Genomic DNA, 57,671 nt, shown 5'->3' with positions numbered 1-57,671 from the left:
CCTCCTCAAGTGGTGCATCCCGGTTGAGTTCATCCACGCCCCCTTTACCGTACTGGCCGTACTGTTCGGACTGTTCGGACGTTTTAAGTGGAAATAAAAATGGCAACGACTAAAACAACAACTAAGGCGACAACTAAAACCACTACAAAGAAGACCGCCACCAAAACGGCAAAAGCGGCCATCGAAGGTAAGACGCTCATCATCGCGGAAAAACCTAGCGTGGCAGCCGACCTCGTCAAAGTGCTCGGTGCAAAGTCCTTCAAGAAAGAAACCGCCTATTATGAAAGCGACACGACCATCGTAAGCCATGCGATCGGTCACCTCGTTGGTATCGCCGACCCGAAGGATATTGACGAACGCTACAAGGCATGGGACATGAAGACGCTCCCCATGCTCCCCGAAAAGTTCCCGCTCGTTGCCCTCCCGACCACTAAAGCCCATCTTTCCGCCCTCGGCAAGCTCATCAAGCGCAAGGACGTGACGACGATTATAAACGCGTGCGATGCGGGCCGCGAAGGTGAACTGATTTTCTATTACATCGTGGACTACATCCTCAAGGGGAACTTCAAGGGCAAGACGTTCAAGAGACTTTGGATGCAGAGCATGACGCCTGCCGCCATCAAGGATGCCTTTGAACACCTCCGTACCGAAGAAGACATGGTCAACTTGAGAAACGCCGCCCTCTGCCGTAGCGAAGCCGACTGGCTCGTAGGCATGAACGGCAGCCGTGGCCTCACCGCCTACAACAGCTCTATGGGCGGGTTCCAGATTACGCCGTGCGGACGCGTGCAGACCCCGACGCTTGCCATTATCGTGAAGCGCGAAGAAGAACGCAACCGCTTTGTGCCGCAAAAGTTCTGGACCATTGAAGCCTCGTTCGACAACTCCGGAGCCGGTTACCAAGGCAAGTGGTTCACCGTCGATAAAGAAAACAACAAAGACCGCGTCAAGCAGATTTTTGACGAAGCCCGCGCTCAGGAAATTCTCGCCAAGTGCAAGGGCAAAACAGGCTCCATCGAAGAGACCACAGCCCCGAGCCAGCAGAAGTGCGGCCAGCTCTATGACCTCACCACGCTCCAGCGCGAAGCGAACAACCGCTTTGGATTCAGCGCCAAGACAACGCTTTCCATCGCACAATCGCTTTACGAACATTACAAGGCAACCACATACCCGCGTACCGACAGCCGTTGCTTGCCCGAAGATTACGTCGCTCCGGTGAAAGCCACCCTCGGCAAGATTGAAGGTCCGCTCGCCAAGTTCGCTCAAGAGGCTTTGGACAAGAACTACGTGAAGCGCACGCCGAAGGTCTTTGACAACTCGAAGATTTCGGACCACTTCGCCATCATCCCGACAGGCGTCGTGCCGAAGGGACTCTCCGAAGCCGAAGAAAAAATCTACACGATGATTTGCCAGCGCTTTATCGCGGTGTTCTTCCCGCCAGCGCAGTACTTGAACACGACCCGCATCACAACCGTCGAAAACGAGACCTTCATCACCGAAGGCAAGATTCTCGTGGACCCGGGCTTCAAGGCGATTTACGGCAAGGAATCCGACGAAGAATCGAACATTCCAAAGCTGAACGGCAACACCGCCAAGACGCTTGCAATTGAATCGAAGGAAGACTTTACCAAGCCGCCAGCACACTACACCGAAAGTACGCTTTTGTCGATGATGGAAAGTGCAGGTAAGCTCGTGGAAGACGACGAACTGCGTGACGCCATGAAGGAACGCGGTCTCGGAACGCCTGCCACACGCGCCGCCATCATAGAAAAGCTCGTGAGCGACAAGTACGTTGTCCGCGACGGCAAGGAAATGATCCCGACAGCAAAGGCATTCGACCTCATCAAAGTCCTCTCCGCCATGAACTGCGAAGCCCTCACCAGCCCGGAACTTACCGGCGAATGGGAATACAAGATGGACCTCATCTCGAAGGGCAAGGAATCTCGCGAAGCGTTCATGAACGGCATCGTCGAAATGACAAAGACGATGGTGAAGAACATCAAGGGATTCAAGGAAGAAAGCACGACTGACGAAGCAAGCTTCAGCCCCGTGAACGGCAAGAAAGTTTTCGAAACGGTCAGCCGCTACACCACCGAAGATGGCATCGTCATCCGCAAAATTGTGGGCGGCAAGCACTTGTCCGAAAGTGAAATCGTAGAGCTCTTGACCAAGCGCAAGATTGGACCGCTCACAGGTTTCCGCAGCAAGAAGGGCGCTGAATTTTCAGCAGGCCTCATCATCAATGACCAGAACAAAGTTGAATTTGTCTTTGAAGAAAAGCCCGAAGAAATCGAGCTCGGTGAAGTTATCGGCAAGTCTCCGGTAGACGGCTCCGACGTCTATGAAACGCTCACGGGCTACGTCTCCGAAAGCTACGTGAAGAAGGAACCAAGCGGGCTTTCGCTCCCGAAGATTCTCCTCGGCAAGGAAATTCCGCTTGATGACATCAAGAAATTGCTCGCCGGCGAAAAGACTTCGCTTATCAAGGGATTCCGCAGCAATAAGACTCGCCGCCTGTTCGACGCGTACCTCACGCTCGTGAAGGGCAAGCTCAAGTTCAATTTCCCGCCGCGTGAATTCAAGCCCCGCCGATTCGGAGCGAAGAAAAAGAGTGAAGAGTAATTAGGAGCCAGTATCAATGCTGTCATGCCCGCCACAGAGCGGGCACCTCCATTCCACAGAACACTCTCATTCATTTTTCCATGCCTTTAAGACACTTACTTACACTAGCTTTTTTCGCAGCTTTTTCTGCAAACTTAGTCTTTGCGCAAGATTATCAAATCGACCGGTATATACCGGAGTCGAGTTCTTCCGAAGTTTCGATGTGCGTCATGCCGTCTTCGTCTAGCGTACGACAGATGACACCTGCCGTGAGCAGTTCTTCCGCGAATCTCGCAAAAGACTCGACAAATCTCGCGACCTCCAGCTCGTCCGCGTCCCTTGTAAAAGACACGACTGTAATCAAGCCATCCGCAAAAGTTAAGCCGAATCCGTACAACTTGCCCGATGAGCTCATGCCTTTGTGGAATTCCATGTCCATGCGCCAAAAAGCGGGCCAAATGATCATGGTGTTCCTCACCTCGCCGCAATTCGTGATCGAAAACGAGCTCGGCGGCGTTCTCATCACAGGCAAGCACCTCCGCAGTTTCAACAATTACAAAGAACGAATGGACGAAATCGACAGGAACTTGAAGATTCCTCTTTTCACGGCACTTGACCAAGAAGGCGGCATCGTCAACCGTTTGGCATCATTTTCCGACAATTGGCGACACACCCCCAGCGCCCTTGAAATGCGCCGTATGGACACCACGCAAATTCGCACACTTGCAAAAAAAATTGGACGCGCACTCAAGGATATCAGAATTAACATGAACTTAGCTCCCGTTTTGGACCCGTCCAAGGACCACCGCGGCACCAATTCATTCATGGAGGAAAGCCGACGCTCGTGGGGCAACGACACGACAAACGCTTACAAAATAAGAGCATTCGTTCACGGCATGCGCGATAACGGCGTCATCTGCGTTTCAAAGCACTTCCCCGGTTATGACGCCTGGACTAACAGCGATTTGCAAATCGCCATCAGCGCCTCGCCCAAGGAAAAAATCGAGCAGAACATAAGCTTTTTCAAGACGCTCTCCAAAGACATACCCGTCACGATGATGTCGAGTGTCCACTTTTTGCGCATCTCTAGCCGTCCCGCCGTCTTTGACGCCAACATCGTCAAGATGGCCCGCAAGAACTCCCCAGACATGGTCATGCTTACCGACGACCTCTGGGGCACCTCGCTTCGCGCCTGGGCCAGCGGCAAAACGCAAATTTCTCCTCGCAAGACCTACCCGGACAAAGACTTCAAGCGCCTCGTCACCGCCATCATTGACGCGGGTAACGACATCCTCATGATTTCTTACACGTCCAAAGCCAAGGACATGCTCAACATCATGATGGAACTTTCAGACAAAAGTTCAAAATACAAGAAGCGCATCGAAGAATCCGCTGCCCGCATCCTAAAGCTGAAATACAAAGCCGGAATTTTGAAGTTATAGAATTCCGCGAGTCGTGCGCGAACACATTTTGTCAAGCCCTACTTGATAGGGTTTCTCCTTCTAGTTCTATAAAATGGAGATTCCCGCTCGGAGGCGGGAATGACAAATCAAGATTATTGACTAATGACCAATGACTATTGACAAATGACTACTTACTAAAAGCCTGTTTCTTGGCGACGGAAATATTCACGACGTTCTTCATCACACCCGCCTCTCCGACCTTCTCCAGCGCAGACCTCAAAATGGCAGCCGCCGCAAGCGTATCGTCCAAAGCACGGTGATGGTTAAAATCAGGGAGCCCTAGCGATTCCGTGAGTTTGTGCAAACTGTAGCTCGGTTGCCCCGGGAACACACGCCGCGAAAGCTTTACCGTACAAAGTCTCGCAGGGTTAAACTTAATACAGCAACGCTTCAGTTCTGCAGTCATGTACTTGCAGTCGAACTGAACGTTGTGCGCTACAAAAATGCGGTCTTGCAATAAAGCAGCCACATGCTCAGCAATCACGCCAAATTGCGGTTGTCCACTAACCATCTCGTCGGTGATGCCCGTAAGCTCTCGCACAAACGGCGTTATCGGCTTTCCTGGGTCTACAAGCGCGTGGTACGTTTCAACAATTTCGGAACCGTCCATCAGGGCGATTCCGATTTCCATTATTCGATTATCTTCACCATGTCCGCCGGTCGTTTCGAGATCGACTACCGCAAATTTTAGCAATGCAAATTACCTAACGGGGATATCGATATCGAGCGTCTCCATCCCGTCACGGGCCTCGACTCGAGCCAACATGACGTTGGACTTGGGTTGCCCATAAACAGGAATGACGAGCAAGTTAGAAACACCGTTCTGCTCACTCGGAACCGCTTCGGTATCGTAAGCTGTTTTCTTAAATATAGGTTTCTTGCCGCCATCATAAAGCGAATATGTCAGCTTGCGGGGCGTTCCTTTCTTGATTTGCGAGGTCTTGACCTGGAAATAGATGTATCCACCCTTCGGAACGGTCTTCAGGCTGTCGAGGATTTCTTGTTCCGTGGCGTATTCCGCCTCCATGGCCAGTCGCACGTTCTTGCGCACAAGATCCGGCGTTTCGTACTCGACCATCACGTTGAACCTAGCATCTTCGGGAATGGCGCTCTCACGCACATCACCAGCAAATGAATTTGCAACTAACGCAAAGAAAAGAGCCGTGCAGGCCCTAGAAAGACTCATTCCACCCATAAGTACTCCGTTTTTATAATCATCCCTTTACCTGCAATTAATATATATAACAAAAACGATTTTAACGAAAAAAACAAAATATTTATGAATTTTCATAAAAAAAATGTGTGTTAAGTAACATTTTTTACAACTTATATTTGTACCGAAACCTAAATTTGCACCATGTCCGGAAAAATTCGATTTGCACCAAGCCCCACAGGATACCTTCACGAAGGCCATTTGCTTTCGGCACTTTATGTGTGGGCAGCGGCAAAAAAATGGAACTTAAAGATCCACTTGCGAATCGAAGACCATGATCAAAGTCGCGCACGACCCGCCTATATTGCTGGCATCCGAGAAGATTTGGCTTGGCTTGGGTTTAAATACGATTCCGAGAGCATACAAAGTGCACGCGGACAAGTCTACGAAGCCGCCCTCCAAAAGTTAAAAGAAAAATCGTTAGTTTACCCGTGCTATTGCAGCCGCAAACAGCTCCTCGCCGAAAACCCACAAAGCGAAACCGGTGAAATCGTTTATCAGGGCAAATGCAAAAATCTTGTCATCCTGAGCGAAAGCGAAGGACCCAGTGAAGTCTTGAATAGCAATTCTGCTCCGCATAACCTCCGTTTTATCGTTCCGAATAAATTCATCGATTGGCACGACCTGCGTCTAGGGGACTTTCACGAAAACCCGAAACTCCAATGCGGGGACTTCCCCATCCGCGACCGCGACAACCAATGGACATACCAGTTCGCCGTCTGTGTCGATGACATCGACGAGCAAATCACGCACATTGTCCGGGGCGAGGATATCCGCAATTCCACCGCCCGCCAGATTGCGCTCATGGAAGCGCTAGGCCGCACAGAACGCCCTGTCTACTTGCACCACCCGCTCATCGTCGATGCAAACAACAAGAAGCTTTCCAAGCGCGAACTCGCCCACAGCCTGCGCCAAGACAAAGAAGCCGGCATTACGCCCGAAATGCTTTTTGGCCGCGTCTGCCACAAGGCCCACCTCACAGAAAGCGACGCTCCCATCGCCCTCGTTGACGCGATATCCATAATTATGGATCAACTTTAACGACAATTAGGTTAAAAAAAATTTATATTCGAGACATGGCATCAACGTCCGTGTCCGCAACCATTGAAAAAATCCGCGAAGAGGCAGCAGTCTTTGATAGCAAAGACCGTTTGCTCAGCTTTTCGCAAAAGAATAAATTTCAGTCTCCACTGCTTTTAGGCAACGGGGACCAGTTTTTCGAATCTTGGCAAACCGAGGCTAAACCGCGTGCACTTGCGCAGTTCTTCCCCGTATCCGCAAAATATGACGAAGCAAAACAAGCGGCCGACCTAGACAAATTCCGCAAGGTCCTCAAGTCCAAAGCAGAAGACTTTTGCAACCAGGATTTGTATATGGCAACGGGCTTTATCAAGTGGGGCGAAAAGAGCCTCGCGCCCGCCATCCTCATCCCGCTTACATACAACGCAGAAAACGACACCGTCGCCATTTCTGCACGCGCCCCCATCGAAAATATTGCACTCCCGACACTCGACAAAAGCATCAAGTTTCCCATGGCCACGGATTTCTGGAAAAACGGGACTTTTGCCATCCAAAAATTCTTTGATGCCCTCGAGAAAAAGATTGCCCCGAAAACGGATTGGAAGTTTACCCGTAACGGCTATTGCATCACCTTTTACAGCACAAACAGAATCGGTCTTCAAAAAAAGCTGACAAGTGAATGCTGGACAACCGCCAAGGCCGCAAACAACGAGTTTTTCATTGCAACGATTGGCAATGACGGGTTCTTGCCCAAGCCATCGTTTTTCGAAGAACTCCCCTACGACCACGTTTTTACGCCTGCAGATCATTACTTCCCGTACACGACCGATTCTCAAACGAACAAGGCCGTTATCGACGCTCTTGATGCAAACGTTTCTGCATATGCCATACAAACGCTCCCCGGGAGCGAAAAATCCAAAGCCGCCGTCAATATCGTTGCAGACCTCATCGAACAAAAGAAAAAAGTCTGCGTTGTAAGCCGTCGTGCCATCACCAAATACAACTTCGAAAACGCATGGAAACCGCCATTCCGTTCGTTCCAAGGGCCAGAACGCGATACCGTAAAAACGCAATTGAGCGAAACCCGAGCAAAGCTCGTCTCGTACTACGATGCAGTCAATTTTCCGCTCAAGCCAAGTGGTGTGAAGCTCACAGAACTGCTTGACGAAATTGCAAATTTAAGGCCAGTTAAGACAAAGTTTGCAAGTGACCTTTTCAAGAATATCGAAGATGTGCGCTATAAAAAGTTCAAGTCCATGCAATCAAGCCTTGAACAACTGGCGCAGCTGTTCTTTAACGAGAACGGGGTCCAGGTTTTCAACGCACTCCAAGGAATCACGCTGCCCGCCGTTTCGCAAGAACGCAAGAGCCAAATTGGCGAAGACCTGGAATGTGCAAAAAATTTGATTGAAACAGTCAAGCCGTTTATCGAAAGCGTAAACAAGTCCAAGCTCTACACTAACGGTTTCAAGATTTCGGATGCGCTCGCTTTGGTTAGCGTATTCAAGAAAAACTTCGATAGCGAAATGCCCGGCTTTGAAGACTGGGATCTCCATTCCAACGGCTGGATTGCCTACCAGGATGACCTAAATGACTTACCGAATGCAGGTGCACGCTGGTCAAGTTATCGTCGCAAAGGTTCCGACATTTTCACCGACGAAGCCATCGACGCCAACATCCTTGCTGCCCGCAAAGAATTTGAAAGCAGCCTGAGTTCTGCGCTCAAGGCGCTCTCGGATCATTACCGCAGGCCCAAGCGAATACTTCTCAGCCTTTTCAAGGATCCCAAGAGCATCACCTCCGATGACATGCTCATCGAGCAGGCCGACAAACTTATCGAAATTCAGGAATACAGGCGCAAGTACAAGGATTCTTCCGTTCTCGCCGCACGTCTGTTCGGCAGGGACTGGAAATATGAAAAGACCGACTGGAAAGACCTTGCAGACAAAATCCGCCATTACTATGTATTCCGTGCCCGCATCAAGGAAAGCGACCAGCACGATTATCTGCTCCAGCTGCTAGCCAAATGGCATCTGTTCAGACCGCTCGTCGAAAGTTTGGACAACATTCAGACAAGTTTTGAAGAACTCCAAAAAACACTCCAGAGCATAAGCAAAGCCCTCAATCTGAGTCCGTCCCTAGAAACGCAAAACATCGACCAATGGCTCGATAAAATCGGGCTCTGGTCAACGCATTGGAGCGCTCAAGACGTTTATTTGCAAATCCGCGAGCACATGGAAAACATCAGCGATTCGCCGTGCGAGAATCTTGCGCAATTCGTAAGCGATACCAAGAATGCGAACAAGGAACTCGCCATGGCATTTGCACGTGCCTGGACAAATCGCCAGATGCAGGCCGCAACCGCCGAGTGCCCGGAACTTTTCAGTCCGTCTGCAAGAAACAGAAAGCAACAAGGCAAGCAATACAGAACGCTGTTGGACCAGTTCAGCAACGCAAACTTCCGTACCGTTCACGAGTGCGCCGAAAAGGATCCCGCAAGCTTGCAAATTGTCACGTTGTCAGAGACTTACGATTCCAACTTCGAGCCGTCTGACGTTACGCTATTCCTCGATGCAGACTGTATGACCATCGCCGAAGCCATGCCCGGAATTCTAAAAACAAAGAAGGTCATCCTCTTTGGAAATCCGTGCGCTCCCACGCTCGAGATGCTCCCGTCGGATGCTTGCAACATGGAAATTTCATCGCCGTCGATTTTCTTTAAGGACAACGTTCTTTCGGCAGCGCTCCGCAAGGGAATCCCGACACGAGTCATTGGCTATACAGCACAATACGCAGACCCGTCGCTATTCGCTTTTGCAAACAGCAAAATTTACAACAACGAAATTTCGCAGTTCCCGAATTCAGTTTCACCTACAAGCAAACTGCAAACGCTGAAAATCGTTCACGACAAAGTGCATTCCATTGCCGAAAAGGCCATACAGCACGCCACAAAGAATCCAAGCCAATCGCTTGGAATTGTAGCCTCGAGCCAAGCGCTCTGCAATGAAATTGAAATTGCCATTCATGAACTTTTAGAAAAAGGTTCAAAAGCGGCGAATGCCTCAAGCATCGCAAAGTTCTTTACGCAAGGGAATTTGACAAACAAATTCTACATAAAGACTGCAGAACGTGCCGTAGACTTGTACCGTGATGTCATTTTTGCATGCCCCGACATCGACAAGGCTTCAGGCATCGCCGAGAACCGCAAGCTCTCGATTTGCACAACACTCGCCAAGCAAAGCCTATGTTTGTTCATGACGAGCGAAGATGCAGAAAAGCTCGCAAGCGTGAAGCCCAATCTGTTCCAGGAATGGGTCCGTTCTCTCAAGAGTTCCGAAATTGGAACATCCCATATTGACACCCCGGAATCCGTTCTTGACGCACAAATTAAAGACGTTTTCATAAAGGAATCAATAACCTTTAAGGATTGCATCGCCACAGGCAACATTCCTGTAGGTCCAGTCGTCATTGACGCCAACAATAGCAAGCGTTCGCTCGCCGTCATCGAGTGCGACTGCAATTGTGCCCCTTACAAGGAATCGGTCGAAGACCGCGAATACACGCGCCCGAACGCACTTTCGAGACTCGGCTGGAAGGTCCTCAACATGTGGCTCCCGCTTTGGAACATTTCCAACGCAGACGAGAAAGAAAATCTCATCACAACGATTGCAATTGAACAGAGTGTCGCACCGCCACCGCAAGAAGAAATCCCGCTCGACGATGCAGAACAGGATAGTTCTCTAAAAGTCGAACCGTACAGCGTGAAGCACCCCGCCAACGCAAGCAACAAGCCGATTGCAGAAATCCCAGTGGAAAATCTCATTGAAGAGCTCAAGTTCTACGTGGATAGCGAGTCCCCAATTCACGGAGAGCTCCTGTTGCAAAGGATTCTGGAACTGCACAACGCCGAGCAGAACGCAAAGACTAGCGCCATATTAAGCGAAGCCATCAAGCAGGCGCTGCACCAGAAGCAGTTCGTGAAAACCGGACCGTTCTTCTACTCGCGCACAAACAAGAGCATCGTGCTGCGCGACCGCTCCAAGAGGCCCGACAGCGAACGCAAGATGGCCTACGTGCCGCCCGAAGAACGCGCCCTCCTAAACGACGCCCACAGCATCAAGCAAACCCTCGGCGTGATGTAATAGACGGAGGTTTCATCTTAATGTCATGCCCCACTTGATGGGGCATCTCCTTTTATACGAGATGGAGATTCCCGGTCGGAGCCGGGAATGACATGCAAGGCGAGTGCAGCAAGAATGAGTATACTCATTCTTATTGCCGAGCCGCAGCTGTCATGCCACGAAGTGGAATGACAAAGAGCAGGCGAAGCCTGCTCTTTGTGCGTTTAACGCTTTTATACGCGCTTATCGAAGCTTGACGACGAAGGCGTTGATGTTGTATGCGGAGAGTTCGCGAGCCTTGTCTTCGGCGACCTTGCGCTTTGTCCATCCACCGCCGCGAAGCTTGTAGAACGGAGGATCGAACACCACCTGGATGGTGTAACCCGTGCTTGCAGAAAGCTGGGCCTTGCGGCGCTGAGCGGCGTCAAAATCACCGACAGCTTCGAACTGGAGCATGAAGAATCCATCAGCCTTATCGTTCTTGCCCGTAACCTTTGCGGGCACTGCAGAGTTGCTTGTCGTATCGCGGAGAGAAGCGCTGAGCGTCGGCTTGTACTCGTTACCGCGGAAAAGAGAATCCAAATCAGTTGGCGATCCGGCCCAAGCCATAGCGCATAAAGAAAGTGCAATTAAAATCTTTCGCATATAATAAATATAGAAAAAGCCTCCCCGAAGGGAGGCTTTTCAAATTCTACAGGAGCCGATTACTGACCAACCTTAATCGTCGGGTAGCTACCCGGAGTCTTAGCGGTGTGGCGGACACCCCAAACTTCAGTCTTTTCAATCTTGTTCTTCTTACCGAAGTTATCAAGCTGAACATAGGAATTGAGCTTGGAGATGTAAGCACCCGTACCAACGAGGCGGTTCTTATCAGACTTCATGTTCCACACGATGAAGAAGTTTTTACGGTTTTCAACGCAGTTGTGACCGGCGCCGCCGAAGTAGTACTTTTTGTTGCGAGCCATGTTTTCGTCGTCATCGCAGTAGATACGACCCTTGAGGCTAGCCACATGAGAGCCCAAGTTCGTGAAGAAGCGGAGATCGTAGTCGAAGAACACGTTCTTCTTGTTGGCATTAACAAATGTTGTATCAGATTCAATCAAGGAACCCAAATCGCTCTTGACAAACCAACCGTGCGGGATAAATGCGTAGTTAGCGAATTCACCCTGACCAGCGAGGATTTCATTTCTGAAATCATCTTCAGTCTTGGTTGCGTCATAGGCAAAGATTTCGAACGGTTCGAGAGCTGCCGTTTCGCTCGGAGTCTTCGGGATGCCACCCATTGCCGGCGGAACGATTCTAGCAGCGTAGGCCTTCACTTCACCTTCGACGAGAGCCCACGGAGACGGGAGGCGGCCAGAACCAGCCGGATCGTAGCCAGGAGCAACGTTCCATTTGAAGTTAACGTCATCTGCCGGGCGATGGGTAGCAGCATCAAGAGCAGCGGCGTAATCAGACTGGTCCGTCACAAGGCCGACACCGGCGAGACTTCTGAAGTGGATGTAGTCACCGGACTGCGGGAACACGCCACTCTTGGAGTAGAGCAAGGACACGGTCTTATCCGCAGCCTGATCCGGAACAGAGGATGTCACAGCAAGCGGGAGCGTTTCGGCAAAATCAGGAGTCTTGCTATTGTTGATGTAGAAGGAGAACACGTCGTTACCAGCAGCGATACCTTCGGTCGTCTTAGCAATCTTTTCGGAGAATGTAATCTTCAGACGCATATATTCGATACCACCGATAACTTCGTTAGTTGCTCTAGCACCGATGATAATCGGAGCAATACGATCGTAAATCGAGCAAGAGTAATCCTTCGTCACAACCTGGCCACGGGCCATGAATGTAGCCCAGGACTTAATCTTACCAATACCATCGGTCTTCACCTTCTTGGAGAGCTTCTTGCCACCGAGAGTGATCTTCGGAGCGCACAAGGTGTCAGCAGATGCACCAGCAGCGACACCGCAATAAGCACCAGCGGCAATTTCGGCACCTTCAAAGAGCACAGAATCCTTAGTGTCATCTTCCCAGAAGATTGCAATCTTACCCGGGAGGGAGTCCTTGTGGAATTCACGACCGTAGTAGATGACAATGGAGTCTGCGATACCATCGAGGTATTCGTTCTGAGCGCTAAAGTACGGGCTCGGAATATTCATTGCAGAAGCCGGAATCGCACCATGGACGTCAAAGATATCAGCAAACTTCGGCAGCGGTACCGGCGGTTCGCTAAAGATCAAGTTCGGATAGAGGGCAGACATCAAATTCGGAGCCGCACCCGTCAAGTGGAGGGAGGCAACACCATTCGTACCACCACGTTCGTACGTGAGTTCAGAATAGACGGTAATCGTTGCACGGCCATTTTCGACACGCGGGAGAGAGCCATCGGCGGTAGTAACAATCTTGAGACCCGGAGAAGTCTGAGAACCACGGTTCAAATCAAAGCTGCAGGTCGTGCACGGATTGTTGTTCTGGTCAAGGGCGAGGATGTAGAAGTCTACCATTTCACTCTTCATCTTTTCGAGGTCCTTGGTCATATCGGGCTGATCCAAGGAGGTCGCGGAGGTCACAAACACAATCTTCGGAGTGAAGAAGGTGAGTTCAGCCTTGAGAGAGCTCTGCTTGACATAGACAGTCACCTTTTCAACATCGCTGAGTTCGAATTCAGTGAACGGAACCGTGACGTAAATGGTATCGACACCACTTGAGCCAATCTTCTGAGTCTTGCTACCGATATCCACAAGCTCGCCATTGACCATCTTGTAAATGATAGCCTTTGTATTAGTGGATACCAAGGAGTATTCGTCACCGACAGACGGGTTCAACTTGAGCGGAGTCGTGCAAGTTGCATTGCCTGCGCACGGATCCACAATCGGAGCGACGAGGAGGCGAATCATGCCGTCAGCAGTAGTCTTGTTGTCCGAAGCCATAGCGCTAGAGACAAACGGGATTTCCGGACCAGTCTTGCCATCAGCTTCAACGACAGCGTTACGAGAAGTAAGACCAACGCTACCCTTGATGGTCCAGGACATCGTTGCAATTTCGGTATCAATCCTAATGCGCAGATAGTACGTACCCTGAGAAAGGCTTTCCATCAACTTCTTTTCGTTGATAACCGGCTTACCCGGGTTCGTCACGTCGATAATGCCTTCGAGCTGAACCGGATTATCGGCGAATTGTTCTTCAGAAACAATCACGGAACCAGGAGCAGAGCCAGTCGGATCATTTCTGGTGAACTGGTAAGCAATGGTATGACCGGCGGCCTTAATGGCATCACCGCAGGCCTTTGTGTTTGCGGCACCCACCTGGGCAGCGCAGTTACCGGCACCGGACTGGGTAAAGCAAAGTTCGAATTCGTTATCGCCAGTGAGCTTCCACTGTTCAAGGTTCTGCAAGCCTTCGTATTCAATACCCGTATTCTGTTCGATGAACATGTTCGTCTTGATACGGACGTTACTCATCGTCGTACGGCGGTCGCAGAAGAAGATATCGATATCGTAGGTAGAGTCGGTCTTGGCGTTCGGCATGAACGTATCCAAGTCCACATAGCCCGGAGCTGCAAGGTGAGTACCACCAAGGTCCACAGCAAGCTTGTTATCAATAAAGACCCAAATGTCGTCGTCACCGCGGAAGTTGAACTTCAGACCCGGCTTGAAACGGAAGTTAGCGTGAGATTCGAAGCAGAAGTGCTGGTTACGGCCACCATTGCCAGAAGCAACACCTTCCTTAGATTCCCAACGTGAAGACTTAGATGTAGCAGTTGCAGTTGCCTTAGTTTCAGAATTGGGGAGGAAAAGAGGCCAACCTTCAGGAGCGCTATTAGCATCGTCCCAACCAATAATCAGATCAGCATTTGTAAGTCCCAGGTCGTCACGAATGCGGGTTTCAGTTTCGCCACCATCACCAAATACACCTTCACAATCAAAGCCCTTTTTCCAACCTGGGCCATTGCAATAGACGTCAAGAACAGGCATTTCCGTAGCCGGATCAATGGCGCGGAGAGCGGCACCATAGTAAGCAGGACCCTGAGCCCAACGCTTGGTACGGGCAGCCGGAACCGGAGTCTGGCCAGCCTTAGCTTCTTCAAGCTTGAGGGCGTCCGTAGCTTCTGCCGGGTAGAAACCACCCGGAACTTCAATCTTCAGCCCCGGACTGACATAGTCATCGGAATTGAATTCCCATTTGCCATCTGTTGCACGGCTAAACGGCATATCAAAGCAAGTCAATTCGTTCACACCAGCGGTGTAGTTGAACATCTGATTGAAGTATTTATCATCAAGGAAGCACTTTTTACCCTTCGTCGTGAGCTTCGGCTTCTTGGTAGCCTTATCCAAGGTGCTTTCCACAAGGCCTGTCGTAACACCGATACAAGCGTTAATTGCGGTAACAGCAGTCATCTGATCAACACCCTGAGCACCAGTCTGGCAACCTTCACCACCGGCAGAGTAGCAAGAGAATGCCGGATGCAAGCTAGCGTCAGTATCGTAAATAATAGCAGCGAGGCTGTAAGAGCAGTTACCGTGAATATCCGGTCTGTCGACATACCAACCAGCAAAATCACTCGGAAGTGCGGCAGCCTTCTTTTCGTCAGCGACAAAGAAGAGAGAGCCAGCAAAGGTTGCATCCGACTTAAAGTTATCAAACATGCCTTCCAAGTCAATCGGAGTAGCTGCATCGCCGTTGTTATAAGCGGCTTCGCCATCCATACCGATAGCATACTTGAGTTCGGTATCATCATCACGACGGATAATGACTTCGGTCGGGAGAGATTCATTGACATAGCGTCTGTAGTACCAGCCGCAGTTTTCGTCAATGTTCATCTTACGTTCTTTACCATTTTCGACAATGATAGGATCGGAGCTCTTCCAAATCTTGTCATCCGGCAAGAACACATAGAAATACTTGACGTCAGGCGGTTCACCCTGAACTAACGGCTTGGTCGGATCCGAGAAATCAGGCTGAATCCAGAGTTCGTTCGTCTTTGTACCGAAATCGGCGCAAGAGAAGCCCTTACCCTGATCAAACTGGACATTGGCGCCAATAGTGGTCTTGGTAATACCACCCTGCTGGCCATAGTCATTCAGAGCCTTCGAGATAAAGAATTCTGTAGCTCCGTTCGTACCACCGATTTTGGTAGAGCTAATTTCGTACCAACCGGTATACGTCGTACTCTTTGAAAAAGCCACAAACTGGCCACCGGCAGCAGAATAAGCGGCAGTCCAACTATCAGGCAACTTTAGATAAACGGTTCCCTCACACCCGGTCAATGATGCCGATGCACTTTGAACACCGGCAATGAGCATAGCACAGCTCAACACCCACAATTTAAAGGATTTGATTCTGTTCTTCATTGTTTTTTTATCCATTTCGGTTCTCTCCGACCACGCAGAACATCAAGAAGACCAGCCTCCTCGATATACTACACCGACTGAAATCTACTTTTTTAAACCAAAAAAGGGAATTTTTTCTTGTAAATCATTGTGAAAAAAAATTTATGTAAGGAAATCCACAGACTAATTCACAAACTTTCAACATTGTTTGTAATTGCAATTTTACAAAAGAGCCTATGTAAATGCAACTTTTACAGAGAGTGTGATTTCAATTGTATCATAGGCGTATCATGAAATTAAAGCGTAACGCAGTTTAGAAGGGAGATTCCCGCTCGGAGGCGGGAATGACATGCAAAAATCGAAATGACTTTTGCAAAAGGTCCTATATTTGGGTCGGGATTTACAAGGGATTTTATGGAAATTTTAAAACCGATGACCGTTCATCCGCACTTGATTGTGCTGTACCCGCAAAGCGAATTCGCGGAGCTCCCGCTCGAATTGGGGACCGTGGTGCTCGGTCGCGGACAAGATGCCGACATCCGCTTTGAAGACGAGCTGGTGAGCCGTAGACACTGCGCGCTCACGTTCGACGGCCAAAGCGTGACTGTCGAAGACCTCGGCAGCACAAACGGCACGTTCGTGGACGGCAACTATATAAATAAGCAAATTCTCGATTCGGACAACAGGCTCCAGATAGGGAAGATTGTGTTGAAGGTCGCCTACAAGGATCCAAGCGAAGAGGCTTTTAGCCGCGAGTTGTACGAAGCGGCGACGATGGATGAGCTGACAGGGATTCTGAACCACCAGGCGTTCATGGACCGTTCTGCAGGAGAACTTGCATGCGCTCGCCGCGAGGGAGCGTTTATCCATGTAGCGATGATTCGCGTGGATGAATTCAATCGATTGACGGAATCTTATGGAGAGCTGTGCGGCGACTTGATTTTAAAGGAAGTCGCAAGGCTCTTGAACGACGAGAAGCGCGATTCTGACTTGCTCGCACGCAATAACGGAGAAAAGTTCCTGCTCCTCATGAACGGGATTTCGCCCGAAGACGCCAAGAAGCGCGCCGAGAAGTTGCGCATGGCAATCGAGCGCCACATATTCTCGTGGATGGATTCGAGAATCCCGGTGACGATTTCCATTGGGCTTGTGTCACGCCAGGGCGCCGAAGTCACGCAGATGAACGAGCTCATCGCCGAAAGCGATGGACTGCTCAATACTGCAGGGTAAATTCGGCGAGAAGCGCCGCGCCTTAAATGCGCGGGATGTTCTTGAGTTCAGCGCGGAGCATGATGATGGCGATAACGGCCGTCACAAAGTCTGCAATGGGCTGTGCCATGAACACGCCACGAAGCCCGAAGAAACGTGGCATAATAAACAGGAACGGAATCAGCAAAATGAGCTGACGGCAAGCGTTCAGGAACATCGAACGCCAGGCTTTGCCCGTTCCCTGGAAAAAGTTACCCGACACCATACCTAGCGGTACAAACGGCATCATGCAAATGAAGGTGCGGAGTGCTTTGCACGTGAGCTGTTGCATATTCTGGTCGTTCGGGACAAACGGCTTCACAAAGGCAAGCGTATTCGTCATCACGAGTAGCCATGCAACCACGATGAACGCAATTGCATAAAGCATGGTGAACTTGACAGTATCGCGCACACGGTTGTTGTACTTGGCACCGTAATTGTACCCGATAATCGGTTGAGAGCCCGTCACAAAACCCATGAGCGGCAAAACAATCATGGAGACGATACTCATCAGGATCCCGAATGCAGCAATAGCCTGGTCTCCACCCGTCATACCGTTCACTATCGGCAAGTCGCGTGTGCCATACGAAGTGAGGCTGCGGGCCAAAATAGCGTTCACAAGGCTGTTGCTAATCTGCATAATGCTCGGCGGAAGGCCAAGAATGAAGATTTTGCGCACATACGGGAGGCGGAGCTTCATGTAACGGCGGTTGACCTTGATAGGCGTCGTCTTTTTCACGAAGAACTGCATCACGGCAAGGCCGCCGATGAACTGGCTCAAGACGGTCGCCCAGGCAGCGCCCTCGATACCCCAATTGAACTTCATGATGAAAAGCCAGTCTAGAATCACGTTACTGCCGGCGCCAATCATCACGCGGGTCATGGCCGTTTTCGGGTGGCCCATGCTGCGGATAAAGTGGTTCATGCCGGGGACAATCGTCTGGAAAATCGCACCGCACAAGATGATGCGCATGTAGCTAGACGCCACAGGCAAAAGCTGGTCACTTGCGCCAAAGAGCTTGAGGAGCGGTTCCATGAAAATCTGGCCGAGCGTAAAGGAGCTCACCGCCATAATGATGAGCAATACAAAGGAGTTGTTGAGGATAATGGCCGCCTGCTGGTACTTGCGTTCGCCGAGGCGGATGGCAAAAAGCGTGTTGCCACCCACGCCAACCATCATGGACATCGCCATAATGAAAAGGGCAATCGGAAAGCAGATGGTGATGCCGCCGATACCAAGGCTACCGACGCCCTGACCCACGAAATAGCGGTCCACGATGTTGTAGAGCGCTTCGACGAGCATACTGATAATAGCCGGGACCGAAAACTGCAAGACAATCTTCGGGATGCTAGACGTCCCCATCGCGTTAAGTTTTTTATTGTTTATTACATCTTCCATAAACACACCCGTGAGGCCCGCAAGACGCAAATGGTTGGACTAGATGCGCGGAGCCGCTCAAAATAACCGCAAAATGCGGAAAACGTCGCAAAAACCTCGTTTTTCGCGCGCAAAGATAGAAAATTTGGGGGCAATTGCCAAGCTTTTAATTTAGATAAGAAAAACGCCTTCTAGTGCTTTTTCTCAAGAATCTGGAGGGCCTGCTCGATGATAGCGGGCGACAGCTTGAAGATATCGCTGAGGGTCTGCACGCGATCGGCGGGCTCAATGCGCTTCATTTGCGAGCCAGTGCTGCTGCGAACGACGAGGTTTCCCTTCTGGTAGTAATACTGAATGCCCTTTTCGCGGTCAAGGCGGTTCAAGACCGGGTAGGTCATCATTTCGCGGTAGAAACTCTCGTTCCAGTGGTGCTTGAATTCTTCGACAGAGACGCCTTCGACGGGGTACTCGAAGCGGAGCTTCATTGGCGCGCCTGCGCCACCTGTCCAGAGTTCCATCGATTCGAGCGTCGGGCGCACGAGACGCACGCAGTTCGGGGAAAGCGGGAAAAAAGCTTCGCCAGTGCCGAACGGCTGCGGGAGCGGCATCTGAAGCGGATCAAAAATCAAGTAACCGGGGTCGAGAAGGTATGAATTAGACGAGAGAACCGACCCCGGCACGGAGGCCGGGGAGACAGACCGGGAAAAAAGGTTGCTTTTGTCATCCTGGAGGGAGTGTAACGACCGATAGGATCCATTATGGGCTCTATCGGCACTATGTGCCTCCAGAGTGACTTTAGAATCGGGATCGGGCAAGATGAGGGCGCAGTGGATGTTGCGTTCCTTGCGCTTATGTCCCATCACAAGACGCGGCTTGAAACCCATATCCGTGAGCGTCTGGTACAGGTGCCACGTCATGCTGAAGCAGGTGCCCCCGCCCATCCAGGAATCGATATCATTCTGGTCGCTATCGTCAAGCTTGCGGGCGCCGGTGGCGCTCCCCGTCTGTTCCAGACGGATGATTTTCGTCAAGTTCTCGTAGGTGATGTTCGAAATCTGGTTGCAGAGATCGACGACCTTTTTCATGTTCTCGGGGGTCATTGTCGCACCTAGTCCATTTCGGTGGGAATGCCACCAAGCATGCTGCAAATTTCAGGGCCAATGACGCCATTTTGGATAGCAATAGTGAGCAAGCGCTGTTCAATTTCTTGCGGCGGGAAATGGAGACCATCTTCGAGAGTCGCGGTTTCTTGAACCAAGCGTTCGGCAAGGGCGGCATGGAGCGCAAGCGACGTATCGATGTACTTTAAGTGCGTAGGTTCTTCGAGAATGAAGTTCAGCGGGCCTTTATCATTGAGCACTTTTTCCGTGGGAACAGCCTCGCCGTATTCATCTTCGACACCCATATTGGCAAGAATTGCTTTGGTCGAGAGAAGAGCAGGAGCCAATTCCGGGGCAGCAAGGGCATTTTTGACACCCGTCGCTGTCACAACAAAATCGGAATTTTCAACCAAGGAGGCGACAGTCGCATAGTCATGGCAGTCGACAACATCCACGCCATTTTGCTCTAAAACCGCTGAAAAATCGCCTGCGGGCATTGTTTCGGGAGCTGCGGGTTGGGACTGCCCGCGTTTCAAGTCCGTCACGACGGTCACATTGCAGCCACGGCGAACGCCCTGGAGCGCAATCCCCGAACCGACTTTACCACTACCAAAAACCAATAACTTCTTGCCTTCGAAATCGCCTCCAAGGCCCAATTTTTCGAGACCGCGGAAATAGCCATCGCCTGTACCCAGGGAGGTTTCGATCCGCTTGACGATACCGCTATCGGCGACGTAAACCGGTTTTTCGGCATCTTTATAATAGTGTACACCCGAACGCGTGAGTTCCACAAAGCCAATTTTCGGGTGGAGTACAGCAAAAGGCCCCGCACAGTCGAGCACCAAGTCCACAAACTCGCCACGAGATTCGGCTTCGAGCATTTCGGCAGGCGTTACGACGGGTACACCCCATTCCCTCATAAAGTCCACGACATCGGGGTCGTTAAATTCCGAAAAACCCACGAGAAGGTCGGCTCCGCCCGCCACAAGAGCGCGGTATTCGGTCATGGTGTTGCGGTAAATCGGGGTTGCCACCAGCACGCGGAGGCCATCGAACGGACGGGTATGTGTCCATTCGCTTTCAAGCGCCGCAAGTGCGGGGTATTCATTTTTTTCGTAAACTTCGTCCAGAACAGAGGAGAGAATAGATTGCAGGTTCATATAGGGAAATATAGGTTTTTAGACGAGAGACGAAAGAATGCCTACTGTTGCATTACTATACAACAAAAAGAAATTTAACGTGGGACGGTTCTTTATATATGGGGGTAAATTATTTTCGCATAATACTATTAACAAGGTGTGGATAATGAACTACAAAAAAATTTCTATTGCCTCTGTCGCAGTTGGAATGTTCGCAGCAGGCGCCGCATTCGCGCAGGATGCAGAAATCGCAACCTGGTCGGGTTTCCGCAAGGGTGCAGCCTCCTTTACATTTGACGATGGCGCACCGAGCCACGTGACCGATGCTGGTCCGATGTTCAAGAAGTATGGCTACAAGGCTACCTTCAACGTGGTGGTGAACTGGAACCCCAACTGGAGCGGATTCCAGGGCCTGGCCGACGAAGGGCACGAAATCGCAAGCCACAGCAATAGCCACGGCAATAACATGAGTGGCGAAGAAGCATCTTCGAAAAAGAGCATCGAAAACCATATCACGCAGAAATACGGCATCATCACGGTCGCCTACCCGAACTGCAACGTGCCTAACGAAAGCGCCGTCAAGCAGAACTACATCGTGGGCCGTATCTGCAACGGTAGCTGGAAGGGCATGAACGACGAAATGGGCAAGGACGGTCCCTCCAACTGGGCTCAGGTTCCTGCCACCATGACCGGTGCCGAAGGCCAGCTCAAGAGCACGAATGACTTTACCGGCAGAATGCAGAAAGTCATCCAGAGCAACGGCTGGGCTGCATTCCTCACCCATGGTTTCCAGGGCAAGCAAAACGGCAACGCCAACTACTCGCCGACGGATATCAACGCCATCGATGGCGCCCTCAAGTGGGCCCAGCAGAACGATAAGGACATCTGGGTTGCCCCGATGGGCCATGTCGCTATGTACCTCAAAGAACGCAAGGCCTCTAAAATCGAACCGCAGGACGGTGGGGCTGCAAACACGATGGCTTTTGAACTCAAGCACAGCATCGCAGACAACATTTCCAAGTACGATTATCCGCTTTCTATTCGCGTAAAGAGCGACTGGAAGAAGGTCGAAGTCACGCAGGATGGCGCAAAGCTCGAATCCAAGGTCGACGGCGGTTACATTTACTTTGATGCAGTCCCGAACGCAGGCAAGATTGTCGTGAAGAACGCCGACGCAGCCCCAGAATCTTCTAGCAGCGCAGAACCGCCGCAGTCCAGTTCTAGCGAAGTCGCCGGATCTTCGAGCAGCACAACAGCTCTCCCGACGCAAGCATTTGACGGTCGCCACCTCGCTGCATACGTAGACGCAAGCGGCTATATCACCGTTCAGGGCGCACAGGGCTTGAGCATTACCGTATTCAACAGCCTCGGTAACGTTGTCCGCACAACCAAAGGCCTCGGCTTCGAACAGAAAGTTTACACCGGCGCAAAGGGCATGTATGTCGTGAGAATCGGCAACAAAGCCAAGGCCGTAAACATCAAGTAGTTCTAAAAAAGTTTGTGGTTTAGGGAAAGCCCGCTCCGATTGGAGCGGGCTTCTTGTTTGAGTTGATTGGGTAAACATAAATAGCTCCCGCTCATGGAGCGGGAGCTTACTCTATTTCAGGAGATATGGGATTTATTAGAAACCATTAATAGTATTCAACTCCGACTCCAGTGCACTTATTTTCAGGACATGGTACGACGGGAATGTGATCGCTTGACTCAATATCGGACCTGCAACTATTGACAATAAACGACGCGTACTTTTCCCAATAAGGATCCTTATAGAGATTGTCTCTTTTCAAAGAGCAATTCAACCTTGGATAAAGATGAGTAACGGATTCGGACCCATTAGCAAAAATCCCCGATCCTTCTTTTTCTATTTTTCCATCTGCGGCAATACAATCCTCTATGAATTGAGCCATCATAAGAGAATCTCTTGTACGGAGTTGCATATGAACTAACTCATAACCAGGATATACAGTAAATGCATAATGGTCGCCAAAGTCATATATTTCATCATCAAGTCTAAGCCATTTATTTTCATTCGCGCAGCCAATGGTATTCGAATATTCAAAAATTGAATATTCAAAAACACTTTGGCTCATCGCAATCGGTCCATGCAGTACACCATTTTCATCCCGCATAGAATAAAAGCGGTCACCCTTATAATAACTCCTAACTCCATCTCTAAATTGATAATAACTCCATCCTTCTGCATTTTCATACGCAGTATCAATAGAGTCCATATTAATCATTTGATTTTTTGCATTATTATAAATTTCATCACCATCGAACGTTTCTAAAGTAACTAGCTTCAAAGAACTATCACGATCCAGAACAATTGTAGTAGCAGCATTAGATTTAGGCGCTTCATTCAACTTAGCCACCATTACGCGTTGTACATCTTTATTTAATATTGTTTCAGCCATCGTGTTTGTTTGTTCATCAGCCCCCACCACTTTATTATCGGAACAAGCGGTAAAGGCCCCCATCACGCTCAACGCAGTGAACGAAAGCGGAATGAATTTTTTGAAGTTCATAATGTTTCCTCCCTACACTTTTTCCGTCAGCGGGAAAAGCTGTAAATTTAAACGATAAACTTGGTTGATTTTTTTGGATCCGCCAGCGATGGCGATAACTTGTTTGCGGAAGCGGTTCACCTCTTCGGAGATTCGCTTCATGGCTGTTTCATCGACTCCGATGGTCACGCCCGAGATGTTGCGTTCACCCGGAGCAATTTTTTCGATAGCTTCGCGGGCAAGGTCTATCATCTGACCATTCATGGAGCGGAGCGCAAGCTTAAGCGCTTCACCTGAACCCGTAATGATTTTGTCCGTCTGTTCGTAGACATTTTCACCAAGCGCCTTGAGCAAATCAAGTTTCACCAAAAGCTTTAATGAATCACGGACCTGTTGCGCCGTAAACGTATGTTTGATTTTCTTAGCGATTTCACCAGGGAGCGCACCAGGCATCAATGGAGCAAGTTCACGAACAACAGAATTCACCGCCGATTCGTAATAGTCAAACGCATCCGCATCCAACACTCTAGCACGCTGTTCGTTTGCAAGTCCCTTCATTTTGAGGAACGCATCTTTTTTCTTATCATCATCTTTGGCGTTCGTGAATTCGACCATGAACTTGAAATACTCCTGCTCAAATTCATTCAGGCCCATCGCAGCAGCCACAAGCGGGACGCCCACACGGCTCAGCGAGCTCTTGCCATCACATACAAGTTTCAAGTACGATGGCGACGCAAACCCGGCGAGTTTAGAAAATTCACGCCACGAGAACGCAGAACTTCTTTTTCGCCAGTCAAAATAATCAAGCATGTACTTTCGGTAATCTTGATATTCTGTTATCGGTTTCATGTTTAACCTCCTTACAGACACAAATATACCTCATTTGTCAGTAGCCTACAATAGACAAAATGATACAAAAATTTCGATTTTTTTGCAGAAATACGCAAATTTAGTAAATTTCGAAAATTTTAAAAATTTAATGAATCACTAGTAAATACAGATGAATCAGAGATGAGATTGGAACCGAGTAAGGCGCCCCCGCAACAAGTGCGGGGTGACAACGCTTTTTCTAAATTTCGCATCATGAAACCGTGGAAATTGTTGAGTTCGGAATTTTTGGTGGATGCGCCGTGGTTGAAGGTCGCAAAGGAAACTTGCGAACTGCCGAACGGCAAGGTCATCGATGATTTTTATACGTTATGGCAACCCGACTGGGTTTTGATTCTTGCTCGCACCACAGAAGGCAAGTGGGTCATGACGGAACAGTACCGCCACGGGACAGGTAAGATTGCACTCGAGTTCCCGGCGGGGATTATAGACAAAGGCGAGACGCCGGAAAAGGCAGCCGTCAGAGAACTACAAGAAGAATGCGGTTATTGCCTCGAAGAAGGGAGATGCCCGCTCAGTGGCGGGCATGACAAATCAAACGGAGACTTTACTGGATCCTTCGCTTCGCTCAGGATGACGAATAGCGCTGTAACATACATCGGGGCGTTTCCGGTGAATCCAGATAGGCATCGTGGGAAGTTCCATGTGGTGTTTATCGACGGCGTGGAACGCTTGGGCAAAACGAGCTTTGACGATACGGAAGACATCGAAACGTTCCTGTACACGGACGAAGAATTCCAGGCAAAAGTTGCCGACGGCACGTTCAATCACCCGCTTCAAATCGCAGGCTATTTCAAGTGGAAATTATCGCAATCCGCCTCCCGATTTTAATTCTCGGGCTGAATGGCGTTCCCGGCTTTGCACTTTTTAGGCATTTCAACAAACTGTACGGCAGCGTGACCGTTTCCGGGAATGCGCCTTCCAAAGCATCAAATGCGCCGGGCGTTATCGGCGTTCGCCCTATCAAGCACCCGTGCGTTTTTGGCGACAACGTTTATGGAATCGATGCCGAAGAAACGGAACGCTTGGGCGAACTTTTCGAGAAATTCCGCTTTGGCACCGTCATTGACGCCAGCGGAAACTGTGCGCTGAAAGCCTGTGAATGTGACCCCGCCCGCAGTCGACTTTTGAATTACAGTCAAGGCGTTGATGCCGCCACGTTTGCGTCCCGTTACAACGCAACACTCATCCGCATTTCCGCCGACATGGTATTCAGCGGTGACGAAAAGACAAAGCCAAACCGCCCGTACGTTGAAACCGATCCGAAAGACCCCATCCACAATTACGGCAAACACCAGGCCGAAGCCGAAGATGCGATTACCGCCATCAAGCCAGACGCGGTAATTCTCCGCGTGCCACTCCCGATGGATTATGCTCCCGGCGGATGCGCCGGCGCCATCGACTGGATTACGTACCGTTTCCGCCCTGGACGCCCGGCGACCTTGTTCACCGACGAATACCGCAATCCGCTTTCAGGCCCAGACCTTTGCCGCACTGTGCAATACATTCTTGAACATAAATTCCCCGCAGGCATTTACAACTGCGGCGGACCGCGTCGCGTTTCGCTTTACAACGTCGGGCAAATCGTGAACGCCGTCGGCGGCTACCCCGCCGAACTTCTCCATGGCGTGCCGCGAATCGAAGGCGGCCCCATGCCCCCACGCGTCGGCGACATCAGCATTGATTCGAGCAAGCTTTACAAGCTCCTCCCGCCAGGGTTCATCAAGCCGTGGCCCGTTTCAGACAAGCTTGTACCTGACAGTTTCGACTGGCACAAGACTTTCGGACGCAATATCACAGACAAAAGCAAAATGGGTAGCGACGAAGCCATCACAAACTTGCTTGTAAATGGTGTAGATACGGGATTTATCCGTGAGTTACGCGGAACAAAAGTGTAATCGCCTATTGAAAATTTTTGAGAAAGTCGCGGTGAAGTTGTTTGTCACCGTACTTGTCTTCGGCTCCGAGAGCTAAATCATCGGCCGAGTAGCCACTTGAAACACGTAAAAGCAAAACCTTGCGTGCCAATTCATCATAGCTAAAATGGATGCGGAACGTGCGATAGGCAAGTACGCCCGTTTTTGCATTTTCGTCAACCGTCAAACGGCGGCGGGAACTGTCAAAGACATCCTTGGAGAAATTTCCGCGAGAAAGTTGCACCTGTGCAAAGCTTTCCAGGTCAAAAGCACTATGCTCAGCAATCCAGTGATTTTGTTCGGAAAACTCGGGAGCCTTTTCGACGGTCCACAACTCCCCCACTTGCTCTTCGACCCAACCTGCTTTTGCGTCGGGGAAGGCATCAGCCATCGGGATGTACGGTTTGATATCGAGTACGGGCGTTCCATTCAGCAAGTCAGCCTCATCAACGTATAACGTGAGCCCTTCGACTTTCAGGAGCCTCACGCAACTAAGCCCAATCGGATTTGGGCGGTAAGGACTGCGGCTTGCGAAAGTTCCCACACGATCTTTGCCCTTGGGCGGTACAGGCGGGCGCGTTGTCGGACGCCAGCCCTCGTTCTCGTGAAACAGAAAAATCACCCAGATGCGTTCAAAGCCATCCAAGTCGCGAAGCGCCGTCTCGAAATTCATTCCCGGTTGCAGTTCAATACGGCCCGGATGCCCTGCAAAAAGACGCCCCTGGCGAGGAGCATCATACTTGTAAACAGCATCACCGTAGAATGTACCGATAGGCGTCATTGCAATTACTTGCCTTCGGCCATCCTTCCATACCGGATGTAATCTATTTTCCCGGTAAAGAATCGTCTAGCATGCAAATCCTGATACATGGAATCATAGCCAATACCAAGGCCATATTCAATATCCATCTTGCTCTTGATTTCTGTTGCAATACGCGTTTTGCCATCAAGAGCGACGTTCAACGAGTAAACCGTCTTTTTCGTTACAGCTGACATTGTCGGGAAGAACCGAATGCGAACAACATGCCATTCATCCATGGAAACGGCGCCAACCTTCATCTCTTCCCAAGTATCACGAATTTCGACATCGCGAATATGGAAATAAATATCAGAACCATCCAAACGCAACTGCCAGCCATCCTTGTTACTTCCCGGAGGTTCAGCAACAAAGATATTCGCCATGTTTCCGGCTTTAGTCGGCATAAAACGCACTTCGACAACAAAGCTGCTACTTTCAAAAGTTTCACTTAAAGGGATATGCAAACCATTGGACCCATCGAAAACAATGCTTCCACATTCTGCCGATATCGCCGACACCTTATTGTCCTGGTATGCGTTGTTGTCGCCAAGATAATCACGTCCCAAGTCATAGGGCGAATTAAATTCGTACGCAACGTCAAAGCCTTTCAAATTTTCAATTTTCGTTTTGTCGTCACATTCCAATTCATCGGCATTGGAAGCAACCACATTCACTCTTTTATACGAAGCTCCGCCATACAAGCTGTAGGATTTGTCATCAACACTGGAACTCGACGAGTTTGTAGCGCGACTTGACGAGGAACCGTCACGAGAAGAGGAACTTACTACGTTGCTTTGCGATGTGCGCGAAGAAGAGCTCTCAATTTTGTCCTGCGACATACGAGAGGAGGAACTAGTGGCTTTGCGAGAAGACGAGCTCTCTACGTTATTTTGCTTGACACTCGAAGATGACGAAACTTGAGTTCTCAAGTCGGGAGAAGACCCTCCCTCGAGCGAAGACGAAGATTCGACATCACCATAAGGCGTTGCCTGAACAGGATTCGAAGCATGTTCCGTACATCCTACACAACAACCCAAAATAGCGGCAACTCCGGCCAAGACTCCAAACTTCATCTCAAATTCCTTGTTAGTAGCCCAAGCAAATCGCTAGGCTCCATAGAACACTAATATATAAAAAAGCCAGCCCGCAAAAGGCTGCAATACTCCGATTTGACAAAGATTCGCAAATTAAATACAGTCGAGCCACAGCTCAAAAATGCTAAAATAAAATTTCGCACTTTACTCGCCTTGCTCACTTTTCTATCTTTGCGCTCCTTTGGAGCGCATTTAGTTCGGCTCAGCAATGTCAAAACAACAAGTTGTTTTGCCGCAGCGTTCGCCTTTTACTAAATTTGCGCACGATGAAAGATAAAGCTAAAAAACTCATTGAAAAGTACGAAGAACTGGAATCGGAACTCGGCAATCCGGATGTTCTCGGTGACCAGGCTCGTTACAACAAGATTCACAAGCAGTACAAGGGTATCGAAAAGGCTGTTTTGAAGGCCAAGGAATACCTGCAGATGATGGACGACCTTGACGAATACAAGGCCGCCCTCGGCGATTCCGACCCGGAAATGGTCGCGATGGCCAAGGCCGAAATTTCGGAGATCGAAAAGAAGCTCCCCGAAGTGACGGACGAACTCCAGATTTTGATGGTGCCGAAGGATCCGTGGGACTACCGTAACGCAACGCTCGAAATCCGCGGCGGTACGGGTGGTGACGAATCCGCACTTTTCGCAGGCGACCTGTTCCGCATGTATCGCGGCTACTGCGACAAGATGGGCTGGAAGATGACCATCCAGGACTTGAGCGAAGGCACGGTGGGTGGCTACAAGGAAATCCGCGTGTTCATCGAAGGCGACAGCGTCTATGGAACGCTCAAGTTCGAAAGTGGCGTTCACCGAGTGCAGCGCGTGCCGGAAACGGAAACGCAGGGCCGCGTGCATACGTCTGCAGCTACAGTCGCAATCCTCCCGGAAGCTGAAGAAGTCGACGTGGAAATTCGCGAAGCAGACATCCACATGGACACCTACCGTTCTTCGGGCGCTGGCGGTCAGTACATCAACAAGACGGACTCCGCCGTGCGTTTGACGCATATCCCGACGGGTGTGGTGGTGAGTTGCCAGACCGAACGTAGCCAGTTGCAGAACAGACTCCACGCTATGGAAATGTTGCGTTCCAAGATTCTTGACGCCGTCATCGCCAAGAAGGAAAAGGAAGAAGCGGCAAACCGCAAGGCCCTCGTGGGTACAGGTGACCGTTCTGCCAAGATCCGCACTTACAACTATCCGCAGAACCGCGTGACGGACCACCGCATTGGCCTCACCGTTTACAACTTGGACAAGGTTGTCACAGGCGATCTCGATGAAATCATCAACGGTCTCCAGATGGCAAACGCCCAGGAAAAGCTCGGAAAGTTCAACGCGTAAGGGGTCGTGAGGTAAGTCCAATGCCACAGCCGCAGATGACAGTTCTTGAAATTCTGAACCGCACCAAGGTCTTCTTCGAAAAGAAGGGCATTCCTGATGCACGTCTCGATGCCGAGTACATCATCAGTTACGGTCTCAAGATGAAGAACCGCATGGACTTGTACCTGAACTTCGAAAAGCCGCTCACGCCAGCAGAGCTGGACGTGCTTCGCACGATGGTTGCACGCCGTGCAACGCGTGAGCCGCTGCAGCACATCATCGGCGATACAAGCTTCCGCGGTTTCATCATCAAGTGCGACCGCCGTGCGCTTATCCCGCGCCCGGAAACGGAATCGCTCGTAGACATGGCATCGGACAGTCTCAAAGGCATCGAAAAGCCGTTCATCGTCGAAATCGGCACAGGCACAGGCGCCATCTCGATTGCTTGTGCTAAAGAAATTGCAGGCGCCAAAGTCTTGGCAACAGACGTTTCCGAAGACGCTCTTGCACTTGCACGTACAAATGCTGAAGCAAACGACCTCGCTAGTAATCCCGACGCGGAAAGCGCCGCATCTTCGACCGATTCCACCGCTTCGGCATCCTCGGCAAGTTCCGCAAATGCAGCAAGCACATTGAACTTCGCTCAGGGCGACTTGCTGAACGCAGTGACCGCAGACGTTATCGCAAACGTCGCCGGCGACGCTACTGCTAAAATCGACTGCCTGATTGCAAACCTCCCCTACATTCCGGACAGCGAAAAAGACAAGCTCCAGCCCGAAGTTGCGAAGTACGATCCTGCACTCGCCTTGTTTGGCGGTGCAGACGGTCTTGACCTTGTCCGCAAGCTTTTACAGCAGACCGAAGGCAAACTCAAGCCGGGAGCATCTATTTTGCTTGAAATCGGGTCGGAACAAGGCGAAATGCTCAAGGCCGAAGCCGAGAAGTATCCGTGGTTGGAATTCACGGGAATCCACAAGGATTTCTGCAACAATGTCCGCTTCGTGAGTTATAAAGCAAAGTAGCGACAACATTGGAGATTCCCCATCAAGTGGGGAATGACATGTCATAATGCGCGCGGCACTTGCCGCGTTTTTAGTATCCAGTGCAGCCGAGGGCGGAGAGCACAAACGTTTCGCTTTCACCCATGCGATAATACGGAATCAAGTCATCATCATCGATGGCGCTGTCATCGTTACCGCTCAACTGCATCAGTTCCCCAATGCGACGCTTGAAAATGGAAAAGCCGGAATCCCACGGAGACTGTTCCGGAATTTCGACTACATGCTTATTCACTTTAACAACTTTGCGATTCATATATTCACCTTTTGGCGTTTAGTGTTCTTACGAGCACTAATATAGAATCACAAGATGTCAGAAGATGACATTTTAAGAAATGTCGTAAAAAAAAGGTGATGCCTGCTCAGAGGCAGGCATGACAAGTCGCGGCATTTACGCTCGCAACAACTATTCTACAACAACGGCCTTGACCTGGGCATGACCAGCTTTGTCTAGCCCAAGCTTTTTGCCAGCCGCTTCGCTCAAATCGAGCACGCGCTTCTTGGCATACGGTCCGCGGTCATTCACACGCACAATGACAGAGGCGCCCGTCTTTATGCGGGTCACCTTGAGTTTTGTGCCAAACGGGAGCGTCCTATGCGCACAGGTAAAGTCATCGCGGTCAAAAATTTCGCCACTAGCGGTCTTTTTGCCATCAAACCCCTTACCGTAATAACTTGCGTCTCCCGTAAACGTATAGCCTATTTCAGCCTTTTTCTGGACGCGGGACGATTTCGTAACGCGGGTGTAACCCTTGCGATGTGTAGAACCTGAGCATCCCGAACAAGCAAGTAGGACCCCAAGAACAAACACCAACCAAAAACGATAAGCCATACAACCTATTCAAAGTCGTACATGCTGTTGTACGTATTCTCGAGAATTTCGTCTTCTTTATTTATAATTTCAGCCTTTTTCTCTTCGGGCTTGGCATTCAAGGCTTCATAATACTTGGCAGAATTCTTGTTCAAATTTTCAATCGTCTGCGCGGTACGTTTGCGAAGCTTCGCCAAGTCGTCATCGGTTGTCGTAAGGCGCGTATTGAGCACATAGGCGGCACGCTTGCCCCACGGAGTCTGGCCATGCTTATCGCGGAGTTCACGGTAAATCGCAATGGCGCTATCCAACCGTTCCGGAGTCATCTGGAAGTAAATAGCCTTCATGTAAAGCGCCTGCACGCCCGACTGCGTCTGCGGATAGTCCTTGTAGACGCTATCAAATGCGACAAATGCAGTTGCATAAGCGGAATCCACCTGATCCATCTTGCTCACCGGCATTTCAGAAGCGACCGTCCACAAGCTTTCAGCCGCCATGTAGCGATCATGGGCTTCATCTTCCTTAGTCTTCATCGTGACATTCATGCCGAGGTTTGCCTGCGCCTGCTTGGCGTAATCGGTATTCGGATACTTCTCGATGATTTCCCTGTAAAGGTCCTCAGCCGTGTCCGGGTCATGCAAAAATTCATCGTAGATAAACGCCCTTGCATACGAGGCTCGCATGACGCTTGCCGTATCGTCGGACTTTTCAATCACGTTTGTAAGTCTTGCCACGGCGCTGTCCGCTTCGGAAAGCTTGAGCAAGAAGAGTTCCGCAATCATAAATTCATTTGCAAAGAACGACTTCATGTTGGGAATGGAATCCTTGCTCTGGAGAATATCCTCATTGCGGCTACGCATCGAAACAAGGCGTTTCAAGGCAGTACGGCGTTCACGAGCCTTTTGACCATACTCGCTGATAGACCTCGCAATGTAGCTGCTATCGTAATAGGACATCGCAAGTTCATAATTCAAAGTCTTGGTCTGTTCGTAGTCGCCCATGTTGAAGTAACTGCGAGAAGAGGATTCCGTCTTCGGATACTCCGTATTGACCTTATTGAAAATCACGTAGGCATCGGCCTTGCGACCCGCCAAAAGCGTTGTTTCAGCAATGCGGACCAGATATAACGGGCGCTGTTTTTCGTAAGCCTCGACCTTGTAAAGAGCCTTGTATTCATCCGCTGCCTTGAGGTATTCCTTCGTGTTCACAAGGCATTCCGCCGACTGCTCGCCCGCCGTCTGGCGTTCACGATCGTTCAGGTTTTCAATTTCCTTGGCATTGTAATGGTGGTGGGCCTTTTCCCACTGTTCCATCTTGAAGTAAAGCCCAGCCAAACGGAAATGAGCCTTGCCCTTCATGTACGGGGTTCCACTCGTATCGGCAAGTACAGCCTCAAGCGATGCAATAGCCTGTTCCGGAGCCTCGGACTTTTCATCCAGAAGCGAAAGAAGATTGAGTCCCTGGAAATAGTAAGGGTGATTTTTATCGGCTATTACCGGTTCCAGCGCAAAGCGGCTGATGTTGAATTCCTGGTTGCGGTAAAGGCAGTAAGCACGCTGGTATTCCACGGCACGCATGGAATCGTTATCGGCAAAGTAGCGTTCGTATTCGTCGTACTTGGTGATTGCCTTGGGCCAGTCGGCCTTGTGCCTGTAAGATTCAGCAATGAGGAAAACGGCTTCGGCAGTGCGCTTCTTGTTTTTCGGGAAGCGTTCCAATACACGGGAGCCCTTTTCGATGATTTTCTCGTATTTCTGCGCTTCTTCGCCGCTTGCATAAGACTGGGTTTCGTCAGGGACGCTGTCCAGGCGTGCGGTGCGCAGTTCGGTCGCTTCGTCATAGAGGCGTTCTGCATTGAACATGTGATTCAGGTAGGCGCAGCAGGTGCAACCTTCCAACAATGCAGCGAACAAAACCAGAGCTAATAAACGACCACGGAACATATAGCTATAAAATAGATATTTACGAGCTAAAATTCCATAAGAAGAGGCAGATAATCGCAAAGTTTCAGGCCTGAAGGCGGCAAAGTGTTGCGATCAAGACGAACCATGCGCACTTCAGCCGGTTTTCCGACGATGCGAGCCAAAATTTCGAAGTTGTCGCGAGTTTCCCAGACAGCAGCATCCATGATAGTGCCATCACCGCAATCGGTTTCACCCGTATTGTTGCTGATACCAGAGATGCGGGAATTCTGCTTCAGGAGTCGCGTAAAGATTTCAGGAGCAACTCCAAGGTGGTTCGAGTTCGAAGCGGAATCAAAAACGACCACATGCACTTCCTTAAAGCGGTTCAACGAATCAAAAACAACCGTATACGTGTGCTGGTATGGATTTTCATAGAAAGATTCCTGCCATACAAAGCGCTTCACTTGTTTAAAATTGGCCATAGAATACTTTCTAAAGAATTCCTGCGAAGAAGCTCCGTAACGAACAAGATAATGTCCTAATTTGGTCGAAAAGTCATGTTTCTTTTCGGGCATCAATGATCCGCGGAGGCTATCAACGGCGCGGTTCAGGTTCGCCGTAAGGCCGTTGTTGTATTCCTCGATTGCAACCCTGCGCACTTGTTCAAGCTCGTTCAAACGAGACTTGATATCCGGGTAATCAGGGTCGTTCTTGAGGATGTAGTTGAACTCGCGGCGGGCCATGTCAAACATGTGGGCCTTGGTATAAGCGGTTCCCAAAGCTTCGCGGAGCGGCAAGTTTTCAGGATAACGTTCCACCAGCGGAGCGAGAATGTCGCAAGCGACCTGGGCGCGGTCACGAGAGGAGCCCGCATAATGGCCGTTCTTTCCGGGAGCGTTTTTTTCGCCAATCGTCGCCATCGCGCGGCGGGCCTTTTCAAAATCAGGACGGAAAGCAAGAATGCGCTGGTACGTCTTTTCGGCAACGTCAAACTTGCCATTGTATTCGGCCAGGTAACCGCGCAAAAGCATCAGATCCGAAGAGAGCGGGAACTGCGTCAAGGCGTAATCGACGACAAGAGCGGCGCTGTCCAAAACGCCATCGTCATGGTAGACTTTCGCCAAGAGCTCAAACGCACGCTGCGAGTCACCCGAAGAAAGGCTGATAGCGGCACGGCATTCGTTTGCAGCGTCCTTCATGTTCGAATTCTTGAGCAGGAGTTCCGCATACCAAAGTCTGATTTCATAAATGGCTGGAGCACGCGAGCTTGCCATCTTTGCAAGTTCAACGGCTACAGTCAAGTTCCCTGCAAGGAGCGACTTACGGCTGTCCAGGTAAAAGCTGATGCCCGTATTCGGGTAACGCGCCATGAGGCGCCCGATCAAGAGTTCAGCGCGGTCACGCATCACTTCCGTTACGGAATCCATGTGGAATAAAGTATTGACTTCGCCCCAGACTGCGGCATCCACATTCGGGTACAAAAGCACAAGCGCGTCGTAAATTTCGTAAGCAGCCTTGGTCGCCCCGCTACGCGAGAGTTCGCCTGCACGGCGAAATTCAGCCTGAGCCTGCACCGGAAGCCTCTCGACATCGGCCTTGAAATTCGGTGCATCGCCATTCGGCACAGAGGTCCCCGCTTCGAGCCCGAACGGGATTTCCCCTACGACCGTCTTGGACGGTCCATATTTGTTATAAAGCTTGAATCCGCCATACGCAAGCAGCGCCCCAAAGAAAAAAATCAGAAAGAGGTACGCGGCAGTACGAGGCGCAGATGAAGGATTCGACATTAGAGTTCCAATTAGATTTCCAGGAAGTCGGCCAGTTTTTCTTTGTGTTCCTTGCTCTTCTGCAAGCGACGCAAAGTCTTGTTCTTGATCTGGCGGACGCGTTCACGGCTGAGCTTCAAGTCTTCGCCGATGTCCTTGAGCGTCGTGTCTTCGACCGTATCGAGGCCGTAGAACATACGGAGGATTTCTTCTTCGCGCTGCGGGAGTGACGAAAGTGTTTCCTGGATGAGCTTCTTGCGCTCTTCGCGTTCCATGTCCTCGTCCTGGTTGCCATCGCTGCCGAGCACGTCCATAAGCGTACTCACGGAATCGGCACTGGAGACACCGGCATCATCGCCAATCGGAGCATCGAGCGAGATATCGACAATCTTTTCCATGACTTCAACGATATCGCGTTCGTAAGGAGCAAATTCTTCCATCGAGATGGTCTTGTCGTAGTCACCGCCGTTCTGCATCAAGGCGCGCTTGAAGCGGTTCACCAAGGCAAGCTTGTTAGGCGGAATGCGGACTGCGCCCACCTGTTCGAACAAAGCCTTCTGGATAGACTGACGGATCCACCACACGGCATAGCTGATGAACTTCACGTCCTTGTCCATGTCAAAGCGTTTAGCCGCCTTGAAAAGACCGAGATTACCTTCATTGATAAGGTCCAAAAGGGAAAGACCTCGACCCTGGTACTTGCGAGCAACGCTCACCACAAATCGGAGGTTACCGCGAATAAGGCGCTGCAAGGCAGACTTTCGAATTTCTTCGGTTTCACCGTTCTTGATAATTTTCAACAGCGCCGATTCCTCCTGTGGAGTCAGCGTAGGATACCTATTCAAGTCACGAAAATAAAGAGCTTCGTTAAAATCACTCATAAAACAACACCTTCTTGTCTTGGACAAACCGTCTTAGACTCATTCAAATATGGTTTATTATGCGGATTTCGTCAATTCCTTAAGTTTATCGTATGGGTAAATTCCCGAACGATGACCATCACTAAAAGAAAGACCCACGGCATAACGGCCAATAGACTGGATATGTTCAAGCTTTACATCCAAGGGAACTGTCGAATCATCGAGGAGTTTTTCACCGGTATGTTCATCCACACAAAGTGCGCACGGACAAGCTAAGCGGAGTGTACGGGCATCACAGGCGCCTCGGCTACCGTCGTTCCATTCAAAGCCGAGCTTACCCTCTTTTGTCCTGAATACTTTCTTTGGCTGGATCATACTTCCTCCACCGGCAGTTGTTCAAAATCGTAATTGAAGTTTTTAAGGACTCCATCGCCTTCGGATTCAAACACAGAAAGCGTGCGGACCATTTTTTCGGCAGCATCCATAAAGACCTTCGCCGATTCGGAGTTCGGGTAGCGGAGCACGGCCGGAGTACCACTGTCACCGCAATCGGCAACGGCAGGTTCCATCGGAACTTTACCGATAAGCGGCACACCCCACTTTTCGGCAATTTTCTGACCGCCACCGGCAGGGAAAATGTTGTGGTGCTTGCCGCATTCATCACAAATGAAGTAGCTCATGTTCTCGACAATGCCAATCACCGGGACGCCCACGTTATCAAACATGGCAATTCCCTTCTGGCAGTCAGCGAGAGCCACCTGCTGCGGAGTCGTCACGACGACCGCACCTGCCATCGGGCAGTTCTGCGTGAGCGTAAGCTGGATGTCGCCCGTTCCAGGAGGAAAGTCCACAAGGAGGTAGTCAAGCTTGCCCCAGCGCACATGGTGGATGAAGTGCTGGATCATCTGCGAAACCATCGGTCCGCGCCAGATGGTCGCCTTGTCGGAATCCGCGAACATGCACATCGAGACAATGCTGATGCCACCCTTAGCTTCGACAGGCGCAATCGTATTGTCTTCAAAAACTTCAGGAGCCTTGTCTATCCCAAACATGAGACCCATAGAGGGGCCGTAAATGTCAGCATCGAGAATACCTACGCGAGCGCCAGAAAGGCTGAGCGCCATGGCGAGGTTCGCCGTCACGGTCGATTTACCGACACCGCCCTTGCCACTAGCCACAGCAACCACATGCGCCACTTCGCCAATATGCGAATTCTGCGGAGCCTTAGCAGCAGAATTGTCATCGCCTACGCGACCCTGCGAAGAAGTGAGCGTCACTTCGACTTCGGTGGCGCCAAGGCTTTTCACGATGGTGATACACTGGTCCTTGAAGCGGTCACGAATCGGGCATGCCGGAGTCGTGAGGCGCAAATCAAAGGAAACCTTCGTGCCTTCAATTTTCAGGTTTTGAACAAAGTTTAGTTCTACAATATTCTTGTGCAAGTCCGGATCCTGGACCGCGCGCAAGGCACTTAAAATATTTTGCTCATTCAATTGCATAGGCTAGGTATTAGGTTTATTAGTTCTTATAATTTATAAATTCCGAAAGCGCAGGCGGCAACGCCAAGCACAAAGCTTGCTAGCGCGTAAGCTATGAACATCCCGATTTTTCCACTTTGCAAAAGCGCCAAGTTTTCATTGGCAAAAGTGCTAAACGTCGTAAAACCACCGCAAAAGCCCGTTACCAAAAAAAGCTTGAGGTTTGGCGAGAGGCTATCGCACTTGAGGAACAGTCCCGAAAAAATCCCGATGCAAAGGCAGCCCAAGATGTTTGCGACAAAGGTCGGCCACGGAAACCCAGCGACCTTCGGAATCACAAGCGACATGAAGTAGCGCAACACGCTACCGAGAGCACCGCCAAGAGCAACGAATAAGAAATTCATTTCGGGACCTTCTTGTGTACGTCTAATTCAAAGAGAATTTCGGCATTCTAAGGAGGTGCGTCATGCAAGGAGGCCATTCCTCTTCGTAATGGCTGACCATGATGATTGTCGTTTCCGTCGAAAGCAATTGCAACAGGTGGAACAGCTTTTCGCGATACTCACCCTTGAGACCTTGCGTCGGTTCGTCGAGCAAAAGAACTTTCGGCGGGCGGATTGCGGCACGGGCCATCAGCACCAGGCGCTTGTCAATCGGCGAAATCTTACGGATAGAAATCGACGTATCTTCAAAGCCCAAGTAGGTGAGCCATTCGCGAGCCTTTGCCTTTTCTTCCCACGTGATGTTTTCAGCGCGGCAGAGGTTCGGTGTAAATCCTGTGCAAAGCACATCCAGAAGGCTCAAATCTTCGCGGTACTGGAGAGCCATTTCTGGCGAGAAGAATCCGAGTTTTGCCTTGTGGTCCCAAATGTTGAGGCCATGTCCCGGACGTTCACCGAGGAGCGTAATGTCGTTGTTGTAAATCTGCGGATGGTCAGCGGTAAGCATGCCGAGGAGCGTACTCTTGCCAGCTCCGTTCTCGCCCATCACTGCCCAATGTTCACCCTTGCGAACCGTCCAGTTCAAATTCTTGAGCACATCCGTATCGCCAAAGCGGACATTCACGTGCTTAAGGTCGAAGAGAATCTCCGCGCCAGAATCGACAGGATCCTTCGCACCACGAAGATCGACAATCTCGTAATCCTTGAGTTCCGCTTTTTTGAACTTCGGGGTAGCAGCAGCTTTCGGGAGTTCACCCGCATACTGCGTGAACGTCTTGTCTGCATAAACAAACGCCGGAATTTCCGGGAGCAGTTCATCTTCGCGAGCAAGGCGCACCACGACTTTCAATCCCGGACGTTTTGCGAGGTCAGCCACACAGCCCGCCAAATGCGCACGGTACTCCGGATCAAGTCCGCCAAACAAGTCATTAAAATAAACCCATTCCGGCTTTTCCATCCACATGCGGGCCAAGAGCACTCGGCGCAATTCGCCGTTCGAAAGGCTCAACAACTTGCGGTCAAGAATTCCTTCAGCAAGGTCAGCGATGTTCAAAGCCTCGCCAAGCTTTTCCGGATCGGTCAGCGGCCACGCCATATCGTCAATGTAGCGGTCCGTCTGCAAAAAGAACTTCTTGTCCAAAAGCAGGTTGCGCACCAGCGGAGCTTCCGCATCGTGCAAGCTGATAAAACGCTGCTGGAAGAACGGGGCCAACGCCTGCTGGATTTTACGTTGCATAGCCTCCGACATCGTGGAGACATTTTCACGTTGATTCAAAAAATGAGTAATGACTCGGTCAAGATCTTCGCCCTCGGTGCTAAAAATCTGCACCTGCGGAAACATCTCGATCAGAGCTTCAAAGCGCTTGAATTCCATGCGCCCAAAGATAGAAAAAGCGAGGATAATTATTCTTGCTTCGAGGCGCGGCGTTTCGGTTTCAATCGCTTAAGGGGATCGTACGGTTCCTTGCATTCTTCAAAATTTTCAAACTTGCCTTTAGAGAAAACGACTCGCCGCATGGCAGGCAACCCAGCCCTCAATGCCCAATTTTCATCTTCGCTTGCATCTGTTATCGAAAGTAACTGACCAGCATCATCGTAAGCAAACACAAACCTTACGACCTCTTTTCTCGATTCTGACAGCGGCGGGAAAAATATGAACGAAAACGGCCTGACAAAGCGTTCCTCGAATTGCACATAATTCTTGAGTTTCCCATTTTCACCATATTCCCGTTTAATGATTCCTGCGTAAGAATCCATACGCAGCCCCGGTAAAAAAGTTTCTTCATAAAAAGTGGAATCTAGCACCTCGTCGCCCGCTGGATTAAACAGCTTTACACGGGACATCACGGACTTGTAAAAATCAAATTTTTTCGAGGTTTCCTTGGTCAGTTTTCCATTCTCGAAATAACGATTAATCTCCTCTTCATAGCGGTCCGTTCCATATCGAACCGTTTCACGATTTTCCTTGAGCTTTCTCTTGTAAAAACCGACCTTGCGCCCCGACTTGTCTAGAATATTCACGCTGTAATTTGTCGTATCGTTCGAGGAATATTCATAATGAAAAACCCGATCACCATATTCATACTCAACGAGGCGCTGCAAGCTATCAAACAACATTTTATCCGCATAAAATTCATTGCCTACATACAAGGATCCTTCGACATAAGTTTCGCGTGTCTTGGATGCATAACCAAGCAATTTTCCAGAAACTGGATCCAGCTCCATTTTATCTTCACTAATCACCTCGTCACAACGTCCGTCATGCCACTTGCAAGCAACACATTCCGTCACGATTCCATTCTTGCGCTTACCCACATACAAACTTGAGTCCCCGGAAAGGTCAGTTTTCAACGAAACAACAGAATCCGCAGCTTCCGCCTTAATCTCTTTTGAAAGTCGGAAGCAACTATCTTCTTTTACATATCGGGTAATTACAGTTCCCTCGCCCCACTTTGAACGAAGTTCCCCTTCTAGCGAATCTTTTTCGTATCGTTGGGAGAATTTAGACTCTATGCATTTTTCATTGATACCATACGTCTTGAAAAAATATTCCGCAGCAGCCCCAGTTTCCAAATAATCCAGCGGTTCCAAATATTCAGCCCTCAAATGACTTGGCAACGTCCCGCAAACAATCCCCTTCGGTAAATTCTGTGAAAAAGACAACATACTCAGTGCACTTTCCGGGCCACCAGATCCATCCCCCGACAAGTAAACGCCCGGATCCAAGGAAATCGCTCGGAACAAGTGATAGCCGTAAAATGCTACGACAAGTAAAAACGAGGCAGCAACAATTAGCAGAATTTTCAGCGATTTTTTCATTTTTATCCAATTCAATTTTTAACAAAATACAAAAAAACTCCCGGCCGAAACCGGGAGCTTCTAAGTGAGGAGGAAAGAATCTTAGATATTAGAACTTATTGAAGAAATCCCAAGTGGTCTTCGGTACCCAAGACTGGTTCGAACCCGGATCCTTGTGGTCCCAAATGTGGCCGCCGTTCTGCGTGCACCAGCGAACTGGGAAGCGTTCTTCGACAGTCGTGTAGTCATAGCAAACGTGCGGACCGTTGCCACCGTATTCCTGAGCACGCTCGTTCTTGGCCTTGCCACCTTCGGAGTTGAGTTCCAAGATGATATCGCGAGCAGAGCGACCCATTGCCGGAGTGCAGAGATTGTCCTGCAAGCCGAGCACGCCCATCCAGCCAATGCCCATCTTCTTGCGCTGCGGGAGCCAAATATTGCGTTCAGCGGTTTCGTACACGGCAACAGCGCGGAGCACGTCCTGATGGTTCCAAGAAAGTCCGTTAGAGAACATGGAGCCGTAGCTAAAGCCGGTCGAGAACACGCGAGAAGAGTCAATGCAGAAGTTGCCTTCGAGGTATGCAAGGAGTTCATCGAAGAGCGTGTAGTCATCCTGACCCCACGGGGCCTGGTTTCCATTGCCTTCCGGAGCGACGAAGATAGCGGTATTTTCCGTATCGAGCGGTTTCAGGCCATAGTAGCCTTCATCCTGCACGCCACCGGCCCAGCCGCCCATGCACTGCATACCGAAAATGAGTTTGTACGGTTTATTCTTGTCGTAGTTCTTCGGGATGTCAAGACGCACTGTACGAGAGCCCTTGCTCCACTTGAATTCGATATACGGCTTATCACCACGATACTTGTAGTCAAGCTTCGTATCCTTGCCGCAACCACGTGTCGGCACAGGATCATTCTTGAGGCCCCAACCGTAAGCGTATTCCGGCTGCTTGACCGTCTTTTTGAGCTTGAGAGTAACGTTTGTGTCCAAGTTACTGAGCGCAACCGTAAGCGTATCATAATCCGTTGCAATTACGCGCAGTTCATCGCCAGCATCTTCTTTCTTGAGGCCGCGAGCCACAGCTTCGCCAAACGAAATCCCGTAATTGCCATTGGATGTAAAGCGGAAATTGCTTTTAGCGCTACCGACGCTCACGCGTGCAAAATAAGAGCCCTGGGCTTTCACGATAGACTGCATGTCAAGCGTGCCCGTGCCATAAACGGTTTCGTTCAAGACGCGGGAACCTACAGCATCAAAAACCTGAATGCGCACCGGTTCATTTGTGCTCTGGGAATAAGACAAAACGCCGTTCATCACGCTCACGTAGCCGAGCATCGGGCGTGCAACCGCATGGATGCCAATCGTCGAATCTTCCTTGAAGAGCTTGAATTCGCCCTTGGAATCGGTCGTTGTCTTGAGTGCGTTTTTAAGAAGTTCTACGGAGGCTTTTTCGATAGCCTTGCCGCTTTCGTCGCTAACCTTACCCGTAACGGTAAAGGCCTGTGCAGATGCCGCAAAAGCAAGCGCCATTGCAGCACACTTCAAACTGAGATGATTCATACCTGTTCTCCTTTAGTATCATTCCTAACTCTTTATCCCGAAGGGACAAGTCCTCCAAACTGATTTGATACACGCAAGGAGATACGCCACACAACAGCGTGGTTTCACAAAACCAAGCATGAACACACCAGTGTTCTTCCTAACTTAACCCAACTATAATATATCCCCAAATGTGAACGTTATCACATAGCAAAGAAGCGGTTTCGTGGACAATTAGTCAACAGGGCATGGGGTGTGAGGTCGGCTCTTCGAGCCTTTGAGGTATGAGGTTTATTTTTTCTATTATTTAACCAATGAATTCCTTGTTAAACAAAGCTATCGCACAAGAGCGACTCACGCCAGCCGAAGGGCTCGAAATCCTGAAAAACGTGCCGTGGACAGAAGTCGTCGAAGCGGCCGATACCGTGCGCCAAGCAAAACTCCCCGGGAACCGCGTCGGTTACACGGCGTTCCGCATTGTGAACTACACGAACGTCTGCGAAGTGACTTGCAGTTTTTGCAGTTTTTGTCGCCCCGCAAAGCACCCCGAAGCGTACATTTTGAGTTTAGACGAAATCCGTCAAAAGACGCTCGAGGCCAAAGCCAAAGGCGCCGACCAGATTTTTCTGCAAGGTGGCGTCAACAAGGAAATTCCTCTCAGCTATTACACCGATGTCCTCAAGATGCTCACGCAAGAATTGGGCGTCAAGGTGCGCGGATTCTCGCCGGTTGAACTTGTCCGCATTGCGGAATTCAACAACATAACGCTTGACGAACTGCTTGACATTTTCAAGGATGCAGGTCTCAGCTCCGTTCCGGGCGCAGGCGCCGAGATTCTCTCTGACCGCATGCGTCAAATCTTGAGCCCCAAGAAGCTCCCCGCGCAAAAGTGGTGCGACACGCTTGCCGCCTGCCACAAAAAAGGCCTCCCCGGTAGCGCGAACATCGTCATTGGCAGTGCCGAAACCGCCGAAGAAGTCATAGAACATTTGGAATACGTGCGCAAAACGCAGGACATCGCGGGCGGATTCAAGAGCTTTGTCGTGTGGACGTTCCAGCCGCAGACCGACAAGTTCCCTATTCGCCATGTACGCGGCGATGAATACATCAAGTTGCTCGCGCTCAGCCGCCTGTACCTCGACAACGTCCCGCACATCGAAGTTTCGCTCCTTGGCATGGGACTTTCTCTCGGGGAACTTGGGCTGCACGCCGGCGCCGACGACATCAACAGCATCGTCATCGAAGAGAACGTGCTCCAAAACCACGGGCTCACGACCATCGAGCAAGCCGAAAATTTCATCAAAAACGCAGGATTCACCCCCTACCGCCGATCCCTCAACTTTGACTAACGCAAGAATCGCGACTTTCCAAACGAGAGCCGCGATTTCGTTTTAAATAGACTATTTTCAGCTCAAAATTATAGGCTTATCCGCCCCCTTTTTGATTAGATTAATAAAAGTGCCACAAGCACAACCACCTCTTTCAAGAAGGAGATTCTTATGAGCTGGGAATGTAAATACCTCAACGAAACGTTTTGCGAAAAACGCAAACAGGAATGTGACCCGGGGGCAAAAGGTTGCGTTCTTCAAGGCAAATTCAGCTTTCCGCTAAAAGAAAAGGGAAAAGCCGAAAAGAAAAGCAAATAAAAAAAGACCCTCTTTCGAGAGTCTTTAAAAGCGGGGGCTTCGCACAGCCCGCCAACGTCCCACTTAAATGAGGCGGAGGATTTCCTGAGCGGTCTGTTCGGCGAATGCGTTATCCTGCACAAAACGGCGGACTTCCGTCGGGTTGATGCGTGCGTATTCAGAAAGCGCACGACCAATGCCATTGCGGATGTAATAGTCATCGTCCTTAGCGCAAGTGAGGCAGAACTGACGCAAGAGCGGCCAGTCCGTGCGGTCCTTGTACTGCACCTGGAAGATGATCGCACTGCGGCGGACCCAGATGTTCGGGTCGCGGATCCAAGAGGCAATCTTTGTACGCAGCGCCGGTAAGCGGAGCGCCAAGTCACCCAAGACGCAAGAAGCAAGGGTGTCGACCGTGTCGCGCCAAGCTCTGGTCTTGATGAGCTTTTTCAAAAAGTTCAAATGCTGGCCACCGAGAAGCACGCGATGGCGGAACAGGTAGTCACAAGCTGCGTACTGGAATTCCCTATACGGCTGTGCCCACATGTCCTCGACCCTCGATACGAGCTCGTCCCCGTCCTTTGGCGGGTACTTGTCGAAAATCGGGTACGTGACTTCACGACGGGGAACCAATCTGATTCCGAGAAATTCAAATTGCTCCCTAGCCTTCTTAGACATTTCATGCGCTTCTTCTTCATTAGCGATAGAGCGCAAAGCGAGAGATATTTCTTGTGTAAACCGAAGCATTGTACTCCAAAAATAGTCCATAAAGAATTTTTTTTCTAGACCTTGACAAGCATTTTTTTCAAATTTTTTTAAATTTTTCTCAGATTTTTTGCAAAAAAAGTGCAAAAAAAACCTTGACAAAGCTAAAAACCGCTTAAAGACCCAGAAATCATGACAGATTCCACTAGAAAAGAGGCTCTTCAAATCACTGAAGTTCCGCCCGAACTGCGTGGTCTTTCCGACGAAGAAATCATTCGCAACTCGGAAAGCAAAGAGAAAAAATTTATCGGTAAAAAGCACAACGGGGCCAAGCGCCCGTCCAAGCGCGAGCGTCAAAGACTCAAGGAACAGAGCGAAAACGCCAAGTTCAATTCGCTCGTGGCAAAGTACAACAAGCCGGAAAACCCGAAGCAGCGCGAAGCCGAAAGCGATGCCGAAATCAACAGCATCTTAAAGAAAATCGCGAAGAACGCCGCACCAAAGGTCGAAGACGCCGAAGTCAAGAAGATTATCGAAAAGGCCGCCCCCGCAGCAGCGCCCAAGCGCGTGCTCACGAGCGTCATCTCGGAACCGCCCAAGCCGCCTTCAGGCCGCGTCCTCAAGGGCTCGTTCGGCGCAAAGCCTGGCGACAAGCCAAAGACAGTCATCGTGTCTGCCGCAGACCTCGCCCGCCAGCGCATCGAAGAACGTGCAAAGAAGATCCGCGAAGCGCTTATGGCAAAAAACAAGGCGCTCCATCCGGAAGCCGCTGCAGAAATGCCGGTCAAGCGCCCACGTGGACGCCCCCGCAAGAACCCACTTCCGCCGCCTCCGGCAGAATAAGTTTTCAGCCCGCCACAACAAGTGCGCGGGCATTTTTTTTACAAGTGCGCGCGCACCACCTCCGCAATCCTCGCGAAAACCAAAAAACTAAACAAAAAGACCTTTCGCTTTCACGAAAGGTCTTTTGAGAGGCAACGGGCGGACTCGAACCGCCGAATAAGAGTTTTGCAGACTCGCCCCTTACCAACTTGGGTACGTCGCCATAATTGCAGACGCAATATAAGTATTTATTTGAACTTATACAAGGGGGCAAAGTAAAAAAAGTCAAAAAAATTTCATTTTCATTGTTTAGACCCCCTCCATTACCTATTTTTTACGCGTGAAACAGCCCTCGATTAAGACCAAACTACTTGCGACGCTTGGCGCCCTCTGGATGAGGAGCCTCCGCATTCGCCTGCGCGTGCCCGACGACTTTCGACCGGGCATCTTGGGTCTATGGCACAAGGACCTGCTCGCAAGTACCGCCGCCTTCAAGGACAAGAACGTCCACATCCTCGTCTCGGAATCGAGCGACGGCGAGTTTTTCGCCCAGGCAGCGAAACAGCTCCATTACGAAGTCACCCGCGGTTCTGACACGCACGGCGCCACAAACGTCCGCCACCTGCTCAAGTCGCTCAAGAACAACCGTTTTGTCGGCATGGCGCTCGACGGCCCGCACGGCCCCGCCCTCCAAGTAAAACCGGGTTCACTTTGGCTATCCAAGGCTAGCGGCCAGCCCCTTTGGCTTTTTTGCATCAAGTATGGCAAGCATTTTCGCTTAAACGGATGGGATAATTTCATTATTCCGCTCCCTTTGACAGCAATTGACATCGAAATTAAGTATCTTTTGCCCGAAAATATTCAAAATAAGGAAACACAGCCGTGATCGCATTACCTCCAAAATTTGTCGCATTCGACTTAGAAACGACTGGTCTTGTCAACCGTAAAGACGAAATCATTGAAATTGGCGCCGTAAAGTTCACTGTAGAAGTGAAAAACGGACGCGTCGTGCCGAAACTCATCTCGGAATTTGACACGCTCGTAAAGCCCAACATGCTCATCCCCGCCGAAGCAACGAACGTGAACCACATTACCGATAAGATGGTCGAAAACGCACCGCCGGTCGGCGAAGCCCTCAAGCAGTTCACCGCATTCTGCGGCCCGGGCTCCATCTTGCTCGCTCACAACGCAAACTTCGACGCCAGCTTCTTGCGCACCGCCTACGAACAGAACCCGCAGTTTACGCCAGGGAATCCCGTTGTCGATAGCCTTGCCATTTCCAAGACCATCATGCCGGAACTTGCGAACCACAAGCTCGGTTTTATGGCAAATATGTTCATGAAGCGCGGTGAAATTTCGATGACCATCGATGAAGAAAAGATGCACCGCTCCGTGTACGACTGCGAAATGCTCATGGAAGTGTTCGTCGCCCTCCTCCGTCGCCGCCTCAAGGAAAAGGAATGGGAAATGGGTAGCATCATGCAGGCCATGGCGAAGTACAAAGGCGTCCCGCAGTTCATCCGCAAGTAGTCGAAAACCCCTCTTGTCATTCCCGCCTCCGAGCGGGAATCTCCATTTACAAAATCAGCCCCGGTCACAGCACCGGGGCATTTTTGTAGCATTTATCGCGCAAGCCGCAATTGTCAAAATACACAAAAGACCGCCATGTATCACATAGCGGTTTTTGCTAAACTTTTTAATCTAAGAAATTAGATTCCGAGTTCCTGAGCAACAGCCTGGATGCCAAGCTTGTTGATCGTGCGGAGACCAGCGGCGCTAACGCGGAGCGTCACCCAGCGGTCTTCTTCAGGAATGTAGAAGCGCTTCTTCTGGAGGTTCGGAAGCTGCTTCATCAACTTCTTACGGTTAGAGTGGGAAACCATGTTGCCCACGAGACCGGCCTTGCCGGTGACTTCACAAATGCGGCTCATATTAAAACTCCGTTGTTTTTACAGGCACCAATTTTAGCTAAAAATTTTGGAACTGTCAAGGCTAAAGTTAATCTTGCAATGCTTTTGGCAAGTTAAACTTCGTATTTTCGACTAATTTTACAAGATTTTTCACTTCAATCGGGCCAAATTTTTCTTTTAACCAGTCCACGACACCCTGAACCAGCACTTCAGGTGCGCTCGCCCCACTCGAGAGGCCGACCGTATTAATCCCGTCAAACCAGGCTGGATCGAGGTCATTCACGTCTGCAATCAGGTGGCTCGGGAGTCCCTGTTCAAGTCCAAGTTCCATCAAACGCGAGGAATTCGAAGAATTCTTGGCACCGACCACCAAAAGCATGTCGACCTCGGAGCAAAGTTCGAGAACCGCCGCCTGGCGGTTACCCGTCGCATAGCAAAGGTCACCCGCATCCGGGCCAATGATATTCGGGAAGCGGCGCTTGAGGGCCTCGATAATCTTGCGCGTTTCGGCCACAGAGAGCGTTGTCTGCGTGATGTAGGCAAGTTCCTTGCCTGCAGGGACCTCGACAGTCTCTGCGTCTTTCTCGTTCCTGATAAGCGTGATTGCGCCTTCCGGGAGCTGTCCAAGCGTGCCTTCCACTTCGGCATGGCCCGCATGGCCAATCAAGATGATATGGCGACCCGCATTGTAATGGCGCTTGGCACTGAAATGCACCTTGAGCACCAGCGGGCAGCTTGCATCAAGTACCTGCAAGTTACGGGCCTTGGCATCTTCATAAATGCGTTCAGCAACCCCATGAGCCGAAAAAATCACCACGGAGCCTTCCGGGACCTGGTCGAGCTCGTCGACAAAGACCACACCCTTGCTCTTGAGGGTTTCCACAACAAACTTGTTGTGCACAATTTCATGGCGTACATATATGGGCGTACCGAACTTTTCGACAGCCTTTTCAACCACATGGATGGCACGGTCAACGCCAGCACAGAATCCACGGGGCGTAGCCAAAACGAGTTTTTTCATAATCCACCTAATTTACTTTAACAAATTCTTCAAAAATTCAAGCAGTTGCTGATAAGAATCACTAATCTTCGCACTTTCGTGAGCAAGGAACGTCTGTACCAAACGAACATCGGGCTTGTTGCGCCTTGAATATTCCGACACCGATTGCAACTGAGCAATGACGCCTTCACGGACAAGCGTTGTCACCGTTTCCTTCTGCCCGGCCGCATAAGGTCCCACGCACGTTGCCACGCCACGCTGGAGCGGTTCCCAGAAATCATGGACGCCAAGGCCACGCGCAAACGAACCACCAATTACAGCCGACTTGGAAACTGCAAAAATTTCCTTTGTCTTGCCAAATTCACTTACAAGCGAAACAGCGCCCTTTTGCACAAGCGGCCAATCCACCACGATAAGCTCCTGGTCATGCAACGCCTTGCGGAACCCCGCCACTTCAGACAAGCGACGCGGCACAAGCACCACCGATTCCTGACACTTAATCGACGAAAGGATCATCTGGTTGAGCCCCGCCCATTCCTGGATGTGCATCGAGACAAACACCGTATCGACCGTCGGATTTTCAGGGGCGGTCACAGACTTGCCAGAGCGCACCCATGGCAAAAGTTTCCAATCGCCACCGATCATCACCCGCGAAATATTTGCACGGGCAGCGACACTCATAAAACGAGAAAGATCCGAGCCCGTCTGCATGCTCGCATAGCCCACCGCCGAAAAATCAATTCCGGGGATGGCACGGTAAAAGCGTCCCGAAACAACAGCCACAGAAGGCCTTGTCGAAATCCGCTGGATCGAAGAAAGATAGCCCGGCCAAAATTCATTTTCCGCAAGGATGAGTCCAAGAGGCTTAACCGCAGAAATAAAGGACTTCATCGTCACAGGCGTATCCGCAGGGGCAATGCACGTCGTCACATTTACGCCCGATTCTTTGATAAACGAAACGACCTCAACCTTCTGAGCCGTAATCAAAATCCGCGGACAGTCCGGCAAATCTTCCTGAATAAACTTTGCCAAATTCAGGAGCATCTTGCATTCGCCAAGACTCGCGCCATGCATCCAAAGGAACGGTCCCTTAGGCCACGGACCGCGCAAGCGCTCATTCACGTGGTACTTATTTTCTATCACAGGCACTTTAGCAGCAACTTCGGCCACAGAGCCGAGAGCCTTGCGCGCAACGTCTAACACCTTAAACATAGAAAACCGCCACTTTTCTTAATACCAGTAATAAATTACAAAACAAGAGCCATAGCCACGAAGACGAATCGGCAAAAAACGCCTGCCAAAAGGTCCTTTGCGCAGGAACGCGGCTTGAACCACAAGCAGTACCGCCCAAACGTGGGAAAAATGCTGGAGTCTTTGCCGCCCATGCACGCCAGACATCGCCAAAAGTCTTTTCCAGAAAGCGGTCCTCGATTCGCGAAAGCGCAATTTCAAACGCAACAACAACGAGCATAAACGGGACCACCCAAAGCGAAACGCCCAGATGGAAAAACGCAAGCCCCAGCGCAAAGCCGGTATTGGAAACGTAAAGCGGATGGCGAACGGAAGCGTAAGGGCCGCAAGTCACAAGCGCATCTGCCGCATGGACGTGACCACGAGTATGCTCACCAATAAAGCGGCGCGACTGTACCCGTAAAAAAGCACTTACAACGTAAAGCGTGATGGCTATTAAAACGCCCGACCTTATTTCAGTAGAAAAAACGCAAGGCGGGGTTATAACTAGGGCAATGGCGATTAAACCCAAGATGTACCCGCGAAAGCGATACAGGCGTGCAGCGAGCCCGTTTTTTGCACTAGGCATGGTCCATCTCCAAAACGTTAAAACGTTGTTCAAGTTCACGGGAAAGCACATCATGGCTCACGAGCACCACCCACTTGTGCAAAAGTTCCGCCGTATCAAGGAACGCCGTCAAAAGCGGTTCGCGGTCAGCAAGCGCCACCGATGCAAAAGGTTCGTCAAGCAAAACCATCGAGCTATCCGAAGCCAAAGCCCAAGCCAAAGCGACACGAGCGCGTTCGCCACCCGACATTCCTTCCTTGGCAATAATTTTATCAACACGGGCCGCACGAGCAAATTCCGCGACAGCCGCAAATTTCGTTTGCGCAAGGAGTTTTTCTAACAAGTGAAGGGGAGGCAATTCCAAATCTTGCGCCACAAAAAACACATTGTTTTTCAGAGGAATGTTACTTGTAATTTCACCATAGTCCCATTCCTCAAGCCCAGCAATCAAGCGCAACAGTGTCGATTTGCCCACGCCATTTCGACCACGAACAAGTACAGGTTTTTTTGTATTCCAGCAAAGCGAAAAATTGCTAAAGAGCGTTTCGAACGCCCCTTCGTACGCAAAATCTCCGTGCGCAATTTGCATGTAATCTGAATCCGGAACAAACGTTTTTTTGACAGAACTGGAATCCGACTTTTTCGAAGGCAAAGCTTCGAACTTTTCCAAAACACGGAGAGCGCTCATCGCAGAGCGGGCCTGCGGCATTACACGAGCACATTCTTTCACGGGTTTGTAACAAAGGAGAACTGCCGAACAGTAAAGCACAAGCCCCGTTCCGTCCATCCAGCCCTTCGAAATCAAAAGCGCACAGAACGCAAGCACAAAGACCATCGCCAAGACCGAAACGCTCTCCGTAACAAGAGAAAGCACGCCTTTGCGGAGCGAGACAGAAAGGCCATCTTCCCTGAGACTGCGAACCTGAGACATTAAGTCGTTCGAAATATCCTTGCGTTCAAAACGAGAACTCCAACGGCGGAAAAGTTTCCGGGCAAGATAAAGCGAACTGCGAAAATTCGAACGTTCCGTAAGAATATGTTCTTCGGCAGGGCCCATCTTATGCAGACGGCGCTGCATCCAGCCCACAAGCGGAACAACAACCACAAACAAGAACAAAGTCAACGGCCATGAAATGTAGAACAGCACCGGCAAAAAGACTAGGAGCTGGAGAATCGCCTGCACCGCCTGGAAAAACACGCCGCCATTTGATTGCAAGACTATCGTCGATTCATACGCCGTCTCGACTTTCAAATCACCCTCAGGTGTATGGAACACACGCGGCGAAAGCGAACGGAGCGTATGCAGGAACCACCCCATCACCAAGGATCCTGCGCCAAAAAGCCATTTTTCGGAAATGTTCAACTTCCAGGCAAAAAAAGCAAAACGGAGCGCCGTGAGGACAACCATCAGCACAAGCCATAGCGTAAGCGAGAAAACAGCCTCGCCCTGGAGGATCCCCATGAACGAACGAATGCCCCAAAGCAACGCCGCATCGGCGGCACTCGCAAGCAAAGCCACCGGCAAAAAGCGTAAAACGCCTCGCCAAAGTATCCTTTTTAGCTTTTTTTTCAGATTCACGAGAGAAAAAATAAAAAATTCAAACAAAAACCCTTGACAATTTTCTATAAACATCTATATTTGGCGCACACAAAACGCCCCTATCGTCTAGTGGCCCAGGACTCGGGATTTTCATTCCCGCAACAGCGGTTCGAAACCGCTTGGGGGTATAAAAAAGATCGACTGAAAAGTCGGTCTTTTTTTGTAACCGCGACAAAGGGTATAAAAAGTCGACTATGAAAAGCCGCGCCCCCTCAAAAAAAATTTATTCATCCACCCTTGACATTATTCTATAAAATCCTATATTTGTCCTCACACAAAACGCCCCTATCGTCTAGTGGCCCAGGACTCGGGATTTTCATTCCCGCAACAGCGGTTCGAAACCGCTTGGGGGTATAAAAAAGATCGACTGAAAAGTCGGTCTTTTTTTGTAACCGCGACAAAGGGTATAAAAAGTCGACTATGAAAAGCCGCGCCCCCTCAAAAAAAATTTATTCATCCACCCTTGACATTATTCTATAAAATCCTATATTTGTCCTCACACAAAACGCCCCTATCGTCTAGTGGCCCAGGACTCGGGATTTTCATTCCCGCAACAGCGGTTCGAAACCGCTTGGGGGTATAAAAAAGTTCAGCGAAAGCTGGACTTTTTTTGTAACCGCGCCAAGCGGTATAAAAAGAACTCAACGCAAGTTGGGTTCTTTTTTTGTAACCGCGTCAAAGGGTATAAAAATCCCGTGAGCCCTATAAACGGGAAGTCGCCCTCGATGGGAGGGCGACAGTATTTTACGAGTTGGAATGAGAGACTTTTGAATAAACTCCTAATACACCAAAACCGTTTTTACGGTTCCTATTGTCTCAGTTTATTTCGTTAAATCTTAAGAAGGGCGCTTGGAATTGCGCAAACAAATCAAAGCTCCCCTCTGATACGTTCACGTAAATAAATATAGCATATTTTTTAGAAAAGAATACATTTTTATTACAAAAATTCATTTTTCGACCATAAAAGTGCCAAAAATTACCAATTTATGGGTGTTTTGACTTTTTTTTAAGGGCTTGGAGAGCTCATTTTTTCTCAATACGAGAGCATTTACCTCTCTCTCAAGGAGAGAGAGGGATGGGATCGTTCGGTCACATTCTGTTCCTTCTCGTCCTCTCTCTGGACAAGGTCAATCTGACACTCTAGAAAAGTGCATTATCTCTCTCAAAGAGAGTGAAGGATTGGACAACTAGCTCATTTCATTTCGCTAGTTGCCCTCCGGGTTACGGCCGGAGGCCGTAATCCTTGACCGCGCTGTGTTCGCTTCGCTCTCGCGCGGTCAATCGAACCCTCTGCGAGGGTTCTCATCCACTATTATTTCACTTGAAACAAAAAGCGAAGCCTTACGGCTTCGCTTTTCGTTTCAAAGGAGAGAGAGGGATTCGAACCCTCGGTCCTGTGACAGACTCCGGATTTCGAGACCGGCCCATTCGACCACTCTGGCATCTCTCCGAGGTTTGCATAATATAGTATAATTCATTTAAACTGTCTATGAAAATTTCCGGCGCGGCCGCAACATTCTTTTTTATTACTTCGTCACCAGCGCTTTTAAAAACCTTTGATTTCAAACCTTTATTTTCTACATTTGGCGCAAAATTAAGGGGACCCAACAGACTTCAGGTTTATAAGTGCGAGTGCACTTCGGGGCTTATTGAATGCTCGATTCGAGCAAAGTGATGACGCGGCATGTGCTGCAGATGAAGTTTACGGATCCCGAAGGTGACTTATGGCAGAAGATATTTCTTGCGGCCCGGAAATTGACGTTCCGGAAAATAACGACAACTCCAAATTACAGCTCGAAGCAGATGCTTTCTTGAACGCCATCGCAGGCGGTGCAGACGAAGATCAGGCTGACGAAGCCGCATTCTTTGCAGCAAATCCGGACGGCATTGTCGTTGACGACAATGGCGAAGTTTTGAAATCCGGAGCAAACTCCAAAATTAAGAAAGGCGAAAAAGTCGAATTTATCGACGATGACGATATGACAAGCGAGCAGGAAAAGCCCGCTGAAGCAGAAGACGCAACAGCAGCGACTGATTCGGCCGCCTTAAATGAAGACTCCGCAGACGAAGAAGATGTCGGCGATGAATCTTTGGTGACGTTCGACGATCTCGGTCTCTCTCCGGAAGTTCTTGAAGCGGTCAAGCTCGCCGGCTACGAAACGCCCTCGCCCATTCAGGCTAAGGCCATTCCGGCACTTTTGCAGGGCGCAAACCTTCTCGGAACAGCACAGACAGGTACCGGCAAGACGGCAGCATTCTCACTTCCGCTCCTTTCGCGTATCAACTTCAACGGACGCGAAACGTCCATGCTCGTGCTTACGCCGACACGCGAACTTGCGATCCAGGTTTCGGATGCCATCCAGCAATACGCTGTCAAGATGCAAAACGTGACGGTTGTTCCGGTCTATGGCGGTCAGGATATCGCTATCCAGTTGCGCGCCCTCAAGCGCAAGGCAAGCATCGTCGTTGCCACACCGGGTCGTTTGATTGACCATATCAAGCGTGGTTCTATTTCTCTCGGAGCGGTCAAGGCTATTGTCCTCGACGAAGCTGACGAAATGCTCGACATGGGCTTTATGGAAGACGTGGAAACCATCCTCAAGGAAATCCCCGCCGACGCCCAGCGCGCCCTCTTTAGCGCCACCATGCCGGACAGCGTCAAGAAAATTATCGACCAGCACTTGGGCGAATACGAAGAAGCCCGCATCGAAGGCAAGACGACCACGGTCGAAAACATTTGCCAGCGCTACTTGCTCGTGAAAAACGAAAATAAGATCGAAGCGCTCGCACGCGTGCTCGAAGGCGAAGAATTTGACGGAGTGCTCATTTTCGTGCGCACCAAGCAGAACACCACAGAAGTGGCTGAAAAGCTCGAAAGCCGAGGCTTCAACGTGGCTCCGCTCAACGGTGACCTCGCCCAGTCCATGCGCGAACGCACCATCAACCGTCTCAAGATGGGCAAGCTCGATATCGTCGTCGCAACAGACGTCGCCGCCCGCGGTATTGACGTGGACCGTATTTCACTCGTTGTGAACTACGACATTCCGTACGACACCGAATCCTACGTGCACCGCATTGGCCGTACAGGCCGTGCAGGCCGCAGCGGTAACGCCATCTTGTTCATCACGCCGCGCGAAAAGCGCATGCTCAAGACTATCGAAAAGGCAACGCGCCAGCCGATTGACGTGATGGAAATGCCGACCTCCGAACAGATTAGCAAAAAGCGCGTCGAAGCATTCAAGGCTAAAGTCAAGAGTGTCGTAAGCTACGGTGAACTCGACCAGTTCAAGGAACTCGTCCGCGCACTCGCCGCAGAAGGTTGCAACATGAAGGATGGCGTAGCCCTCGAAGATGGCTCCGTCAACGAAATGACTGCCGAAGACATCGCAGCAGCAGTCATCAAGATGTACCAGAAAAAGCAGCCGCTCTTCCCGAACCTCCCGCCGCTCGAAGCTCCGAAGGAACGCCGCGAAAAGGTCCGCTCAGGCAGAGACTTCCTCGGCAATAGCGAAGATTTCGGCCTCAATAGCGAAGAACAGAAACGCTTAAGGAAAGAACGCAAAGAAGGCATGAACGGCGTCGAAGAAGGCTATTTGCGTTACTACCTTGGCGTGGGTCGCATCGACCACGTAAGCCCGCGAGACATCGTGGGTGCAATCGCTGGCGAAGCAAACATCAACAGCAGCAATATCGGTCGCATCAAGCTGTTCGATAAGTTCAGTACCGTTGAACTCCCGAACACGCTTCCGCAAGACGTTCTCGACATTTTGTCCGAAATGACAATCCGCGGTAACGACGCCCGCTTCCGCGTGATGACCGACGAACCGCCCGAGGGCCCCGCACCGGGAACAAGACCGCACGCTAGCCGCGAAGAACGCCGCAGTTTCCATCGCGACCGCAAGGGAGGATTCCACGACGATGAACGCCGTGGCGGATTCCGCAAAGACCTTGGTGAACGCAGCTTTGGCGACAAGCCGTTCGAAAACCGCAAGGCCCGCCGCGAACGCCAATTCGCCGACCGCAAACCCGGCAAGTTCGAAGACAAGCCCTTCCGCAAAGACCGCGATGAACGCAGCTTTGGCGACAAGCCGTTCCGCAAGACACGCCGCTTCGGAAGAGTCTAATAGCTCTAAAAACAAATACACGGAGTCCTTCGGGGCTCCGTTTTTGTTTATATTGTAACCAAACTAAGGTTTATTTATGACAAAGCAACTATACCTATCATTTGTTCTAGCCATTCTAGTCCTATCAAGCTGTGCTCTTTTCAACCCCCAAATAAATGAAAATTTTAAGCGGGATGATTTAACTCCCGCCTTAGCCGATTCTGTAGACCTGTTCATCGGTGAAGCTTACAAGATGAACCCCGAATACACGAACGAACTTATCGTGGCTATAATTAGAGCAAATACGCTCAATGTGGAAAACGCAAGAGTTTACTACCCTACTCTAATCAACCTCATAAGTTTAAAGAACCGCAATTACCTTGATGAGAACTGGATCATGTCTCACCTCGATGAAAAAGAACAGAAAGATTTTCAGCGAGTCTTCCCAACAGGATTCCCGGCACAACAAAGCATAAGCAAGTATATTCAAGGTCACGAATTTTTCATGGACTCGGTCACATGCGAAGGCGAAGATATCGATGCCCACTGGGCCTATTTCTCTGCCACTGGCGATACAAAGGTGATTGAAAAAATCGAAAAGACAATGCATGTCTATGACAGACTATGCTGTTTTGAATGCCTCCAGAACTCATTGCTATTCAGATCCGTAAAGAATAAGGATGTCTACGACAAGCTCGTCGAGATTCGCGATACGACTTGCGAAAAGGCTCCAAACCCCACAGGTTGCGCGGAGTACTACAACAACCGATATATTCCGCCTGCAAGCGAATGCGCTTGGCGAAATCTGGAATTTTAAATAAAAAGAAGTCAGTCTCCAACACAGACTGACTTTCTTTTTTTGCAATCAAGGATTAAGCGGCAAAGACGATTAGCGCGCAGCTAGCCACAAGCAGGAACACACCCCATACGGTTTCGACAATTGGCCCGACTTTCTTGATTTCAACTTCATTGTTTTCCATGTTCTTATCCTCACACCCTAGGCAATGCAACATCGCTCGCCTACGTTCAATAATGTATAATCATAAGCGACAAGGAAAAACTACAAAACAGAAAGTTCCTTGGACAGTTTATCAATGTGGTAAATTGGAATATTCAAAGTCCAAATATTGCAGGTCCACATAACGGCGCAGTTTTAATCCAAATCAAATGCAAATCTATACCCGTAAGTATTTAGTTTTTTGATGATGGGGGCAATATCTTTCATCAGCACGTCTTTTTCAAAAACAAGCGTTATTTTATTTGGACCATCCAGGGCATCAATAAGTAATCTTAAGACTCTATCCTGTTTTGTTTCAGGCTTCTTTTCTGTTTGGCGTTCCACTCTAGAACGGACATCTTCAATAAACTTCCACAAATCATTTTCGTCATTAAATGTATAGAAGTTATAGCCATCAAACCGGCTGCCCTTATTGAAAAACGTTTCATTCAAACTGACGACATAGGCGATGCCATCATCTTTACGATAAAACGACAATAACAAGTCCAATGTTTCATGATTTTCAACGCACTCTCTATCCTTAACATCTATCTCTGACATTTCAGCAAGCGATAACTTCTGACGGTTACGCAAATACTTATATCTTAGACCTTTCATTCGCAGAATAACAAGGCCACACCACATATAATTAGTTGATGGGATACTTAACCTAAAAACACCCTTATAATTTGAGCCAATTGCAATATCAAAGACCGAATACCCACAGAAGAACATTGAAGAGAACGCTTTATAGAAATCCCCGTAAGATAGATTTCCATCTACATGCAATTTGGCAAAATCAAACCCGTCACCAGACTCACCGCGCCTTAAAGCATCTTCTTGAAACTTCGTCCTTACCCTGCATACTTCTTTATGAAGAGGCTTGTCAATAAAATCATCAATAGCGGAAATATCGGTAGCAGTCTTGCCGATAACCGTTCCATTCAACGAATACTCTTCCGTGTTGATATCGAGGATTATTTCATCCTCTTTCAATGTCTCGAAGTCCTTCTTGTCGCTGTCGCAGGCCGCAAGGAGGAAAAGGGTGAGGAACAGGATGTATACGGAAATTCTAGTCATTTGTACGGAATATACAAAATTAGACATTAGCCATTAATCAACCGCTACTAACGATTCACATCGGGATGTGTATGCTGTATCGAGACTTGTAAGCCGATTCCCTCCCGGAACGGAGTCCGGCATGACAGTGCCGCCTGCGGGACTGCGCTAGGGCGAGATAAAACAAGAAAGGGCCCCTCGAGGATTTCCTCAAGGGGCCCGTGAATCCAGCGGCGACCTACTCTCCCGGGCCCGGGGGCCAGGTACCATCGGCGATC

General features: G+C 50.0%; 47 protein-coding genes and 5 tRNA genes (1 of these 52 running past the window's edge). 20 read left to right on the top strand and 32 right to left on the bottom strand.

Going from position 1 to position 57,671, the window contains the following annotated elements:
• Both B7982_RS13560 and B7982_RS13555 read left to right on the top strand, forming a co-directional pair.
• Positions 1–97 carry the 3' end of a glycosyltransferase gene (locus tag B7982_RS13560; RefSeq protein WP_088661212.1) on the top strand. 1,034 nt of this gene lie to the left of the window's left edge, so only the last 97 of its 1,131 coding nucleotides appear in the window; its start codon lies off the left edge, out of view; its stop codon occupies positions 95–97.
• 2 nt (positions 98–99) lie between these two features.
• The gene (locus tag B7982_RS13555; RefSeq protein ID WP_088661211.1) at positions 100–2,622 is read left to right on the top strand and encodes a DNA topoisomerase III; all 2,523 of its coding nucleotides are present in this window, start codon (positions 100–102) and stop codon (positions 2,620–2,622) included.
• 154 nt (positions 2,623–2,776) lie between these two features.
• On the opposite strand, the gene B7982_RS14955 is transcribed toward B7982_RS13555, so the two are convergent.
• Positions 2,777–3,067: a hypothetical protein gene (locus tag B7982_RS14955; RefSeq protein ID WP_158213017.1), complete on the bottom strand. Its 291-nt coding sequence runs from the start codon at positions 3,065–3,067 to the stop codon at positions 2,777–2,779.
• Between B7982_RS14955 and B7982_RS13550 the strand changes: the two genes are divergently transcribed.
• Complete coding sequence (locus B7982_RS13550) at positions 3,060–4,043, top strand: glycoside hydrolase family 3 N-terminal domain-containing protein (protein WP_158213016.1); 984 nt, start codon at positions 3,060–3,062, stop codon at positions 4,041–4,043. The genes B7982_RS14955 and B7982_RS13550 overlap by 8 nt on opposite strands.
• Positions 4,044–4,191: 148 nt before the next feature.
• On the opposite strand, the gene B7982_RS13545 is transcribed toward B7982_RS13550, so the two are convergent.
• A complete protein-coding gene (locus tag B7982_RS13545) occupies positions 4,192–4,758 on the bottom strand; it encodes a PolC-type DNA polymerase III (protein ID WP_085491111.1) in 567 nt (188 codons plus the stop codon).
• Between the two features lie 6 nt (positions 4,759–4,764).
• Positions 4,765–5,259 (bottom strand): hypothetical protein, encoded by a 495-nt coding sequence (locus tag B7982_RS13540; protein WP_088661209.1) that lies wholly within the window; start codon positions 5,257–5,259, stop codon positions 4,765–4,767.
• Positions 5,260–5,421: 162 nt separating this feature from the next.
• Here B7982_RS13540 and B7982_RS13535 point away from each other — a divergent pair, with 162 nt between their 5' ends.
• Positions 5,422–6,318, top strand: coding sequence for a glutamate--tRNA ligase family protein (locus B7982_RS13535; RefSeq protein ID WP_088661208.1), 897 nt, complete (start codon positions 5,422–5,424; stop codon positions 6,316–6,318).
• A 35-nt stretch (positions 6,319–6,353) separates the two neighbouring features.
• The gene (locus B7982_RS13530; RefSeq protein WP_088661207.1) at positions 6,354–10,439 is read left to right on the top strand and encodes a hypothetical protein; all 4,086 of its coding nucleotides are present in this window, start codon (positions 6,354–6,356) and stop codon (positions 10,437–10,439) included.
• Positions 10,440–10,661: 222 nt separating this feature from the next.
• Here B7982_RS13530 and B7982_RS13525 read toward each other — a convergent pair whose 3' ends face one another.
• The gene (locus B7982_RS13525) at positions 10,662–11,063 is read right to left on the bottom strand and encodes an SPOR domain-containing protein (protein WP_088661206.1); all 402 of its coding nucleotides are present in this window, start codon (positions 11,061–11,063) and stop codon (positions 10,662–10,664) included.
• Between the two features lie 59 nt (positions 11,064–11,122).
• Complete coding sequence (locus B7982_RS13520; RefSeq protein ID WP_088661205.1) at positions 11,123–15,778, bottom strand: fibro-slime domain-containing protein; 4,656 nt, start codon at positions 15,776–15,778, stop codon at positions 11,123–11,125.
• 378 nt (positions 15,779–16,156) lie between these two features.
• Here B7982_RS13520 and B7982_RS13515 point away from each other — a divergent pair, with 378 nt between their 5' ends.
• Entirely contained in the window at positions 16,157–16,972 is an 816-nt protein-coding gene (locus B7982_RS13515; protein WP_233138571.1) for a GGDEF domain-containing protein, read from the top strand.
• Positions 16,973–16,994: 22 nt separating this feature from the next.
• Here B7982_RS13515 and B7982_RS13510 read toward each other — a convergent pair whose 3' ends face one another.
• The 3 genes from B7982_RS13510 to B7982_RS13500 all read right to left on the bottom strand — a co-directional run bounded on the left by B7982_RS13510 (position 16,995) and on the right by B7982_RS13500 (position 20,628).
• Positions 16,995–18,389 (bottom strand): MATE family efflux transporter, encoded by a 1,395-nt coding sequence (locus B7982_RS13510; protein ID WP_088661203.1) that lies wholly within the window; start codon positions 18,387–18,389, stop codon positions 16,995–16,997.
• A gap of 170 nt (positions 18,390–18,559) precedes the next feature.
• On the bottom strand, positions 18,560–19,468 hold the full coding sequence (locus tag B7982_RS13505; RefSeq protein ID WP_088661202.1) for a hypothetical protein: 909 nt from the start codon (positions 19,466–19,468) through the stop codon (positions 18,560–18,562).
• Between the two features lie 8 nt (positions 19,469–19,476).
• Positions 19,477–20,628, bottom strand: a complete 1,152-nt coding sequence (locus tag B7982_RS13500) for an NAD(P)-dependent oxidoreductase (protein ID WP_088661201.1) — start codon at positions 20,626–20,628, stop codon at positions 19,477–19,479.
• Positions 20,629–20,773: 145 nt separating this feature from the next.
• Between B7982_RS13500 and B7982_RS13495 the strand changes: the two genes are divergently transcribed.
• Entirely contained in the window at positions 20,774–22,093 is a 1,320-nt protein-coding gene (locus B7982_RS13495) for a polysaccharide deacetylase family protein (RefSeq protein ID WP_088661200.1), read from the top strand.
• 145 nt (positions 22,094–22,238) lie between these two features.
• Here the strand turns inward: B7982_RS13495 and B7982_RS13490 are convergent, their stop codons facing one another.
• Together B7982_RS13490 and B7982_RS13485 are read right to left on the bottom strand one after the other, a co-directional pair.
• The gene (locus B7982_RS13490) at positions 22,239–23,132 is read right to left on the bottom strand and encodes a hypothetical protein (protein ID WP_198953273.1); all 894 of its coding nucleotides are present in this window, start codon (positions 23,130–23,132) and stop codon (positions 22,239–22,241) included.
• A gap of 12 nt (positions 23,133–23,144) precedes the next feature.
• Entirely contained in the window at positions 23,145–23,960 is an 816-nt protein-coding gene (locus tag B7982_RS13485; RefSeq protein WP_088661199.1) for a TIGR02147 family protein, read from the bottom strand.
• Between the two features lie 234 nt (positions 23,961–24,194).
• Here B7982_RS13485 and B7982_RS13480 point away from each other — a divergent pair, with 234 nt between their 5' ends.
• Positions 24,195–24,830, top strand: coding sequence for an NUDIX hydrolase (locus B7982_RS13480; protein ID WP_088661305.1), 636 nt, complete (start codon positions 24,195–24,197; stop codon positions 24,828–24,830).
• Positions 24,797–25,897 (top strand): sugar nucleotide-binding protein, encoded by a 1,101-nt coding sequence (locus tag B7982_RS13475; protein WP_088661198.1) that lies wholly within the window; start codon positions 24,797–24,799, stop codon positions 25,895–25,897. The genes B7982_RS13480 and B7982_RS13475 overlap by 34 nt, the downstream gene beginning before the upstream one ends.
• A gap of 4 nt (positions 25,898–25,901) precedes the next feature.
• Here the strand turns inward: B7982_RS13475 and tsaA are convergent, their stop codons facing one another.
• Positions 25,902–26,696, bottom strand: coding sequence for a tRNA (N6-threonylcarbamoyladenosine(37)-N6)-methyltransferase TrmO (gene tsaA / locus B7982_RS13470; protein WP_088661197.1), 795 nt, complete (start codon positions 26,694–26,696; stop codon positions 25,902–25,904).
• Between the two features lie 5 nt (positions 26,697–26,701).
• Positions 26,702–27,787 (bottom strand): hypothetical protein, encoded by a 1,086-nt coding sequence (locus B7982_RS14840; protein ID WP_144065973.1) that lies wholly within the window; start codon positions 27,785–27,787, stop codon positions 26,702–26,704.
• A gap of 287 nt (positions 27,788–28,074) precedes the next feature.
• Here B7982_RS14840 and prfA point away from each other — a divergent pair, with 287 nt between their 5' ends.
• Entirely contained in the window at positions 28,075–29,142 is a 1,068-nt protein-coding gene (gene prfA / locus B7982_RS13460) for a peptide chain release factor 1 (RefSeq protein WP_015732162.1), read from the top strand.
• A 20-nt stretch (positions 29,143–29,162) separates the two neighbouring features.
• Complete coding sequence (locus B7982_RS13455) at positions 29,163–30,143, top strand: HemK/PrmC family methyltransferase (protein ID WP_088661195.1); 981 nt, start codon at positions 29,163–29,165, stop codon at positions 30,141–30,143.
• A gap of 70 nt (positions 30,144–30,213) precedes the next feature.
• Here B7982_RS13455 and B7982_RS13450 read toward each other — a convergent pair whose 3' ends face one another.
• From B7982_RS13450 to B7982_RS13400, 11 genes are all read right to left on the bottom strand, one after another.
• Positions 30,214–30,435 (bottom strand): hypothetical protein, encoded by a 222-nt coding sequence (locus B7982_RS13450; RefSeq protein ID WP_014546617.1) that lies wholly within the window; start codon positions 30,433–30,435, stop codon positions 30,214–30,216.
• Between the two features lie 150 nt (positions 30,436–30,585).
• Entirely contained in the window at positions 30,586–31,011 is a 426-nt protein-coding gene (locus tag B7982_RS13445; RefSeq protein WP_088661194.1) for a septal ring lytic transglycosylase RlpA family protein, read from the bottom strand.
• A gap of 5 nt (positions 31,012–31,016) precedes the next feature.
• Entirely contained in the window at positions 31,017–32,903 is a 1,887-nt protein-coding gene (locus tag B7982_RS13440; protein WP_233138569.1) for a tetratricopeptide repeat protein, read from the bottom strand.
• A gap of 56 nt (positions 32,904–32,959) precedes the next feature.
• Positions 32,960–34,681: a tetratricopeptide repeat protein gene (locus B7982_RS13435; protein ID WP_088661192.1), complete on the bottom strand. Its 1,722-nt coding sequence runs from the start codon at positions 34,679–34,681 to the stop codon at positions 32,960–32,962.
• A gap of 11 nt (positions 34,682–34,692) precedes the next feature.
• Positions 34,693–35,541, bottom strand: coding sequence for an RNA polymerase sigma factor RpoD/SigA (locus B7982_RS13430; RefSeq protein ID WP_072830344.1), 849 nt, complete (start codon positions 35,539–35,541; stop codon positions 34,693–34,695).
• Positions 35,542–35,598: 57 nt separating this feature from the next.
• A complete protein-coding gene (locus B7982_RS13425; RefSeq protein ID WP_073443388.1) occupies positions 35,599–35,895 on the bottom strand; it encodes a DUF971 domain-containing protein in 297 nt (98 codons plus the stop codon).
• On the bottom strand, positions 35,892–37,019 hold the full coding sequence (locus B7982_RS13420; RefSeq protein WP_088661191.1) for an Mrp/NBP35 family ATP-binding protein: 1,128 nt from the start codon (positions 37,017–37,019) through the stop codon (positions 35,892–35,894). The genes B7982_RS13425 and B7982_RS13420 overlap by 4 nt, the downstream gene beginning before the upstream one ends.
• Positions 37,020–37,045: 26 nt before the next feature.
• Entirely contained in the window at positions 37,046–37,402 is a 357-nt protein-coding gene (gene crcB / locus B7982_RS13415; protein ID WP_085492235.1) for a fluoride efflux transporter CrcB, read from the bottom strand.
• Between the two features lie 22 nt (positions 37,403–37,424).
• On the bottom strand, positions 37,425–38,813 hold the full coding sequence (locus tag B7982_RS13410; RefSeq protein WP_088661190.1) for an ATP-binding cassette domain-containing protein: 1,389 nt from the start codon (positions 38,811–38,813) through the stop codon (positions 37,425–37,427).
• A 29-nt stretch (positions 38,814–38,842) separates the two neighbouring features.
• Positions 38,843–40,258, bottom strand: a complete 1,416-nt coding sequence (locus B7982_RS13405) for a hypothetical protein (protein WP_088661189.1) — start codon at positions 40,256–40,258, stop codon at positions 38,843–38,845.
• An 88-nt stretch (positions 40,259–40,346) separates the two neighbouring features.
• A complete protein-coding gene (locus B7982_RS13400) occupies positions 40,347–41,795 on the bottom strand; it encodes an esterase (RefSeq protein ID WP_088661188.1) in 1,449 nt (482 codons plus the stop codon).
• A gap of 293 nt (positions 41,796–42,088) precedes the next feature.
• On the opposite strand from B7982_RS13400, the gene B7982_RS13395 reads away from it, so the two are divergent.
• Entirely contained in the window at positions 42,089–43,123 is a 1,035-nt protein-coding gene (locus B7982_RS13395; RefSeq protein ID WP_088661187.1) for a radical SAM protein, read from the top strand.
• A 360-nt stretch (positions 43,124–43,483) separates the two neighbouring features.
• Here the strand turns inward: B7982_RS13395 and B7982_RS13390 are convergent, their stop codons facing one another.
• The gene (locus B7982_RS13390) at positions 43,484–44,146 is read right to left on the bottom strand and encodes a DNA alkylation repair protein (RefSeq protein WP_088640823.1); all 663 of its coding nucleotides are present in this window, start codon (positions 44,144–44,146) and stop codon (positions 43,484–43,486) included.
• 150 nt (positions 44,147–44,296) lie between these two features.
• On the opposite strand from B7982_RS13390, the gene B7982_RS13385 reads away from it, so the two are divergent.
• Complete coding sequence (locus B7982_RS13385) at positions 44,297–44,947, top strand: hypothetical protein (protein ID WP_088661186.1); 651 nt, start codon at positions 44,297–44,299, stop codon at positions 44,945–44,947.
• Positions 44,948–45,076: 129 nt separating this feature from the next.
• Here the strand turns inward: B7982_RS13385 and B7982_RS13380 are convergent.
• Positions 45,077–45,149 (bottom strand) — tRNA-Cys (locus B7982_RS13380).
• A gap of 117 nt (positions 45,150–45,266) precedes the next feature.
• On the opposite strand from B7982_RS13380, the gene B7982_RS13375 reads away from it, so the two are divergent.
• Together B7982_RS13375 and B7982_RS13370 are read left to right on the top strand one after the other, a co-directional pair.
• Complete coding sequence (locus B7982_RS13375; RefSeq protein WP_233138567.1) at positions 45,267–45,812, top strand: lysophospholipid acyltransferase family protein; 546 nt, start codon at positions 45,267–45,269, stop codon at positions 45,810–45,812.
• Positions 45,809–46,456 (top strand): PolC-type DNA polymerase III, encoded by a 648-nt coding sequence (locus tag B7982_RS13370; protein WP_014546603.1) that lies wholly within the window; start codon positions 45,809–45,811, stop codon positions 46,454–46,456. The genes B7982_RS13375 and B7982_RS13370 overlap by 4 nt, the downstream gene beginning before the upstream one ends.
• 179 nt (positions 46,457–46,635) lie before the next feature.
• On the opposite strand, the gene rpmB is transcribed toward B7982_RS13370, so the two are convergent.
• The 5 genes from rpmB to B7982_RS13345 form a co-directional block, all read right to left on the bottom strand.
• Positions 46,636–46,857: a 50S ribosomal protein L28 gene (gene rpmB / locus B7982_RS13365; RefSeq protein ID WP_014546602.1), complete on the bottom strand. Its 222-nt coding sequence runs from the start codon at positions 46,855–46,857 to the stop codon at positions 46,636–46,638.
• Between the two features lie 67 nt (positions 46,858–46,924).
• Positions 46,925–47,857, bottom strand: coding sequence for a 4-hydroxy-3-methylbut-2-enyl diphosphate reductase (ispH, locus tag B7982_RS13360; RefSeq protein WP_088661184.1), 933 nt, complete (start codon positions 47,855–47,857; stop codon positions 46,925–46,927).
• Between the two features lie 12 nt (positions 47,858–47,869).
• Complete coding sequence (locus B7982_RS13355) at positions 47,870–49,048, bottom strand: 3-deoxy-D-manno-octulosonic acid transferase (protein WP_088661183.1); 1,179 nt, start codon at positions 49,046–49,048, stop codon at positions 47,870–47,872.
• A complete protein-coding gene (locus B7982_RS13350) occupies positions 49,041–49,655 on the bottom strand; it encodes an isoprenylcysteine carboxylmethyltransferase family protein (protein ID WP_088661182.1) in 615 nt (204 codons plus the stop codon). The genes B7982_RS13355 and B7982_RS13350 overlap by 8 nt, the downstream gene beginning before the upstream one ends.
• Positions 49,648–51,213, bottom strand: coding sequence for an ABC transporter ATP-binding protein (locus B7982_RS13345; protein WP_233138566.1), 1,566 nt, complete (start codon positions 51,211–51,213; stop codon positions 49,648–49,650). The genes B7982_RS13350 and B7982_RS13345 overlap by 8 nt, the downstream gene beginning before the upstream one ends.
• 76 nt (positions 51,214–51,289) lie before the next feature.
• Here B7982_RS13345 and B7982_RS13340 point away from each other — a divergent pair.
• The 3 genes from B7982_RS13340 to B7982_RS13330 all read left to right on the top strand — a co-directional run bounded on the left by B7982_RS13340 (position 51,290) and on the right by B7982_RS13330 (position 51,814).
• Positions 51,290–51,362: transfer RNA gene (locus tag B7982_RS13340), tRNA-Glu, on the top strand.
• Between the two features lie 153 nt (positions 51,363–51,515).
• Positions 51,516–51,588: transfer RNA gene (locus tag B7982_RS13335), tRNA-Glu, on the top strand.
• Positions 51,589–51,741: 153 nt separating this feature from the next.
• Positions 51,742–51,814, top strand: a tRNA-Glu gene (locus B7982_RS13330).
• Positions 51,815–52,599: 785 nt separating this feature from the next.
• On the opposite strand, the gene B7982_RS13325 is transcribed toward B7982_RS13330, so the two are convergent.
• Positions 52,600–52,684: transfer RNA gene (locus tag B7982_RS13325), tRNA-Ser, on the bottom strand.
• 274 nt (positions 52,685–52,958) lie between these two features.
• Here B7982_RS13325 and B7982_RS13320 point away from each other — a divergent pair.
• Complete coding sequence (locus B7982_RS13320) at positions 52,959–55,358, top strand: DEAD/DEAH box helicase (RefSeq protein WP_233138564.1); 2,400 nt, start codon at positions 52,959–52,961, stop codon at positions 55,356–55,358.
• Between the two features lie 76 nt (positions 55,359–55,434).
• A complete protein-coding gene (locus B7982_RS13315; protein ID WP_088661180.1) occupies positions 55,435–56,154 on the top strand; it encodes a hypothetical protein in 720 nt (239 codons plus the stop codon).
• 336 nt (positions 56,155–56,490) lie between these two features.
• Here B7982_RS13315 and B7982_RS13310 read toward each other — a convergent pair whose 3' ends face one another.
• Complete coding sequence (locus B7982_RS13310; protein ID WP_144065972.1) at positions 56,491–57,414, bottom strand: hypothetical protein; 924 nt, start codon at positions 57,412–57,414, stop codon at positions 56,491–56,493.
• Positions 57,415–57,671: the final 257 nt, after the last annotated feature.

Origin of the sequence: Fibrobacter sp. UWB2 (genome assembly GCF_002210425.1) — a bacterium.
Taxonomy (GTDB): domain Bacteria; phylum Fibrobacterota; class Fibrobacteria; order Fibrobacterales; family Fibrobacteraceae; genus Fibrobacter; species Fibrobacter elongatus.
This window is presented reverse-complemented; position numbering and strand designations above follow the sequence as displayed.

What these genes read in the sequence shown, in the direction of transcription:
- B7982_RS13555 (WP_088661211.1), top strand. Translation starts at nt 100, where the DNA reads ATGGCAACGACTAAAACAACAACTAAGGCGACAACTAAAACCACTACA.
- B7982_RS13550 (WP_158213016.1), top strand. Translation starts at nt 3,060, where the DNA reads ATGATCATGGTGTTCCTCACCTCGCCGCAATTCGTGATCGAAAACGAG.
- B7982_RS14955 (WP_158213017.1), bottom strand. Translation starts at nt 3,067, where the DNA reads ATGATCATTTGGCCCGCTTTTTGGCGCATGGACATGGAATTCCACAAA.
- B7982_RS13540 (WP_088661209.1), bottom strand. Translation starts at nt 5,259, where the DNA reads ATGGGTGGAATGAGTCTTTCTAGGGCCTGCACGGCTCTTTTCTTTGCG.
- B7982_RS13535 (WP_088661208.1), top strand. Translation starts at nt 5,422, where the DNA reads ATGTCCGGAAAAATTCGATTTGCACCAAGCCCCACAGGATACCTTCAC.
- B7982_RS13530 (WP_088661207.1), top strand. Translation starts at nt 6,354, where the DNA reads ATGGCATCAACGTCCGTGTCCGCAACCATTGAAAAAATCCGCGAAGAG.
- B7982_RS13525 (WP_088661206.1), bottom strand. Translation starts at nt 11,063, where the DNA reads ATGCGAAAGATTTTAATTGCACTTTCTTTATGCGCTATGGCTTGGGCC.
- B7982_RS13520 (WP_088661205.1), bottom strand. Translation starts at nt 15,778, where the DNA reads ATGGATAAAAAAACAATGAAGAACAGAATCAAATCCTTTAAATTGTGG.
- B7982_RS13515 (WP_233138571.1), top strand. Translation starts at nt 16,157, where the DNA reads ATGGAAATTTTAAAACCGATGACCGTTCATCCGCACTTGATTGTGCTG.
- B7982_RS13510 (WP_088661203.1), bottom strand. Translation starts at nt 18,389, where the DNA reads ATGGAAGATGTAATAAACAATAAAAAACTTAACGCGATGGGGACGTCT.
- B7982_RS13505 (WP_088661202.1), bottom strand. Translation starts at nt 19,468, where the DNA reads ATGACCCCCGAGAACATGAAAAAGGTCGTCGATCTCTGCAACCAGATT.
- B7982_RS13500 (WP_088661201.1), bottom strand. Translation starts at nt 20,628, where the DNA reads ATGAACCTGCAATCTATTCTCTCCTCTGTTCTGGACGAAGTTTACGAA.
- B7982_RS13495 (WP_088661200.1), top strand. Translation starts at nt 20,774, where the DNA reads ATGAACTACAAAAAAATTTCTATTGCCTCTGTCGCAGTTGGAATGTTC.
- B7982_RS13490 (WP_198953273.1), bottom strand. Translation starts at nt 23,132, where the DNA reads ATGAACTTCAAAAAATTCATTCCGCTTTCGTTCACTGCGTTGAGCGTG.
- B7982_RS13485 (WP_088661199.1), bottom strand. Translation starts at nt 23,960, where the DNA reads ATGAAACCGATAACAGAATATCAAGATTACCGAAAGTACATGCTTGAT.
- B7982_RS13480 (WP_088661305.1), top strand. Translation starts at nt 24,195, where the DNA reads ATGAAACCGTGGAAATTGTTGAGTTCGGAATTTTTGGTGGATGCGCCG.
- tsaA (WP_088661197.1), bottom strand. Translation starts at nt 26,696, where the DNA reads ATGACGCCTATCGGTACATTCTACGGTGATGCTGTTTACAAGTATGAT.
- B7982_RS14840 (WP_144065973.1), bottom strand. Translation starts at nt 27,787, where the DNA reads ATGAAGTTTGGAGTCTTGGCCGGAGTTGCCGCTATTTTGGGTTGTTGT.
- prfA (WP_015732162.1), top strand. Translation starts at nt 28,075, where the DNA reads ATGAAAGATAAAGCTAAAAAACTCATTGAAAAGTACGAAGAACTGGAA.
- B7982_RS13455 (WP_088661195.1), top strand. Translation starts at nt 29,163, where the DNA reads ATGCCACAGCCGCAGATGACAGTTCTTGAAATTCTGAACCGCACCAAG.
- B7982_RS13450 (WP_014546617.1), bottom strand. Translation starts at nt 30,435, where the DNA reads ATGAATCGCAAAGTTGTTAAAGTGAATAAGCATGTAGTCGAAATTCCG.
- B7982_RS13445 (WP_088661194.1), bottom strand. Translation starts at nt 31,011, where the DNA reads ATGGCTTATCGTTTTTGGTTGGTGTTTGTTCTTGGGGTCCTACTTGCT.
- B7982_RS13435 (WP_088661192.1), bottom strand. Translation starts at nt 34,681, where the DNA reads ATGTCGAATCCTTCATCTGCGCCTCGTACTGCCGCGTACCTCTTTCTG.
- B7982_RS13430 (WP_072830344.1), bottom strand. Translation starts at nt 35,541, where the DNA reads ATGAGTGATTTTAACGAAGCTCTTTATTTTCGTGACTTGAATAGGTAT.
- B7982_RS13425 (WP_073443388.1), bottom strand. Translation starts at nt 35,895, where the DNA reads ATGATCCAGCCAAAGAAAGTATTCAGGACAAAAGAGGGTAAGCTCGGC.
- B7982_RS13420 (WP_088661191.1), bottom strand. Translation starts at nt 37,019, where the DNA reads ATGCAATTGAATGAGCAAAATATTTTAAGTGCCTTGCGCGCGGTCCAG.
- crcB (WP_085492235.1), bottom strand. Translation starts at nt 37,402, where the DNA reads ATGAATTTCTTATTCGTTGCTCTTGGCGGTGCTCTCGGTAGCGTGTTG.
- B7982_RS13410 (WP_088661190.1), bottom strand. Translation starts at nt 38,813, where the DNA reads ATGGAATTCAAGCGCTTTGAAGCTCTGATCGAGATGTTTCCGCAGGTG.
- B7982_RS13405 (WP_088661189.1), bottom strand. Translation starts at nt 40,258, where the DNA reads ATGAAAAAATCGCTGAAAATTCTGCTAATTGTTGCTGCCTCGTTTTTA.
- B7982_RS13400 (WP_088661188.1), bottom strand. Translation starts at nt 41,795, where the DNA reads ATGAATCATCTCAGTTTGAAGTGTGCTGCAATGGCGCTTGCTTTTGCG.
- B7982_RS13395 (WP_088661187.1), top strand. Translation starts at nt 42,089, where the DNA reads ATGAATTCCTTGTTAAACAAAGCTATCGCACAAGAGCGACTCACGCCA.
- B7982_RS13390 (WP_088640823.1), bottom strand. Translation starts at nt 44,146, where the DNA reads ATGCTTCGGTTTACACAAGAAATATCTCTCGCTTTGCGCTCTATCGCT.
- B7982_RS13385 (WP_088661186.1), top strand. Translation starts at nt 44,297, where the DNA reads ATGACAGATTCCACTAGAAAAGAGGCTCTTCAAATCACTGAAGTTCCG.
- rpmB (WP_014546602.1), bottom strand. Translation starts at nt 46,857, where the DNA reads ATGAGCCGCATTTGTGAAGTCACCGGCAAGGCCGGTCTCGTGGGCAAC.
- ispH (WP_088661184.1), bottom strand. Translation starts at nt 47,857, where the DNA reads ATGAAAAAACTCGTTTTGGCTACGCCCCGTGGATTCTGTGCTGGCGTT.
- B7982_RS13355 (WP_088661183.1), bottom strand. Translation starts at nt 49,048, where the DNA reads ATGTTTAAGGTGTTAGACGTTGCGCGCAAGGCTCTCGGCTCTGTGGCC.
- B7982_RS13350 (WP_088661182.1), bottom strand. Translation starts at nt 49,655, where the DNA reads ATGCCTAGTGCAAAAAACGGGCTCGCTGCACGCCTGTATCGCTTTCGC.
- B7982_RS13320 (WP_233138564.1), top strand. Translation starts at nt 52,959, where the DNA reads ATGGCAGAAGATATTTCTTGCGGCCCGGAAATTGACGTTCCGGAAAAT.
- B7982_RS13315 (WP_088661180.1), top strand. Translation starts at nt 55,435, where the DNA reads ATGACAAAGCAACTATACCTATCATTTGTTCTAGCCATTCTAGTCCTA.
- B7982_RS13310 (WP_144065972.1), bottom strand. Translation starts at nt 57,414, where the DNA reads ATGACTAGAATTTCCGTATACATCCTGTTCCTCACCCTTTTCCTCCTT.